Annotated in this window: 59 protein-coding genes, 1 tRNA gene, 1 pseudogene and 1 other annotated feature (2 of these 62 running past the window's edge); of the genes and pseudogenes, 18 read left to right on the top strand and 43 right to left on the bottom strand. The window is 36.6% G+C overall.

The window, feature by feature from the left end; genetic code table 11:
* The 7 genes from glmU to ACQV2Q_RS04150 all read right to left on the bottom strand — a co-directional run.
* A protein-coding gene (gene glmU, locus ACQV2Q_RS04180) for a bifunctional UDP-N-acetylglucosamine diphosphorylase/glucosamine-1-phosphate N-acetyltransferase GlmU (RefSeq protein ID WP_428874164.1) crosses the window boundary here: on the bottom strand, window positions 1-1,126 show its 5' portion. Its footprint begins 242 nt before the window's first position; 1,126 of the gene's 1,368 nt are visible here — the first part of the coding sequence; the start codon lies at window positions 1,124-1,126; its stop codon lies beyond the left edge, outside the window.
* Between the two features lie 76 nt (window positions 1,127-1,202).
* Window positions 1,203-2,033 carry a pur operon repressor gene (purR, locus tag ACQV2Q_RS04175; RefSeq protein WP_428874163.1) on the bottom strand — a complete coding sequence of 277 codons (831 nt, stop codon included), beginning with the start codon at window positions 2,031-2,033 and terminating at the stop codon, window positions 1,203-1,205.
* Between the two features lie 118 nt (window positions 2,034-2,151).
* Window positions 2,152-2,976 carry a metal ABC transporter permease gene (locus ACQV2Q_RS04170; RefSeq protein WP_428873159.1) on the bottom strand — a complete coding sequence of 275 codons (825 nt, stop codon included), beginning with the start codon at window positions 2,974-2,976 and terminating at the stop codon, window positions 2,152-2,154.
* Window positions 2,934-3,629, bottom strand: coding sequence for a metal ABC transporter ATP-binding protein (locus ACQV2Q_RS04165; RefSeq protein ID WP_428876081.1), 696 nt, complete (start codon window positions 3,627-3,629; stop codon window positions 2,934-2,936). Before ACQV2Q_RS04165 ends, ACQV2Q_RS04170 begins: the two co-directional genes overlap by 43 nt.
* 23 nt (window positions 3,630-3,652) lie before the next feature.
* Complete coding sequence (locus ACQV2Q_RS04160; protein WP_428881989.1) at window positions 3,653-4,630, bottom strand: metal ABC transporter solute-binding protein, Zn/Mn family; 978 nt, start codon at window positions 4,628-4,630, stop codon at window positions 3,653-3,655.
* Between the two features lie 151 nt (window positions 4,631-4,781).
* The gene (locus ACQV2Q_RS04155) at window positions 4,782-5,987 is read right to left on the bottom strand and encodes a YcjF family protein (RefSeq protein WP_428881988.1); all 1,206 of its coding nucleotides are present in this window, start codon (window positions 5,985-5,987) and stop codon (window positions 4,782-4,784) included.
* Window positions 5,988-6,007: 20 nt separating this feature from the next.
* The gene (locus ACQV2Q_RS04150) at window positions 6,008-6,706 is read right to left on the bottom strand and encodes a zinc metallopeptidase (RefSeq protein ID WP_428876078.1); all 699 of its coding nucleotides are present in this window, start codon (window positions 6,704-6,706) and stop codon (window positions 6,008-6,010) included.
* 305 nt (window positions 6,707-7,011) lie between these two features.
* Here ACQV2Q_RS04150 and ACQV2Q_RS04145 point away from each other — a divergent pair, with 305 nt between their 5' ends.
* On the top strand, window positions 7,012-7,335 hold the full coding sequence (locus tag ACQV2Q_RS04145) for a helix-turn-helix domain-containing protein (RefSeq protein ID WP_428881987.1): 324 nt from the start codon (window positions 7,012-7,014) through the stop codon (window positions 7,333-7,335).
* 421 nt (window positions 7,336-7,756) lie between these two features.
* Window positions 7,757-8,164, top strand: a complete 408-nt coding sequence (locus tag ACQV2Q_RS04140; protein ID WP_428875430.1) for a transposase — start codon at window positions 7,757-7,759, stop codon at window positions 8,162-8,164.
* A 65-nt stretch (window positions 8,165-8,229) separates the two neighbouring features.
* On the opposite strand, the gene ACQV2Q_RS04135 is transcribed toward ACQV2Q_RS04140, so the two are convergent.
* The gene (locus ACQV2Q_RS04135) at window positions 8,230-9,540 is read right to left on the bottom strand and encodes a uracil-xanthine permease family protein (protein ID WP_428881986.1); all 1,311 of its coding nucleotides are present in this window, start codon (window positions 9,538-9,540) and stop codon (window positions 8,230-8,232) included.
* 227 nt (window positions 9,541-9,767) lie between these two features.
* On the opposite strand from ACQV2Q_RS04135, the gene ACQV2Q_RS04130 reads away from it, so the two are divergent.
* The gene (locus ACQV2Q_RS04130; protein WP_428881985.1) at window positions 9,768-10,451 is read left to right on the top strand and encodes a hypothetical protein; all 684 of its coding nucleotides are present in this window, start codon (window positions 9,768-9,770) and stop codon (window positions 10,449-10,451) included.
* A 44-nt stretch (window positions 10,452-10,495) separates the two neighbouring features.
* Here the strand turns inward: ACQV2Q_RS04130 and ACQV2Q_RS04125 are convergent, their stop codons facing one another.
* Entirely contained in the window at window positions 10,496-11,773 is a 1,278-nt protein-coding gene (locus ACQV2Q_RS04125) for an RNA polymerase subunit sigma-54 (protein WP_428875246.1), read from the bottom strand.
* A 242-nt stretch (window positions 11,774-12,015) separates the two neighbouring features.
* Here ACQV2Q_RS04125 and pepD point away from each other — a divergent pair, with 242 nt between their 5' ends.
* Complete coding sequence (gene pepD, locus ACQV2Q_RS04120) at window positions 12,016-13,431, top strand: beta-Ala-His dipeptidase (RefSeq protein ID WP_428881983.1); 1,416 nt, start codon at window positions 12,016-12,018, stop codon at window positions 13,429-13,431.
* Window positions 13,432-13,490: 59 nt separating this feature from the next.
* Here the strand turns inward: pepD and ypfJ are convergent, their stop codons facing one another.
* From ypfJ to ACQV2Q_RS04085, 7 genes are all read right to left on the bottom strand, one after another.
* A complete protein-coding gene (gene ypfJ / locus ACQV2Q_RS04115; RefSeq protein ID WP_428873149.1) occupies window positions 13,491-14,432 on the bottom strand; it encodes a KPN_02809 family neutral zinc metallopeptidase in 942 nt (313 codons plus the stop codon).
* Window positions 14,433-14,449: 17 nt separating this feature from the next.
* Window positions 14,450-16,009 carry a cardiolipin synthase gene (cls, locus tag ACQV2Q_RS04110; protein WP_428873148.1) on the bottom strand — a complete coding sequence of 520 codons (1,560 nt, stop codon included), beginning with the start codon at window positions 16,007-16,009 and terminating at the stop codon, window positions 14,450-14,452.
* A gap of 20 nt (window positions 16,010-16,029) precedes the next feature.
* A complete protein-coding gene (gene tkt, locus ACQV2Q_RS04105; protein WP_428881982.1) occupies window positions 16,030-18,030 on the bottom strand; it encodes a transketolase in 2,001 nt (666 codons plus the stop codon).
* 72 nt (window positions 18,031-18,102) lie between these two features.
* A complete protein-coding gene (locus ACQV2Q_RS04100) occupies window positions 18,103-18,552 on the bottom strand; it encodes a hypothetical protein (RefSeq protein WP_428881981.1) in 450 nt (149 codons plus the stop codon).
* Window positions 18,553-18,582: 30 nt separating this feature from the next.
* On the bottom strand, window positions 18,583-18,792 hold the full coding sequence (locus ACQV2Q_RS04095) for a hypothetical protein (protein WP_428881979.1): 210 nt from the start codon (window positions 18,790-18,792) through the stop codon (window positions 18,583-18,585).
* A gap of 99 nt (window positions 18,793-18,891) precedes the next feature.
* Window positions 18,892-19,629 (bottom strand): peptidoglycan editing factor PgeF, encoded by a 738-nt coding sequence (gene pgeF, locus ACQV2Q_RS04090; protein ID WP_428881978.1) that lies wholly within the window; start codon window positions 19,627-19,629, stop codon window positions 18,892-18,894.
* Complete coding sequence (locus ACQV2Q_RS04085; RefSeq protein WP_428873143.1) at window positions 19,622-20,278, bottom strand: NUDIX hydrolase; 657 nt, start codon at window positions 20,276-20,278, stop codon at window positions 19,622-19,624. The genes pgeF and ACQV2Q_RS04085 overlap by 8 nt, the downstream gene beginning before the upstream one ends.
* Window positions 20,279-20,479: 201 nt before the next feature.
* On the opposite strand from ACQV2Q_RS04085, the gene ACQV2Q_RS04080 reads away from it, so the two are divergent.
* The 4 genes from ACQV2Q_RS04080 (at window position 20,480) to ACQV2Q_RS04065 (ending at window position 24,996) form a co-directional block, all read left to right on the top strand.
* Window positions 20,480-20,749, top strand: a complete 270-nt coding sequence (locus ACQV2Q_RS04080) for a type B 50S ribosomal protein L31 (RefSeq protein WP_428873142.1) — start codon at window positions 20,480-20,482, stop codon at window positions 20,747-20,749.
* A gap of 193 nt (window positions 20,750-20,942) precedes the next feature.
* Complete coding sequence (locus ACQV2Q_RS04075; RefSeq protein ID WP_428881977.1) at window positions 20,943-22,520, top strand: AbgT family transporter; 1,578 nt, start codon at window positions 20,943-20,945, stop codon at window positions 22,518-22,520.
* Window positions 22,521-22,687: 167 nt separating this feature from the next.
* Window positions 22,688-24,244, top strand: a complete 1,557-nt coding sequence (locus ACQV2Q_RS04070) for an ABC transporter substrate-binding protein/permease (protein ID WP_428873140.1) — start codon at window positions 22,688-22,690, stop codon at window positions 24,242-24,244.
* A gap of 20 nt (window positions 24,245-24,264) precedes the next feature.
* A complete protein-coding gene (locus ACQV2Q_RS04065) occupies window positions 24,265-24,996 on the top strand; it encodes an amino acid ABC transporter ATP-binding protein (RefSeq protein ID WP_428873139.1) in 732 nt (243 codons plus the stop codon).
* A 76-nt stretch (window positions 24,997-25,072) separates the two neighbouring features.
* On the opposite strand, the gene pcp is transcribed toward ACQV2Q_RS04065, so the two are convergent.
* From pcp to ACQV2Q_RS04015, 10 genes and pseudogenes are all read right to left on the bottom strand, one after another.
* Window positions 25,073-25,720, bottom strand: coding sequence for a pyroglutamyl-peptidase I (gene pcp / locus ACQV2Q_RS04060; protein WP_428873138.1), 648 nt, complete (start codon window positions 25,718-25,720; stop codon window positions 25,073-25,075).
* A 32-nt stretch (window positions 25,721-25,752) separates the two neighbouring features.
* Entirely contained in the window at window positions 25,753-26,658 is a 906-nt protein-coding gene (locus ACQV2Q_RS04055) for a DUF979 domain-containing protein (protein ID WP_428873165.1), read from the bottom strand.
* A gap of 83 nt (window positions 26,659-26,741) precedes the next feature.
* Complete coding sequence (locus tag ACQV2Q_RS04050) at window positions 26,742-27,425, bottom strand: DUF969 domain-containing protein (RefSeq protein WP_428873137.1); 684 nt, start codon at window positions 27,423-27,425, stop codon at window positions 26,742-26,744.
* A gap of 142 nt (window positions 27,426-27,567) precedes the next feature.
* On the bottom strand, window positions 27,568-28,740 hold the full coding sequence (locus ACQV2Q_RS04045; protein WP_428881976.1) for a zinc-ribbon domain-containing protein: 1,173 nt from the start codon (window positions 28,738-28,740) through the stop codon (window positions 27,568-27,570).
* 94 nt (window positions 28,741-28,834) lie between these two features.
* A complete protein-coding gene (rho, locus tag ACQV2Q_RS04040) occupies window positions 28,835-30,100 on the bottom strand; it encodes a transcription termination factor Rho (protein ID WP_428873135.1) in 1,266 nt (421 codons plus the stop codon).
* Window positions 30,101-30,114: 14 nt separating this feature from the next.
* The gene (locus ACQV2Q_RS04035) at window positions 30,115-31,374 is read right to left on the bottom strand and encodes a UDP-N-acetylglucosamine 1-carboxyvinyltransferase (RefSeq protein ID WP_428881975.1); all 1,260 of its coding nucleotides are present in this window, start codon (window positions 31,372-31,374) and stop codon (window positions 30,115-30,117) included.
* Window positions 31,375-31,406: 32 nt separating this feature from the next.
* Window positions 31,407-32,252, bottom strand: coding sequence for a hypothetical protein (locus ACQV2Q_RS04030; protein WP_428881974.1), 846 nt, complete (start codon window positions 32,250-32,252; stop codon window positions 31,407-31,409).
* A 559-nt stretch (window positions 32,253-32,811) separates the two neighbouring features.
* Window positions 32,812-33,075 (bottom strand): annotated as a pseudogene (gene rpoE / locus ACQV2Q_RS04025) (DNA-directed RNA polymerase subunit delta); the annotation flags it as partial.
* Between the two features lie 38 nt (window positions 33,076-33,113).
* Window positions 33,114-33,536, bottom strand: coding sequence for a DUF1934 domain-containing protein (locus tag ACQV2Q_RS04020; protein WP_428873132.1), 423 nt, complete (start codon window positions 33,534-33,536; stop codon window positions 33,114-33,116).
* 31 nt (window positions 33,537-33,567) lie between these two features.
* A tRNA-Arg gene (locus tag ACQV2Q_RS04015) sits at window positions 33,568-33,640 on the bottom strand.
* Window positions 33,641-33,756: 116 nt separating this feature from the next.
* On the opposite strand from ACQV2Q_RS04015, the gene ACQV2Q_RS04010 reads away from it, so the two are divergent.
* The 3 genes from ACQV2Q_RS04010 to ACQV2Q_RS04000 are packed head-to-tail and all read left to right on the top strand — an operon-like array spanning window position 33,757 to window position 36,460.
* Complete coding sequence (locus tag ACQV2Q_RS04010; RefSeq protein WP_428873131.1) at window positions 33,757-34,617, top strand: lipoate--protein ligase family protein; 861 nt, start codon at window positions 33,757-33,759, stop codon at window positions 34,615-34,617.
* A 23-nt stretch (window positions 34,618-34,640) separates the two neighbouring features.
* Window positions 34,641-36,044, top strand: coding sequence for an HD domain-containing protein (locus ACQV2Q_RS04005; RefSeq protein ID WP_428873130.1), 1,404 nt, complete (start codon window positions 34,641-34,643; stop codon window positions 36,042-36,044).
* A gap of 11 nt (window positions 36,045-36,055) precedes the next feature.
* Window positions 36,056-36,460 (top strand): bis(5'-nucleosyl)-tetraphosphatase, encoded by a 405-nt coding sequence (locus tag ACQV2Q_RS04000; protein ID WP_428881972.1) that lies wholly within the window; start codon window positions 36,056-36,058, stop codon window positions 36,458-36,460.
* A gap of 70 nt (window positions 36,461-36,530) precedes the next feature.
* Here ACQV2Q_RS04000 and ACQV2Q_RS03995 read toward each other — a convergent pair whose 3' ends face one another.
* From ACQV2Q_RS03995 to ACQV2Q_RS03975, 5 genes are all read right to left on the bottom strand, one after another.
* Window positions 36,531-37,268 (bottom strand): DUF3021 family protein, encoded by a 738-nt coding sequence (locus tag ACQV2Q_RS03995; protein ID WP_428881969.1) that lies wholly within the window; start codon window positions 37,266-37,268, stop codon window positions 36,531-36,533.
* Between the two features lie 125 nt (window positions 37,269-37,393).
* Window positions 37,394-38,221: a MetQ/NlpA family ABC transporter substrate-binding protein gene (locus tag ACQV2Q_RS03990; protein WP_428873127.1), complete on the bottom strand. Its 828-nt coding sequence runs from the start codon at window positions 38,219-38,221 to the stop codon at window positions 37,394-37,396.
* Between the two features lie 15 nt (window positions 38,222-38,236).
* Complete coding sequence (locus tag ACQV2Q_RS03985) at window positions 38,237-38,953, bottom strand: methionine ABC transporter permease (protein ID WP_428873164.1); 717 nt, start codon at window positions 38,951-38,953, stop codon at window positions 38,237-38,239.
* 20 nt (window positions 38,954-38,973) lie between these two features.
* On the bottom strand, window positions 38,974-40,029 hold the full coding sequence (locus tag ACQV2Q_RS03980; RefSeq protein WP_428873126.1) for a methionine ABC transporter ATP-binding protein: 1,056 nt from the start codon (window positions 40,027-40,029) through the stop codon (window positions 38,974-38,976).
* A gap of 41 nt (window positions 40,030-40,070) precedes the next feature.
* Window positions 40,071-40,329 (bottom strand) — a binding site (T-box leader).
* A 176-nt stretch (window positions 40,330-40,505) separates the two neighbouring features.
* On the bottom strand, window positions 40,506-41,273 hold the full coding sequence (locus tag ACQV2Q_RS03975; protein WP_428873125.1) for an NADPH-dependent oxidoreductase: 768 nt from the start codon (window positions 41,271-41,273) through the stop codon (window positions 40,506-40,508).
* An 80-nt stretch (window positions 41,274-41,353) separates the two neighbouring features.
* Here ACQV2Q_RS03975 and ACQV2Q_RS03970 point away from each other — a divergent pair, with 80 nt between their 5' ends.
* The 4 genes from ACQV2Q_RS03970 to ACQV2Q_RS03955 all read left to right on the top strand — a co-directional run bounded on the left by ACQV2Q_RS03970 (window position 41,354) and on the right by ACQV2Q_RS03955 (window position 44,900).
* The gene (locus tag ACQV2Q_RS03970; protein ID WP_428875234.1) at window positions 41,354-42,481 is read left to right on the top strand and encodes an NAD(P)/FAD-dependent oxidoreductase; all 1,128 of its coding nucleotides are present in this window, start codon (window positions 41,354-41,356) and stop codon (window positions 42,479-42,481) included.
* 86 nt (window positions 42,482-42,567) lie between these two features.
* Window positions 42,568-42,942, top strand: a complete 375-nt coding sequence (mscL, locus tag ACQV2Q_RS03965) for a large conductance mechanosensitive channel protein MscL (protein ID WP_428873123.1) — start codon at window positions 42,568-42,570, stop codon at window positions 42,940-42,942.
* Between the two features lie 128 nt (window positions 42,943-43,070).
* Window positions 43,071-44,174 (top strand): ABC transporter ATP-binding protein, encoded by a 1,104-nt coding sequence (locus ACQV2Q_RS03960; RefSeq protein ID WP_428881968.1) that lies wholly within the window; start codon window positions 43,071-43,073, stop codon window positions 44,172-44,174.
* Between the two features lie 45 nt (window positions 44,175-44,219).
* A complete protein-coding gene (locus ACQV2Q_RS03955; RefSeq protein WP_428876052.1) occupies window positions 44,220-44,900 on the top strand; it encodes a PucR family transcriptional regulator in 681 nt (226 codons plus the stop codon).
* A gap of 70 nt (window positions 44,901-44,970) precedes the next feature.
* On the opposite strand, the gene ACQV2Q_RS03950 is transcribed toward ACQV2Q_RS03955, so the two are convergent.
* The 12 genes from ACQV2Q_RS03950 to dnaX all read right to left on the bottom strand — a co-directional run bounded on the left by ACQV2Q_RS03950 (window position 44,971) and on the right by dnaX (window position 54,282).
* The gene (locus tag ACQV2Q_RS03950; RefSeq protein ID WP_428873120.1) at window positions 44,971-45,525 is read right to left on the bottom strand and encodes a DNA-3-methyladenine glycosylase I; all 555 of its coding nucleotides are present in this window, start codon (window positions 45,523-45,525) and stop codon (window positions 44,971-44,973) included.
* A 9-nt stretch (window positions 45,526-45,534) separates the two neighbouring features.
* Window positions 45,535-46,320, bottom strand: coding sequence for a YdcF family protein (locus tag ACQV2Q_RS03945; protein WP_428881966.1), 786 nt, complete (start codon window positions 46,318-46,320; stop codon window positions 45,535-45,537).
* A gap of 239 nt (window positions 46,321-46,559) precedes the next feature.
* A complete protein-coding gene (rsmI, locus tag ACQV2Q_RS03940) occupies window positions 46,560-47,447 on the bottom strand; it encodes a 16S rRNA (cytidine(1402)-2'-O)-methyltransferase (RefSeq protein ID WP_428875231.1) in 888 nt (295 codons plus the stop codon).
* Complete coding sequence (locus ACQV2Q_RS03935) at window positions 47,444-47,818, bottom strand: GIY-YIG nuclease family protein (RefSeq protein WP_428873117.1); 375 nt, start codon at window positions 47,816-47,818, stop codon at window positions 47,444-47,446. The genes rsmI and ACQV2Q_RS03935 overlap by 4 nt, the downstream gene beginning before the upstream one ends.
* Entirely contained in the window at window positions 47,805-48,593 is a 789-nt protein-coding gene (locus ACQV2Q_RS03930) for a tRNA1(Val) (adenine(37)-N6)-methyltransferase (protein WP_428873116.1), read from the bottom strand. The genes ACQV2Q_RS03935 and ACQV2Q_RS03930 overlap by 14 nt, the downstream gene beginning before the upstream one ends.
* Window positions 48,594-48,965 carry an initiation control protein YabA gene (locus ACQV2Q_RS03925; RefSeq protein WP_428873115.1) on the bottom strand — a complete coding sequence of 124 codons (372 nt, stop codon included), beginning with the start codon at window positions 48,963-48,965 and terminating at the stop codon, window positions 48,594-48,596.
* A gap of 19 nt (window positions 48,966-48,984) precedes the next feature.
* Window positions 48,985-49,965, bottom strand: coding sequence for a DNA polymerase III subunit delta' (locus ACQV2Q_RS03920; RefSeq protein WP_428873114.1), 981 nt, complete (start codon window positions 49,963-49,965; stop codon window positions 48,985-48,987).
* A gap of 27 nt (window positions 49,966-49,992) precedes the next feature.
* Complete coding sequence (locus ACQV2Q_RS03915; protein WP_428873113.1) at window positions 49,993-50,322, bottom strand: cyclic-di-AMP receptor; 330 nt, start codon at window positions 50,320-50,322, stop codon at window positions 49,993-49,995.
* Between the two features lie 21 nt (window positions 50,323-50,343).
* A complete protein-coding gene (gene tmk / locus ACQV2Q_RS03910; protein WP_428873112.1) occupies window positions 50,344-50,979 on the bottom strand; it encodes a dTMP kinase in 636 nt (211 codons plus the stop codon).
* 14 nt (window positions 50,980-50,993) lie between these two features.
* Window positions 50,994-51,590: a recombination mediator RecR gene (gene recR, locus ACQV2Q_RS03905; RefSeq protein WP_428881964.1), complete on the bottom strand. Its 597-nt coding sequence runs from the start codon at window positions 51,588-51,590 to the stop codon at window positions 50,994-50,996.
* Window positions 51,591-51,617: 27 nt separating this feature from the next.
* On the bottom strand, window positions 51,618-51,923 hold the full coding sequence (locus ACQV2Q_RS03900) for a YbaB/EbfC family nucleoid-associated protein (protein WP_428873163.1): 306 nt from the start codon (window positions 51,921-51,923) through the stop codon (window positions 51,618-51,620).
* Window positions 51,924-52,239: 316 nt separating this feature from the next.
* The gene (gene dnaX, locus ACQV2Q_RS03895) at window positions 52,240-54,282 is read right to left on the bottom strand and encodes a DNA polymerase III subunit gamma/tau (protein WP_428876592.1); all 2,043 of its coding nucleotides are present in this window, start codon (window positions 54,280-54,282) and stop codon (window positions 52,240-52,242) included.
* A gap of 164 nt (window positions 54,283-54,446) precedes the next feature.
* Between dnaX and sufC the strand changes: the two genes are divergently transcribed.
* The 3 genes in view from sufC to ACQV2Q_RS03880 are tightly spaced (at most 8 nt apart) and all read left to right on the top strand, a layout consistent with a single transcriptional unit that may run on beyond the window.
* Complete coding sequence (gene sufC, locus ACQV2Q_RS03890) at window positions 54,447-55,214, top strand: Fe-S cluster assembly ATPase SufC (protein WP_428873109.1); 768 nt, start codon at window positions 54,447-54,449, stop codon at window positions 55,212-55,214.
* Between the two features lie 8 nt (window positions 55,215-55,222).
* Window positions 55,223-56,392, top strand: a complete 1,170-nt coding sequence (locus tag ACQV2Q_RS03885) for a SufB/SufD family protein (protein ID WP_428881962.1) — start codon at window positions 55,223-55,225, stop codon at window positions 56,390-56,392.
* Window positions 56,385-57,300, top strand: the 5' portion of a protein-coding gene (locus tag ACQV2Q_RS03880; protein WP_428881960.1) for an aminotransferase class V-fold PLP-dependent enzyme. It continues 323 nt past the right edge of the window; 916 of the gene's 1,239 nt are visible here — the first part of the coding sequence; it begins with the start codon at window positions 56,385-56,387; its stop codon lies off the right edge, out of view. Before ACQV2Q_RS03885 ends, ACQV2Q_RS03880 begins: the two co-directional genes overlap by 8 nt.

Raw genomic sequence — 57,300 nt, 5'->3', positions numbered from 1 at the left:
TGACATCTTTTCCTAATTCAGCATCACCGATATAGGCTAAGTGACCTGCTTTGGTATCTTTACCTAGTTGAGAATTTTTAACTTCAACAAAATTCCCAATACGGACGCCCTCTGCCAAATAGCTATTCGGTCTTAAATGCGCAAAAGGTCCTATTTTTGCTTTATCTTCAACCTTTGATTTCTCAATAACTGACTGAGTAATTATTACTGAGTCCCCTACTTGGCTATCTACAATCTCACTGTTGGCACCAATTCTTACTGATTTACCAATAAATGTTTCGCCCTTAAGCTGAACTCCCCCCTCAATCACCGTATCTTCACCAATTTTTACATCCGCTTCAACATAAGTCATTTCAGGATTAATAAAGCTCACGCCATTTCGCATATGATTTGTAATGATACGTCGGTTCATTAGCTGCTGAGCTTTAGAAAGCGCTACTCGATCATTCACTCCAATTGATTCTGCAAAATCATCCATATTAAAAGCATGAACTTTTTTTCCTTGTTTTTGAAGAATTTCAATAATATCTGGTAAATAATACTCGCCCTGGGCATTCCGATTGCTCACTGATTTCAAAGCTTTAAACATACTTAAATTATCAAAAATGTAGGTCCCTGTATTAATCTCATCTATAATAAGTTCTTTTGACGAAGCGTCTTTTTGCTCCACAATTTTAAGAACTTGGCCTTCATCATCACGAACAATTCGACCATAACCAGTAGGATCTGAGGTTCTTGCAGTCAAAACGGTTGCTTTTGAACCTGTGCTTTCATGATGCTCAAAGAGTTTAGTTAATGTTTCTCCTGACAATAAGGGTGTATCTCCACATATAACTAAGGTACTTCCTTTTTCATTTGCCAGAAGATTCTCAGCTTGGAGTACTGCATGACCTGTTCCTAATTGCTCGGATTGAAAAGCAAAATCAGTGAGGTTTTTTAATTCTTCTTTCACTAAATCTGCCCCATTACCAACAATAGTTACGATCTGCTCGGCACGACTTTCCAAGACTGATCGAACAACATGTTCTGCCATGGAAATTCCACTAATTTTATGGAGAACTTTAGGTAAGGCTGACTTCATGCGTGTACCTTTGCCAGCTGCTAAAATAACCGCCATTCTTTTCATTCACTCACACTCCTTCTATCTGCGACATTTACCCTTATATTATATCTATTTAAGGACCATATGGCTATGCAGTTTCCTAATTAAAAAAATTTCCTGCTTCAATTTCCAATTGATAATGACCTAACTCATTGTTATAACGTAATTGAGTTTCAAAAAGAGCGTGATAATTTGGAATACTCATTCGATTTTTTACCTTATTCTCTGCAAAAACGCATATTCCAGCTGCTTGCGAATCAAATTCTTCAATTAAATTTAAAAGCCCTGTTAATGTTCCGCCATTACGAAGAAAATCATCCACAATTAATACACGACTTTGCGATTGCAAAGCTGACTTCGAGAGTTCCATTTTCTTAACAGTCTGCGTAGAACCCGAAGTATAATTAATCGAAATGGTTGATCCTTCTCCAGAGGTAGATTCTCGACGTACCACAACATAAGGTTTGTTTAGATATAATGCTACTGCCGCTGCTAATCCTATCCCTTTAGCTTCTATGGTAAGAATGGTATCAATTTCTTTATCTGCATATTTAGCTGCAATAAGTTGAGCAATCGGATTTAAAACACTCGGATCTTGTAGTAGGTCATTCACGAAAATATAGTTTCCTGGGAGAATTCTCTTACCTTGAGAGAGTCGCTCTTTTACTTGACGCTGAATAATTTCAACTTCCTCTCCCGACAGATGTGGACGAAAAATAACACCTCCTGTTTTACCAGTCAATGTTTCAAGTTGCCCTAGTTGCATTTCATCAAAAACTCCTCTGACCATTCCCAAATCTTCACTAATTGATGATTTAGCACATTGAAATTTATGCGCAAAATCTTGTAAGTTTAAGAGTTGGTTGGGATTATTCATTAGTTGTTGGGTAATTGCTATTAAGCGCTGGTTTCGTTTATATTTTTTTATCATTTATAAAAAGCCTCCTTTTCCAAACATTAAGCAAACTTTATCATTATTTGTTCGAATTTTCAACAAAAAATCTCTATCGAAAAAGAGTTCTAACAGCTGTTAGAACTCTTAAAAATTATCAATGCTTATGTTTGCGTAAGTATCTTTGTAGGCTTTGAACAACAGCTACTAAAACGAATATCAAAATAAATATTAAAGTAATAGATGCTCCAGGAGGGGTGTCTAATCTGTAGGAAGCGAATAATCCCAAGTAAATTCCCACGATGTTTATCACAAAACCAATCGCTATTGCTTGTTCAAAGGACCTAGAAAGTCTAATAGCTGTTGAAGAAGGAATCACAATTAATGCTGATACTAATAAAACACCAACAATTGGCATCATAATGGAAATAGCAACCCCTGTTAAAATTGAAAAACAAGTTGAAATAAAACGAACCGGCAGTCCTGCTGTTTTAGCAGTAGCTTCATCAAAAGATATAATATAAAGTGGTTTTCTAAAAATTAGATATAAGCATAAAATCACCAGCGCTAGTCCAATTAATAAATAAACCTCTTGGTCTTGAATTAAGATAATCGATCCAAACAGATATTGGTCTACTTTAAATACACCACTATTGGAATTAAAGCTTAGAAGAAACAAGGCTAAAGCCATACCAGTGGACATCATTAAAGCCACAGATATTTCAGTGAAATGTCTATACACCGTTCTAAGATACTCAATTCCCAGTGAAGCAATCACAACAATCACTATGGTCGAGTATGTAGGTTGGATACCTAGTATAATTCCTAAAGCAACTCCAGCTAAAGAAATATGAGATAAGGTATCTGCCATTAAAGATTGCCTTCTGAGAATGAGGAAGAGACCTAAAATAGGTGTTATAAAGGACATGGCTAATCCTGCTATAAAGGCGCGTTGGATGAAGTCATACTGAAACATCTCCAAGGAGAACCCTCCTCTCTAATTAAGCGAATTTCACGATCATAGAAGCCTTCAATTTCATCATCAGCATGTGTCACCATCATGATGGATTTACCATGATGCTTGGTAAGATGTTGCAAAAGTTGATAGAACTTTCGGCGTGATTGGCTATCCATACCGTTTGTCGGTTCATCTAAAACATATAAATCTGGATCCAATGCAAAAACGCGCGCTAAAATAATCCGCTGTTTTTGGCCGCCTGAAAGTTGCCCGATTAATTTATCTCGCATATTCGCCATACCCACTGCTTCAAGGGCACGATCAACGTGTTCATAATCTTCAGCATCTAAAGATTTAAACCATCTATTTTGACTGTAACGACCCGACTCTACAAAGCGCTGAACCGTGCTAGGGAAGCCTGAATTAAAGGCGGAAATGTTTTGTGCAACATAACCCAACGATAGCTTATCTCCTGCTTTATTTTTTTTGGCAATACTTATTTCTCCTGTTGCTGGCTTTAACAGACCGATAATATTTTTAACTAACGTTGACTTAGCCGCTCCATTTTCTCCCGTTAAAATAACAAATTCTCCGGATGCGATATCAAAAGTGATATTATTCAAAACTTTTTCTTCTTCATAATAAAAAGACAAGTTTTTAACGGATAACACCTTCATTTTTGGCCTCCTTACACTAGTTTCTAATTTTGAAGTAATTGTTCAAGATTTTTACGCATTAATGTAAAATAGTTTTCCCCTGCTGCTGCCTCTTCCTCAGAAACTAATTCCAAAGTTCTTAAGGGCAGTAATTCTGCTTTAGTAGAGCTTGCTACTGTTTGAGCAATCTTAGAATCAATAGCAGGATCAACATAGATTTTGTTCACTTGTTTTTCTGCTAATAGCTTTTGCATTTCAGCAATTTGTTTGGCTGAAGGTTCTTGATCTGAAGAAAGTCCTCCAATTGAAATTTGCTCTAAGCCATAAGCCTGAGCTAAATAGCTAAAAGCTTTATGTTGAACCACGATGGTTTTATTTTCTAAATCTTTTAATTTAGTCTGAAATTCTGTATTTAATGCTTCAAGTTTTTCAACCAAAGCCTTACAGTTCTCTTCATAGACCTTCTGATTATCAGGATCTATTTCTATCATTGCCTCTTTAATGTTTTTGGCTTGTTGACTATAAACCATTGGGTCTAACCAGGTATGAGGGTCAAATTCATGAACGTGTCCTTCGTGACCATGCTCTTCACCTTCATGATCGTGCTCTTCACCTTCATGATCGTGCTCTTCACCTTCATGATCGTGCTCTTCACCATCACCGGATAACAAATCAATGCCGTCGGTTGATTCTAAAACTTTGGTAGTATCTAAATCAACTAAAGACATTAAATCCTTTATAAAAAATTCCATTTCATCATCTTGATAAATAAATAGATCACTTTCTTGAACTTTAATTGCAGCTTGTGCACTTGCTTCATAAGCGTGAGCATCTTGATTGGCATCTAGTAGCATAGAAACCTCCATTTTATCTCCTGCTATTTCTGAAGCCAAAAAGTACACTGGATAAAAAGTGGCCATAACTTTTGGCCTGTCTTGTGCAGAAACAATTTTAAAAGTTGTATGACCTACCATCGCTAGACTTAAAAAGATAGTAGCTATTATTTTCATTAGTTTATTCATATTATTTTACCCTCCGTTTAAATAGTAATAGTTACATATATCTTTATGTATAGTATCTTCCTACTAGAAGTTTGTCAAGGTAAATTTTAAGATATAATTCACTAAAAAAGCGGTAAGTCCTCTATTAAGAAGGCAAACCGCTAAATTGATATTACTCGTATTGATCTAAACTGTTAGTCATCCATTCTGGCAATGAATCTTTGACCTTGTCGGGAAATCGATGACTGATTGTTTCGAGCTCCTGACCAAATGTCTTGCGCATCAAAGCTGTTATCTCCTTAGGTAATAACTTTTTCCCTTGATTCTCTGCAAGCGTTATCTGCTTTAGTATTTCAATGTATGAATAAGCTAATGCTAGAGTAACAGTTGAGGCAGTAAAACCATTAACCATTCCTCCTGTAACTGATCCCACTCCTGGCACCCATTTAGCAGCTGACGAAGCTAGGTACTTACCCACCATACTCGCTAAACCTGTCCCTCCTACCCCAGCCATCATACTAACAATTTGTTTTTTATCGATAGACAAGCCGAATATACTAGTAATGTGAGCTAGCATTGTAATTTGGATAGGAACTAAAAGAGCTGAGTCAGCAATCGGTAAGGGGGTTAGACCAATTCCAAAAGTTGTTTTCATATACTTGTTTGCCCAACTTCTAGATTGAGCTATTTTTAAAGCCAAGTCTACTCGTTGGGCATTAATAAAAGCCTTCTCTACCTCTTCCGGAACAAACTCATAACTATGTTTAGTCAACTCTTCTAAGCCATAAGCTTTAATTTTTTGGCCACCTGCTAATTCAAAGTCTTTGGCTAAAACAGGAATAACCCCTTGGACTTGAGGGACTGCTTTTTTAACAGAATCTTTAAAGCCTTTAATATCCTCACCAATTGCTTGTGTTAAGACCACAATAACCGGCAGTTCTTGAGCCAGCATTGCAATTAGGGTAATTTCTTGCGGTTCAATTCTTGCCATCGTCGCATGGATACAATAGTAAACCAAGTGAATAGGCTCTACCGCATCGCCTTTTTTAGCGTCTTTTACTAAATGAAGTAAGTGTTGGATACTTTCATCTTGCGACTTTGAATGTAACTCTAATCCTTTAGTATCATAGATAACTAGTGGTAAGCCTTTTTTAGTTATTTTCTGGACCTTTTGAGTCACTGGAAGACCTACTCCTGTTGAAGCAATATTTTCTCTAAAAAGAGCGTTCACAAGAGTGGATTTTCCCGATCCCGTTTTACCAGCGAGTAAAATGCGAATGGGCTCCATCTTTTCCACTTCCTGATCTGCTTGCCTTAATAGATCAAGTGCTAAGTTAAGATTTAAAGGACTAGTCTTAAATTTCTTCCATAAATCCATAATTCGCCTCCATCTATGCCTTAATTCCTACGCGAGCGATTAGATAAAATTATTAACCTTAAAATTTGTAAAGCCGTTGAAAAAGTAGCCGCTATATAAGTAAGGGCTGCTGCATTCAAAACTTTACGAGCAGCGGGCAACTCCCCTTGAGTGAAGATATCTAGCTGTTCCAAAGAAATTAAAGCCCGTTTACTTGCATCTAGTTCAACTGGTAAAGTTACTATTTGAAATAATAAAGCCGTTGATAGTGCAATGATACCAATTGTTACCAATCCCATCATTTGGAAAAGAAAACCCAAAATGATAATTGGCATACCAATCATTGAGCCAAATTGTGATACGGGAACTAAAGCTGATCTTAATTTTAGAAATTGGTAGTTCTTAGCATCTTGCACGGCATGACCACACTCGTGAGCTGCAACTGCTACCGCTGCTACAGAGCTGTTGCTATAAGTAGCTTCCGATAATCTTAAGATTTTCTCTTTGGGACTGTAGTGGTCTGTTAAGTTCCCAGCTACTCTTTCAACTCTCACATCTTGAATTTGATTTGCTTGCAGAATTAATTCCGCGGCTTCTTGTCCACTTATATTACGCTCACTCATTAATTCGCTGTATTTAGCAAAGGTTGATTTAACCTTCCATTGAGCATACATTACAATAGCCATACCTATTAGTATTAAAATATATGTTGAATCAAAATAAAAACCGTAGGGGTACATTGAATTCCTCCTTTAAAGTTCAAACACTATAAACAGTATTCTATCAAAACTTCCTTTGGTTTTCTATTTTAGTAACTTTTAGATGAAAATTTCCCAGTCCTGATACTTAAATTAAAAAACATTTAGAAATGTACTGACCCCTTAAACCCGAACAAGGATTTAGGGGGGGTTGTACGGCAAAATATAATTTTGAATTTATATTATAGTTAGTAAGAGAAATCGAAGAAGGATATGAAAGAAAATTTCTTTCAAGAAGGTCTGGAGTCAAAGCTTCAAACGTTTCTAATTGGATAAGACAAGATAAAATGTATGGAGAAAAAGGACTTAGAAAATCTGTGTCTAAAACTAAATACAGCGGAGAATTAAAAAAATCTGTAATAAAATATAGGCAATACAAGGAACTATCCTATAGAGAAACAGCAGAGTACTTTAAAATTAATAATCCTTCAATAATTGCTAATTGGAAAAGAAAATATAAACAAGAAGGTTTTGAAAGATTCAATGCTAATGAAGGAAAACCTATAAAGAATGGGGATACGACTATGTCTAAAAACACCGATAAATCAAATGAAATTAAGAAGTTAAAAAAATCAAAGAGAAGAATTAATAGAGCTAAGGCAAAGAAATGAATATCTTGAAGCAGAAATACTCTATCTAAAAAAGTTAGATGACTTAATTCAAAAGAAAAAATCTCAAACAAAAAAAGACAAAAATAGTACTTGAAATAGGCTAGTTAAACCGGATATTAAGTTAAAAATATGGCTTGATATAGCAAAACTACCAAGAACGTCTTTCTACGAATGGAAAGAAAAGCGAGATAGAGTTAACCATAAAAGAGTATTAAGAATCATGAAAGTTAGTAAACTTCTATGTAAAAATTTCCACATAAGAACAATGAAATATAGCTCATATAGAGGAGAAATAGGTAGGATAGCAGATAACAAATTAAATAGAAACTTCAAAGTAGAAAAAGCTAATGAAGTATGGGTGAGTGATATAACAAAACTTAAAGTTAAATCTTCTGAAAACAGGTTATAACTATCACCAATAATGGATTTATTTAACTGTGAAATAATATCATATCATTTAAATATATCACCTACTGTATATTTTACCAATAAGTCCTTAGAAGATGCTGTAAAGAAACTTCCACAAGATCACCATTTAATAGTTCATACAGATCAAGGATTTCATTATCAACCTAAGTCATGGGTAAAAATCCTTGAAGATAACACTATAAAACAAAGTATGTCAAGACGAGCTAATTGTCTAGATAATTCGCCTATGGAAAACTTCTTTGGGCTTCTAAAACAAGAAATATTTTATGCGATTAAGTATGATAGTATAGATGAATTAGCTGAAGAAATAAAAAGATCTATTTATTGGTATAACCATCATAGGCTAAAAGAAAAATTAAACGGCCTTTCACCTATTGAATATAGGTTGCAGGCCGCATAATTAATTTTAATATTATTGTTCGTGTTTATGGGTTCACATCAAAATTCTAAATGCTTAATTATTTTTTATTTTAATTCAGGTAACATAGCATTCAAAGTAATTCCTACCAGTGCACTTAAGGCTGTTCCGGAAACAACAAATGAGCCTCCCAAATCTAAAACAGCTCCCCCCAATCCGATAACCAACATAGCTGAAGCAATAATTAAATTTCTAGATTGTGAAAAGTCAGTGTGATCTTTTATTAATACCTTCAGACCATTACTAGCAATCACACCATACAATAGAATCGACATTCCTCCCAATACTGCGGAAGGTATTGATGCCACTAAAGCATTAAATTTGCCAAAGAAAGATATCAAAATAGCTAGAAAAGCTGCATTTCTAATGACACTAACAGATGCAATTCTTGTTAAAGCAATCACACCAGAGTTTTCACCATAAGTCGTGTTTGCAGGACCACCAATTAAAGCTGAAACGAAAGTAGCTAACCCATCTCCTGCTAAAGTTCGGTGTAATCCTGGCTTTGATAAAAAATTACGATCACAAATTTCACTAAGAACCACATGATCACCTGTATGCTCAGCAATGGTAACCAAAGCAATTGGTAAAATCGCCCAGGCTTCTGGTCCAAAATAAAACTTATATTGTTGCCAATTTGCAACAGGTGTAGCAAATGGAAGGGATAAATCCGGCAAACGAATCCAACTAGCTTCTATTACGGGAGTATAATCAACGATTCCAACCATTAACGAAAGAAGATAGCCGCCAATAATAGCGATTAAGAATGGAATTACTTTAAAGAAGCCTTTACCAAATATCTGCATGTAAACTGAAATGAGTAGCGTTCCTACTGAAACGAAAATGTTTCGCCAATCCCCACCCGATACAAAGCCAGCATTATTTACTGCAGAAGAAGCTAATCCTAAACCGATAACAATAATCATCGGCCCAATAACAATCGGTGGTAATATTTTATTCAACCAATCGGTGCCCGTATACTTGATTACTCCAGCAATCACAACGTAAAATAAACCGACCATCATGATTCCAGTTTGCGCTGCAGAAACATCCCCACCTAGTTGTTCCATTGCTAAAGCCATGGCAGCAATATAAGCAAAAGAGGATCCCAAATAAACAGGTACCTCCCCTTTTGTTATAGTAAGGTAAATCAATGTTCCTATCCCACTTGCTAACAAAGCAGTTGAAACAGATAGCCCTAAAATTAAGGGAACTAAGATCGTTGCTCCAAACATAGCAAAAACATGTTGGAAACTTAATAATAATCCTTTGGTAAACTCCGGCTTTTCGTGAGGTTGCAGCAATAGCGTCATTTTATCTTTTGAATTTTCCATTTTAATCTCCTTATATGAAGGCATAAAAAAGAGCCCTTTATTTGAAAATAAGGACTTAAAATACTCAGTAGACTTTGGCATCCTCGCTGGAATGCATTAAAAGTCCTTACATTTCTAATCGATTTTATCATTGTTTGACCAAGTTGTCACACTCTTTTTAGGATTTAATTTAGTAATTTGTTATCAACTTGTTACCTAATATCCATATTTTTCTGATACACTGATGGAACGAAACAAAAAGGAATGATTTCATGAAAAAAATACTTAGCCTTATGATTGCATCTCTTTTATTATCTGCCTGTCAGATTTTCCAATACTTTCAAGAACCAACCGCTAATGAGAAAAATGAACAATCAGAATGGGCTGCTGTCTCCCAAGACCAAATAACTAGTCAAACAACTGAAAACCTTGAATCAGAAGATAGCCAAAAGGAGCAAACAGAAAAAAATAAACAGAGCAATACAGCCCCTCGCTTTTTAAAAGAGAAATTAAGCGTTTCTTCTGATTTCCCTAATTTGACACTTCCAGATGAAGTGCCTCAAGATATTAATCAAGCCATGGAAAGCTATTATCTAAATAATTTTACAAATCAAGAGCAACAAGTTAATAAAAATAAAGTAGCAAGTAAGGATTTAAATCAAATCCTTTCACAAATTAATTCGGAGGAAGATTTAAGCCAACTAGATGTTTCTATTGATCAAAGCCAATTCCAAATCAATGGAGAAACAATCTTTATTCCTCGCATCATCGTACCCTTAACTTACCAAGAAGCCGAAAAGATTGCCAGTGATAACGATACACGTTTAATAAACCACGCTTTAACACAAGTAGGAAACCGATTAGTGCTATTAGCTTATTATCGTCCTCAAACAAAGGAACTTATTCCTATGCATCTAGTCAATTCAACACACTCACTCTTTTTCTATCAGCAATAAGCATAAGGTCCCAGCCATTTGTTAAATGGCTGGGACTTTATGCTTTATCCTTTTGCTTGCTTTTTTAGAATGTTTTGACGATAGCGCTCTACTAAACGATGACTGATAATGATTTTTTTATCTGCCAGTTGATCGATAATTTCTTGATCAGAAACATCTTGGCCATGCTTTGTTATAACATCTTGAATAAAAGCTTGAATATTTAGAGCAGACAACCCACTACGTCCGACTTTTGCTGAAACATTAATAAAATCCGAAAGTGGAGACACATTCTCTCCATAAGCGAGGTTCTTATTGATAATAATGCGACTGACAATAGACTCAGATAAGCGCAGCTGATGAGCAATGTCTTTAATTAATAAAGGCGTTGGGCTTTTGTCTTCTCCTTTGAGATATTGCAGCTGAGATTGAACGATAATCTTAGTCACTGCAATTAACAATTTCTCTCTAGAGCGAATACTTGATAACATTTGCTGGTAGAATTCCTTATGCGGTTGGATATATTCTTGAAGCTCAGTATTATTTTTAGCTTCCATTTCATCATAATAATCTTGATCAAAAATTAGCCGTGGATAATACTGACGGTTAATGTGAATTTGTATTTCTTCTCCCATGAGTTGTAGTTCAACATCTGGAATCAAATTAATTCGCTCAATTCGTTCATATAATGAAGATGGGCGTGTCCGCAATGTATGGTAATAATTAACAATTTGTTGGATTTCAGCTAGCGTTAAGTTTGTACGCTCCATAATCTCTGCATAATCTTCTTCTAATAATTCAGCAAAATAATTTTCTAATAAAAAATAGGCATGATTTGGCGAATGTTGGTCTTGGTCTGTTTGCAACATTAGACATTCTTTCAAATCATAAGCCCCAATCCCAGTCGGCTCTAATTGTTGAAAAAGAGTAATGGCATCTAAGGCAATCATAGGGTCTATTTGTAGTTTTTTTGCAAGTTCTCCATATTTATAAGGTAAATAGCCACGTTCATCTAAAAAGGGAACCATTTGCACCATAGCATCTCTAATCGGTGTTTGCCTATATAACATAATCTGCTCGAAAAGGAAGGTTTCTAATGTTTGAGGAGAGCTTGGACTTTGAATATCAATATCTGGATCAGCTGCAGGCCTTCTTTCTTGTAAAATCTGGGAAACCTTATGCTCAATAGGGTATTCAAACTCTATAAACGGATTATCCAAAAACTTTTCTTCAAAATAATAGGTTAGCTGTTCGCCATTTAAGTCTAAAATTTCTAAAAGTAATGGATTTTGTGTGACTTCTTCTTGTGTAAGCGATCGAAAAATTTTTACTTCTTCTGACATCTAATCACCTTCTTTCTGACTTTTATCATTCTCTCTCTATTATAGCTAATGCTTAGAATTTCGTCTAATCATAATTCTTGTACTAGCACAATTTAATGTGCTTAAATTATTTAAAAAGACTAAAATTTTAAAAATAATTTTGAAAACCTTTGTATCTGCTTTTTTTTAGTTTTATAATCAACTTAAAAGCCATTTGATAGCGTTTGATTTTGTCGACGCTTAAGATGAAAGGAGAAATTAAATTGTTAGAAAATCTACAACCTAATCGAGTCTTCCACTACTTTGAAGAGTTAACCAAAATACCTAGAGAATCTGGTAATGAACAAGCAGTTAGCGACTACCTGTATCATTTAGGAAAAGAATTGGGTTATGAAACTATTCAAGATGAAGCTAATAATATTATTATTAGAAAGCCAGCCCATCCCGACTATATGGATCATGAACCAATCATCATTCAAGGACATATGGATATGGTGGCTGAAAAGGCAGAAGGCATAAAACACGACTTTGCCAAAGACCCTATTCCATTGGCAGTAGAAGGGGATTGGGTTAAAACCAAAGGGACAACCTTAGGAGCAGATGATGGAATTGCAGTAGCTATGGGTCTAGCAATCATTGAAGACAAAGAAGCTAAACACCCTGCTCTTGAATTGCTGGTTACTACGGATGAGGAAACCACCATGTCTGGTGCACGAGCTGTAAAAAAAGAAAATATTCGTGGCAAAAAATTAATTAACATTGATGCAGAAGAAGAAGGCATCTTACTGGCCGGTTGTTCTGGTGGCCATAACCTTATTGGTAAGCAAAAACTTAAATATCAAGCTCGCCAGTTAAAAAACACTTTTGAATTAACCATTAATAATATGTTAGGTGGACATTCAGGAATGGAAATCCACCAAAAAAGAGGAAACTCCATTAAATTTGCCTTACAGGCTATGAACTTAATTAAAGAGGTGTCCGACTATGAATTAGTGTCGATTGTCGGCGGATCAAAACATAACGCGATACCCCGCGATGCAAGAGTAGTATTTGCATCAGATGAAGAAGATTATTCTATTGATTTTACAAACTTAATCGCTAAATATCCTCTTGACAAAGACATGCAAGTAACCATTAAAAAAATTGATAATATAGATGAGGTCTTATCGGCACAAAGCCAAGAAAATATTGAGCAATTTACCTCTGAAGTTCCACACGGTGTCTATAGTATGATGGAAGAATATCCTGATATTGTTGAGTGTTCTAACAATCTCGCTATCTTTGATATTCAAGATCGTCAATTAAAAGTCACTATTTCCCTTAGAAGTTCGAATCCTGAATCTTTTGATAAACATACTGAAAATGTGACAAAAATCTATCAAAAAAATGGATTTGATGTGATTGAAGCAGATTATTATCAAGCTTGGGAATTTGCAAAAGAGTCTAGTCTTAGAGAGACTGCCCTAGAAGCATTTAAAGAGACTTTTAATAAAGAAATGAAAGTTGAGGTTGTCCATGCTGCTCTTGAACCGGCTGTTTTTACAGACACTTTCCCTGAAATGGAAATGATTGCAGTAGGCCCTACGATGAAAGACGTGCATAGCCCTAATGAAAGACTTTCGATTTCTTCAACTGAAAGAACCTTTAAATTTATCAACAAATTGCTTGAAAAGCTTTAGAGAAAAGCTTTAGAACAAAAAAGAACGCTTTATGAAAATTCATAAAGCGTTCTTTTTTGTTAAATATCACCATTAAAGGTATCTGCTTCTTGGAAATCACCAGCATATTTATAGCCTCTAGCAAACCATTCTTGTCTTTGCTTAGATGTTCCATGAGTAAAGGAATCAGGAACTACATACCCCATCGTTTCTTTTTGTAAAGTATCATCCCCTACTGAAAAGGCTGCTTGAAGTGCTTCTTCAATGTCTCCTTCATCTAAGATGCCTTGCTCATCAGCATAGCGTGCCCAAGCTCCTGCATAATAATCTGCTTGCAATTCTAAGCGAACCGTTAATTCATTCTTAACGCCTGGATTTTGTTGAGCCAGTTTCTGATAATCATCCATTGTCCCTAGCTGTTGTTGGACATGATGCCCCACTTCATGAGCCAGAACATAAGCCATCGCAAAGTCTCCTGGAGCGCCATATTTATTAGCTAATTCACGATAAAAACTAACATCTATATAGATAGCTTGGTCACCTGGACAGTAGAAGGGGCCTGCAGAACTTTGGCCAAATCCACATCCACCAGTATTTGTTCCTTCTGTGTAAAGGACTAATTTTGGTCTTTTATAAGTTAAATCGTATTCAGCGAACTTTTCAGTCCAAAAATCTTCGGTATTAGCTAATACTACTGAAAGAAACTCTCCTTCTTCATCAGTTATTTGATTGTTAGAGTCGGACTTTTCACTAGCATCTTCAAAAACGACACCTGAATCACCGTAGTTGCGATTCGTTGGTTGCCCGCCTCCTAACAAAGAAGATCCTCCTGTAAAAAAGGAAATAAGCAAGATTCCTATCAAAATCCATTTAAATTTCCCTTTTGACATCAATAACATCATTAGGAGATTACCACTCATACCACCCGAACGGCCTGAGCCCATTCCTCCGCCAAAAGAACTTCCGCCTTGGCTTCGACGGTCTTCAACATTTTTACTTCGTCTTAAATCTTCCCATCTCATTTTCGGCCTCCTTAATACTAGACGAATGGAGCTAACAATCTCAATAATGCGTCGATAATCCTTCCAGCAATCGAACGTCTTAGGTGCTTCATCCGAATTAATTCAGCCACACTCTGTGCCTGAATAAAGTCATCTTTAATCGCTTTTATTTCTGGATGATAGTATAGCAAGGTAGCCGTTTCAAAATGAAGATATAGTGAACGATAATCTAAATTAAGGGTACCGACTATCGCCACCCGATCATCTGAAACGAATGACTTAGCATGTAGAAAACCGGGAGTATATTCATAAATTTTTACTCCACCTTCTATCAAAGGACGATAGAAAGACCTAGTAATTCGATAAACTAATTTTTTATCAGGAATTCCTGGTGTCATCAAGCGCACGTCCACACCCCTTTTAGCTGCTAAAGTCATAGCCGTTTGTAACTCATAGGAAATAATTAAATAGGGAGTAAAAATATAAACATAACGCTCTGCGGTGTTGAGAATCTCACGATAGACATTTTCACCTATTACTTCACTATCTAAAGGTGTATCACTAAAGGGTTGGACATAGCCGCTGGACTCATTACCTTCGATAATACTTAAACTTTCATCTAAACTGGCTTGGTCAGTAAATTTTTTGTCATCTGAATCTTCAGTTACGTAGGCATTCCACATAGTTAAAAACATTTGTGAGATGTTCCATACAGCAGCACCTTTAATACGAATCATAGTGTCTTTCCAATAGCCAAATCGCTCCACCGCATTAATATACTCATCTGCAATGTTTAGACCCCCTGTATAAGCAATCTTATCATCGATAACAATATACTTGCGGTGATCTCGAGTATTGTAAACAAGAGAAACAATTGGCCGCACTGGGTTAAATTTAAGGGCCTTAATATTAAATGCCTCCATTTGTTCGACAAAGTCTTTAGGAAGTCTTAAAAGACAACCGAAATCATCATATATTAAACGTACTTCTACACCTTCTTGAGCTTTTCTTTTAAGCACGTCAAAGATTTGATCAAACATTTGACCTTGTTCAATAATAAAGAATTCAAGAAAAATATGTGAGTGTGCTGACTCTAGGTCTTGAATAAGTGGTTCCATCATTGATTCGCCATTCGCAAAATACTTAACGTCTACCCCCGCAGAAACAGGCATTTTTGCGTAATCATTGACATACTTTGCAATGCCTGCAATCCGTGGATTATCTTGTGCTAGCGACCCTAAGGCATTGGGCACCTTTTTTAAGTCCCTTAAATGATAGCGATTCTGACGATTAAGTCGTTCTGTCATATCTGCCAAAGGTCGTTTGTTACCAGCATAGAGATAAAACAAAGAGCCTATGATAGGTGAAACTGCTAATAACACAATCCATGATAAGCGATAAGCAGGACTTTCGTTCTTATCTAGCAAATAAATGATGATCCCAAAAGATACAATAGTCATAAAGAGGTTTAGCCAAACAGAATAGGCAATTAGATCTTTGACCAATACAACTATCCATATAATCTGGAGAATAGTTAAGGCAGCGATAATTAATAAACGAACAATTAGAGGCTTTGTCTCATTTGTTCTTTTCCCCATACCTTCTCCCCCTTTTAATTTTATAATTCAAAGTGTTTAAGATAAGCTTGAGCGATTTTTTCTGCTGAAAAACCAAAGTGTTCAATGGCTTGGTGGCCTGGAGCTGAGGTACCAAATTCATCAATACTAATGGTTAAGCCATCCATACCAATATATTTATGCCATCCAAAGCTAGATCCCATCTCTATAGAAGCTCGTTTGTCAAGCTGTTTAGGTAGTATCATTTCTTTATACTCGTCACTTTGTTGATCAAAAATATTTTGAGCAGGCATCGAAATAACATTTATATAAACTTCTTTTTCAGCCAATAGTGCTTGAGTTTCAATGGCTACTGAAACTTCAGATCCTGTAGCAATTAAAACACCTTGTGCGTCTTCCTTGGCAGGTGAGATGATATAAGCACCTTTACGAACACCTTCTTCTGCTAATTCATTAGAGTTGTTGATAACCGGTAAGTTTTGACGGCTAAGAACTAATAAAGTAGGTGTTGTTTGAGATTCCACGGCAATCTTCCAAGCCACCATTGTCTCGTTTGCATCTGCCGGTCGGATGACATTAAGATTTGGCATGGCACGAAAAGCTGCTAAATGTTCAATCGGTTCATGTGTTGGACCATCTTCACCTACAGCAACTGAATCATGTGTTAAAACATAAGTAACGGGTAATTGAGATAAAGCTGACAAACGAATGGCCGCTTTTAAGTAATCTGAGAATACAAAGAATGTCCCACCATAAATTTTATTTCCACCATGCAAAGCAGCTCCATTCATCATGGCAGCCATGGCAAATTCTCTAACACCAAACCAAATGTTTTGTCCTTGTCGACTTCCTGGCATAAAGTCTTCTGTCTCTTTAATCATGGTCTTGTTTGAACCAGAAAGGTCAGCAGAGCCTCCCCATAAATATGAAACTCTAGCTTTTAGGCCTTGAATGGCTGTTCCAGAAGAGCTTCTTGTCGCTTCAGCTTTAGCATTCACATCGAGAAATTTAAGGTCAGCTGCATAATCTTCAGGTAATTCATTTGCAAAAGCTGCTTTTAATTCTTTTGCTAATTCAGGATTAGCTTCTTGATATTGTTCAAATAAATTTTGCCATTCATCTTGAGCTTTTTTTCCACGTTCCACTATTTTTTCATTAAAAACAGATTTAGTCTCTTCGGGCACAGTAAAGGCTGGATAATCATATCCATATTTAGCTTTAGTTTGTGACCAAGCGTCTGCTCCCAATGGCGCTCCGTGAACTTTAGAAGTTCCCTCATTCGGTGACCCAAAACCAATCACTGTTTTTACTTCAATAATTGAAGGTTGGTCGCTTACTTCTTTAGCAACTTCGATTGCTTGAGAAATAGCCTCTAGGTCATTACCATCTTCTACTCTTTGATAATGCCAATTTTGACTCTCAAAACGTTTTTTAATATCTTCCACAAATGATAAGTCTAAGTCACCATCTAAAGAAATATCGTTTGAATCATAGAGAACCACTAATTTGCCTAATTTTTGACGGCCAGCATAAGAGCAAGCTTCATAAGAAATACCTTCCATTAAGTCGCCATCACCCACTAATACATAGGTGTAATGATTAATAACTTGATGTTGGTCCGTATTATATAAAGCAGCCGTATGTTGTTCTGCCATAGCCATACCAACTGCTTGCGCAATTCCTTGACCAAGCGGTCCCGTAGTCGCTTCAACTCCATCAGTATGACGATATTCAGGATGCCCTGGTGTTATAGAACCTAATTGACGGAATTGTTTTAAATCTTCCATTGTAACTTTGAAGCCAGATAAATGTAATAGACTATATAGCATGGCTGAACCATGTCCAGCAGATAGCACAAAACGGTCTCTATTAATCCATTGACTATCTTTAGGATTAATATTCAAATGACTCGACCACAAAGCATAGGCCATTGGCGCTGCTCCAAGTGGTAATCCTGGATGTCCTGAGTTGGCCGCTTCTATTTGGTCAACACTTAAAGCACGAATCGTATTTACAGCAATTTGATCTTTTTTAGAAAACATATTGAACTCCCTTATACTTATTTTAAATTTATTATACCATCTTTCTGCTTAGTTTTTATATCCCGTCTTATTTTATTTTTTTTTACGATATTTAGCCATCAATTCAGCGAAGATATCTGCAGAAGCAGGTGGGCTATAGGTAATGGTATTAGCACCTCCAGAAACATTTAACATATTAGCCCCTGCATTTAATTTCCCAATATCATCATCATGCTCACTTGAAACAGTTGCCACTACAGGAACATCAACCACCTGGGCAATCTGACGGATTAGCTCATTTTCCATTGGTGAATTAACGACTACTCCAAAGACTCTCGCTTGCTCAGATTGAAAGGCTAGTTGAATACTGCGCTCGCCACTGGTCGTTCCTCCTCCTACTCCGGTAAAAACTGGTACGGATGAGACATTAATCAATGACTGATTAATAGCCATTTGTGGTGTGAAAGGATAAACTGACATAACAGCATGGGCATTTGAGTTTCGAATAAGGGCCACATCTGGCGAAAATAATAAACTCTTCATTCGATGACCAAAAATCCGAATTCCAGAAGCTTAATAGATTTCGTCCGGCATCTCAACTAAGCGATGGCTTAATTTAGATGAAAATTTCGGAACTTGTTTTGTTACTTGCGCCTCCAGCTCTTTGATGACAACCCGACTGTTATTTTCACTATCTATCTCTGTTTGAATGGATTCGTAAGAATAGCCTCGCCCTTTATAATGAGCCATGAAGTCCTCTTTACTAAACTTATCCTCTGCCATATAAAATCTCCAATTCCTTTTAATATCCTTTATTCTAAACAATCCTTAACTAAAAGCTAGAAAAAATATAAAGAACCAAGCAAAAGCTCGGTTCTTTTTTTACTTAATCATGGCAAAAAGACCATTCAATTGATAGTCACTGCCTTCTTTGCGCGCAGAGTGAAGCTCGGAAGATAGATAAGTAGAACGCCTATCTACCATTATTCTTTCTTGAGGGATCCCCAAATCTTGAATTAACTTCATGTTAGCATCAGTCATACTCAATTGATACTTGCCCTCTTTTTGACCTGGTTTTATATAAAAAGCATGATTATCCCACTCGGCAAAAGCTTGATAGACTTCCTCGCCCACTTCATAATGATCTTGGTCAATGGAAGGACCAATATAGACCCAAAGATCTTCTAATTTACAAGCAAATTTCTCTTGCATCTTTTTAACAGCCAATTGACTGATTTTTTGCACCGTACTTCTCCAGCCTGAATGAACAATTGCAAAAACTTTTTGGTTGGCATCAAAAATAATGACAGGAGTACAGTCCGCAAACTTTATCATTAAAACTTGCTGAGGTTGATTAGTTAACAAACCATCCGATTGAGGCACTATATGCCCAATTGCAAACGGATTGCTAATTTCTTCTTGAGGAAATGCAACCTTGGGACCATGAACTTGTTCTCCAGTATAGAAACTTTGGAAGTCAAAACCTCCTTTTTCAAGCGCTTTTGTAATTTGTTGGCTTACCGCTGCTTCACCTATTTTAGCGACTCTAAAATTATATTCTGCTCCTGCTAAAAATACTTGTAGACCCATTTTTTCGAATGGCTGAAAAAAATTATTCATTAATTTTTTCCTCCTGAACATTGATATCATAATGATTACGAATGACCTCTGCAAAACATTGTGTCATACTGGCAGTAAATCCCCATAGATACTCTCCACTAGGTAAATTATAAAACGGAATTTTACGTTTTACCACTCTAAATTGATAAGATGCACCATGAGCCATTAAGTGGAAGGGGAAATCTTCCCCTACTTCCGTCAATACAGATGCATCGTAATAAGTTGGATTATTATTTAAGACATAGTCTAAGGGAAGGGTAAACAAATAAGCGACTTCTTTGGCATTCGGACTTATATTATCAAAAGTAATATCTTTAATCAAAGCTACATAAGAATGAATCATTGTTGCATCATGAATCAATCCATCTAACTCTCCAATAACTTCTATGTGTTTACGACTGATATTTAATTCTTCCATCGTTTCCCTAACTGCCGCTGCTTCAAAAGTTTCACCCGCTTCCACCTTTCCTCCCGGAAAAGAAGTATCGCCCGGCTGAGAAATTAAAGAGCTTCTTACTTCATAAAGGAGGTGCCATTCATTTTCTCTTTGAATAAGAGGAATTAAAACAGCGTAATGTGTCTTATCTTTAAATTGATTCGGCCGATAATTAGCAAGCGATTGTCTAATCTGTTCTTCTTCTCGTTTCAACTTCTTCCCCCCCTCTAAAGTATTTTCATAAATTATAGCACTTTTTATCTCGTTTTCGAAATAAAAGAGATGGGATAGTTCATTATATTCCAAAAAAAGATTGTCAGCACTATAAAATTTTGTTATTATTCTTATGTTGCACCCTGTGCAAAGAATAACTGTAGATTAGCAAATAATTTACGGCAGAAAGGAAGTATACACATGAAAGCAGGCATTCATCCAGAATATCATCCAGTTGTGTTTATGGATACTTCGACAGGTTATAAATTTTTATCAGGATCAACTAAGTCTTCTTCAGAGACAGTTGAATGGGAAGATGGAAACACTTACCCTTTAATCCGGATTGAAATTTCATCTGATTCACATCCATTCTATACTGGACGTCAGAAATTTACACAAGCCGATGGACGCGTCGACAAGTTCAACAAAAAGTTCGGATTTGTGGACAAAAACGCAAAAAAAGAAGACTAATTTTAAACAGCTCAAAAAGCCGACCCAGGTGCTTAAAAGCGCTCCGGTCGGTTTTTATTTGCATTTGTTTTTAGAGACTCATTGATGACTTTCTATTGTTTTGAAAAGGCCTTGCATCTCTTTAAATAATTTAATAAGATTTATTATTATAATGATTTAAAATATTGTTATAGGAGGAATAATTAATAGTAGTATGGAATCAAATGGAAAGAATAAAAAAAGTTTTGTACAGCGTTCACTAGATTGGGTGGAAAAAGTCGGTAATAAGATGCCGCACCCAGTAGTAATTTTTATCATCTTGTCGGCTATCACTATTTTAATCTCTGACTTGGTTTACCGCTCAGGCGTTTCAGTAGAGTTCTTTGATGCGAAAGCAGATGAAACCAGTACTATAGCAGCCGTCTCACTCTTAAACAGTGATGGCTTACGCTATATATTTGAATCGGCGGTTTCAAACTTTACTAGCTTTGCTCCTTTAGGAACTGTTCTCGTCACCATGTTGGGTGTTGGAATTGCAGAATGGTCAGGCTTAATCGGCTCTGCCTTGACTAAGTTAATTATGAAGGTACCTAATTCACTCTTAACCATGGTGGTTGTTTTTGCCGGTATTATCTCAAATATTGCCTCTGATGCTGGTTACGTAGTGGTTGTGCCACTTGGCGCTATTATGTTTGCTGGTGCTAAGCGTCACCCAATTGCTGGTCTAGCTGCTGCCTTTGCTGGGGTATCGGGCGGATTTTCAGCCAACCTTATGTTTGGACCAACTGATGCCTTATTAGGAGGGATCACTAACGTCGCTTTAAATGCCAGTGGCATTGATTATGAAGTTTCCATTAGTGGTAACTGGTATTTCTTAATCGTCTCTACTGTTTTCTTAACCATTATTGGTACTTTAATAACCGAAAAAATTGTTGAACCACATCTTGGTTCATACCATGGCGACTTTGATAAACATGAAACTAGCGAGCTATCCCTTAAGGAAGAAAAAGGTCTAAAGAATGCCGGGATCGCATTGTTAGTTTCATTAGTCGCGGCTTTTCTACTAATGAACCCTTGGTTTGGTCCCTTCCAATCAATCGATCCTGAGACCGGTCTAAAGACTTTACAACCCTTTATGAATACCGGCTTAATATTTATGGTTTTCTTATTATTTGGTATACCAGGCTATGTATATGGTCGTACAACTGGCAAAATTCAAAATTCTAATGACTTCGTGGAATCAATGATTGAGGCTATGCGATCAATGGCAGGTTTCATCGTAATGGCTTTCTTTGCTTCCCAACTGATTGCTTACTTTACCGAGTCTAATTTGGGAATTATTTTAGCTTCAACAGGTGCAGATTTCTTAAAAAGTCAAAAGATTTCAGGAGTTCCTTTAATCCTTGCTTTTATTTTCTTTGCAGCTTTTATCAACTTGTTTATTGGTTCAGCTTCTGCCAAGTGGGCAATCTTAGCTCCTATCTTTGTTCCAATGTTTATTGCCATTAACTTGTCCCCAGAGATGACCCAAATGGCTTATCGTGTGGCTGATTCATCCACTAATATTATTTCACCATTGATGAACTATTTTGCAATGATTCTTGTGTTTATGCAACGATATGATAAGAAGAGTGGAATTGGGACCCTTATTTCAACTATGCTACCATACTCTATTGCTTTCTTAATCTTCTGGTCAATCTTATTAATTGTATGGTACAGTCTCAACCTTCCATTAGGACCTGGCGCACCCGTACAAGTTTCAATGATTCAACCTCTATTAGGGCTTTTATAAGATTTCATATAGTCAAAACAGGTGTTTCTTAATTGCTACAAAAACAATCCTACCTAATCAGCGTATAGGTGGGATTGTTTTTTGCTTGTTTTCTTATTCACATAATCTATCTATCTATTCATTTTTTTGATAAAATAATCATATTCTATTGTGCTTAGGAGAATTCCATGAAAAATCTTTATAAATTGATCTTTACTTTACTGCTTATTTCCATAAGTTTAATTTTAACTCATCCTTCCATATTAGCTAAACAAGAGTATACGATTGGAACTTCCGGTCAGACCAAACCACTCAACTATTTTGATGATAAGGGTCAATTAGTAGGAATTGAAATTGAAATCCTGCAAGAAATTGATCGACGTAATGAAGATATTGAGTTCAAATTTGAAATTACTGAGTTTTCTTCCCTCTTCGCAGGACTGGATTCTGGTCAGTTCGATCTAGTCGCCAATAATTTGGGTGAAAATCCCGAACGGCGTGAAAAATTTTTATTTTCCCTCTACCCATATGTCATCACTCACAATGTATTAATTACAGCTAATGATAGTAGGGAAGGCCTCACCATTGAACAAATGGCAGGCAAATCTTTTGGTGTCGTTCCTTCTTCCCCGCAATCTATCTACCTAGAAGCTTGGAATGAGACTCACCCTGATAAGGCAGTTGTTATCCAATATGCAGAGTCTGACCCAGCCTCTTTAATACGTGATGTTTATAACGGTCGAATCGACGCGACTATTTACGCCACAACCTATCTAAAGGATGTTGAGGATACTTACGGCATCCAATTAAAAATGCATCCGATAGCTAACGAAGAAGAAATTAGAATTCCTGGCTCTTATTTTATTTTCCGCAAAGATGAAGTTGAATTGCGGCAAGTGGTTGATCGAACCCTACAAGCTATGCGACAAGATGGTAGTCTGAGTGAAATTTCACTGAAATATTTAGGTCAAGATGATACTCTGCTAAATGAAACAATTATTCAGCGCAATCAGAGCTTTGAATCCCAAAGACTTAAAGAACAAACAAACAGTCAACTTATTTCATTAAATGCCATTAAAATCGCTTTCCCACGGATTCTTGAAAAACTTCCGATTACCTTATTAATTACTCTTATTGCTGGGATAATCGGCTTAATACTTGGATTTATTTTAGCTATCATCAAACTCAAAAAGATCAAAGGTCTAAGAGGGTTCGTCAATCTTTTTGTTTCTTTTATGCGTGGAACCCCCTTGCTTGTTCAGCTATTTCTTGCTTATTACGGCTTACCCATCTTTCTACAATGGCTTAATCGATCAATTGGTACTGATTGGGATGTGAATCAAGTCCCTGCCATTCTTTACGCTTTCTTAGCCATGGGACTAAATGAATCTGCCTATAACTCTGAAACGATTCGCTCAGCCATTCTTTCTGTCGATCATAAGGAGATTGAAGCTGCCTATTCTATTGGCTTAAATGCTAGTCAAACCATGTGGAGAATTATCTTACCTTCAGCTATGATTAATGCCATACCTAACCTAGGAAACAGTCTTATTCGCTTATTAAAAGGGACATCCCTAGCCTTTACCATTACGGTCGTTGATATGATGGGACAAGCCAAAATAACTGCTGGCTCTAATTTACGCTTTTTTGAAGCTTATATTGCTATTTCATTGATATACTGGCTCTTATGCATTCTATTAGAATGGTTGATTAAAAAACTGGAAAGCTATTACCAAGTGGGCTGATTTTTAGAAAGGAACTTAAAATGTTAGAACTAAATCATTGGTCAAAGTCATTTCAAAATAAAAAAGCTATTCAAGATATCCATTTAAAAGTTGAGGCTGGACAAGTCCTGACTATTATCGGACCCTCTGGATCGGGCAAATCGACTCTACTACGAACAATTAACTTTATTGAACCTGCTGACGAGGGAACTATTCGTTTGGATCAGTTAACACTGAATGTTGAAACGGTCTCTCAAACTGATGTTCTTAACCTCCGTAGACAAACAGCTATGGTATTTCAAAATTATGCATTGTTTTCTAAAAAGACTGCGCTGGAGAATGTGATGGAACATCTTTTAATGGTGAAAAAACTTTCTAAATCTCAAGCAAAGGAAAGGGCCATCCCCTTCCTACAGCAAGTTGGTATGGGGGACCATCTAGATGACTACCCTCACCAGCTATCAGGCGGACAACAGCAAAGAGTTGGAATTGCTAGGGCTTTAGCGATTGAACCCAAAGTTATCCTATTAGATGAACCCACTTCTGCTTTGGACCCTGAACTGGTTGGAGGCGTTTTAGACCTTATTCAAAAAATTGCCCACCAGCATATGTCCTTAATCCTTGTAACTCACGAAATGAAATTTGCCCAACAAGTATCAGACCGAGTCGTATTTTTAGACAAAGGTATCCTTTTAGAAGAAGGAAGCAGCTACGATGTTTTTAATAATCCACGACATCAACGAACACAAGCTTTTATTGAAAGTATTTCCTAAATAAATAACGCTCTCTTTGATGGATTAATCCCCATCAAAGAGAGTGCTGTTTTAATTTCTTTTTTTAATTCTAAGATTAATGAGTAGCGCCACCAACAGCTTTGATATCTTCTTTTTCATTATACTCAACAATCGCTTCAATTGCTTTTTCAATTCCCTTAGCAATATCCTTCAATGACATTGAAGGAACGTTTGGCTTATCAACCACTTGTTGGGTCATAAAAGGAATATGCATAAAGCCTGCTTTAGTATTCGGCATCTCTTTTGCCGCAAAATAAAGTGACTGATACATAATATGATTACAAACGAAAGTCCCAGCAGTATTCGAAACGCTTGCGGGTAGACCGGCTTTACGAATAGCTTCTACCATTGCTTTAACCGGTAAGCTAGCAAAATACGCAGGTTCTCCGTCTTTTTGAATAGAAACGTCAATCGGTTGATTGCCTTCATTATCTGGGATACGCGCATCATCTTGGTTAATGGCCACACGCTCAGGTGTTAACTCCGCACGCCCCCCTGCTTGACCGATGTTTAAAATAACATCCGGTTTTACTTCCAAGGCTTTTTCACGAACAACTTCCGCTGATTTATGAAAAACAGTCGGTATTTCTAATTTTATGATTTCTGCTCCTGCAATCTCATCAGGCAACATTCTTACTGCTTCAATGGCTGGATTTACGTCTTCGCCACCAAAGGGATCAAAGCCTGTTACTAAAATTTTCATCAAATTCCTCCCTATTCACTTCTATTTTACAATTAAAAAGCAAAGAAATACATTAATACAATATGGACTACAATCATTACCACTGCAACTGGAATCTGCTGTTTAATGACGCCATACTCATTCTTCATTTGTAATAGAGCTGCTGGCAAAGCATTAAAATTTCCAGCCATCGGCGTTATCAAAGTTCCACAATAACCAGCAGTCATGGCTAAGGCTCCTGCCACAAAAGGATCTGCCCCTAAGGCAAATACAAAAGGTATTCCTATTCCTGCAGTAATAACGGTGAAGGCTGCGAAAGCATTGCCCATAATGGCAGTGAAGATTACCATTCCCATTACGTAAGCAACCACTCCAAAGAAACGGCTATCAGCAGGAACGACGCCACCAATCAAACTGGCAATGACATCACCAACACCTGCCGCTGTAAAGACTGCTCCTAAAGCGGCTAGTAGCTGAGGTAAAATACCTGTAGTAGAAACTTGTTGTACCATTCGACTATTTTCATCAAGAAACTCATAGGGTTTAGCTTTTGAAACGATGAACACTATAACGGTGGCTAAAACTGCACCCATTGCGATCCCGACTACATTAAAGCTTTGAATCGTAAATCCAATAATTAAAGCCACTATCCCAAGTGTTAATACAGGGATAAAGATTTTATTACCGACTCTTTCAGAACGAGCTTCTGCTTTATCTTCATCAACTATTGGTAAAGTTCCCACTTTAACTTGTTTAAAGAGTGATAAAGCACCCATGACACAGATGATAATTCCGATAATCATAGGGGGGATAAATTGTCCACCTAAAAAAGTGAGACCAGATAAACCCCAAAACATGGCTGTTCCAACTCGATTAGGATTCGTTTCGTCTGTAAAAGCTCGCCATGCCGTGTGGAGAAGTTGCAAACCAATAAGAATAAAAGTGATTTCCAAAAGCATTGGCACATAAGGTTCAAGTGCGGCATTTAAGCTTTCAAGGAAAGTTATCGCTAGAAACCCAGCATAATTACTTAAGAGTTGCATTATTTAACCTCCCCTTTATGATGACGTCTAATTTTGACATCCAATAATAAATTGTAAACGACTACTACAATTAAAGCAATGATAGCAATTGGCATTGAAGCAACGGCTACATTAGCCGTCGTTCCTTCATAACCTAACTCTTTTAAAGTCCCAGCAATCAAGAGGACTCCAGCTGAACCTATGAAAGTATTTTGTCCAAAAAAGTTTCCGAAGTTCTCATTAGCCGCCGCACGCCCTTTAATCAATTCGGTTTCTTCTTCATTAAGATCGTCGCCTACTTTTAACTTAGTTGCTGCTTCACCCATTGGGTAGATTAATGGACGCACAAATTGTGGGTGTCCTCCCAAACGAATTGATAAAAATCCTGCAATTATACGAATCAACATATAAAGAGAGTATAGCCAACCAGTGGTTAACCCCTTTAGTTTTCCAATCAGTTTAACAGCTTGCTGTTTCAAACCATAAGCTTCTGATAATCCAATCATTGGTAAAGATAAAAAGAATAAAGATACAACTCGCTGTTTAGTATAAGTTTCTCCCAAAATTGTGAAAAATTCAGCCAGGGAAATCCCTGAAACTAAAGCTGTAGCTAATCCTGCCAGTATAACAGTTGCTAAGGTATCTAGCTTAAAATAAAAACCAAGAACGATAATAATAATTCCAATTAATTTAATCCATTCCATAAGTAACCTCCTTTTTTATGTTAGATTCTAATAGTACCATAGAGATAACTCTATAACAAGTTCGTTTTATTATTATAATCTTTTGCTAATATGGATAGTTTATTTATTGAAAAAGAAGGCTTCAAAACGAGCCTTCTTTTTTTTATTTTAACTCCGCTTGTTGGATCTGCGCTTTGAGGTTTTGATCTTGGGAATAGTCTAAAGTGGTTTTTGTTTTATTGACTAGTTTGACTGGAATGGTTTCTGTCTGTAATTCGTGGCCATTATAATTAGCCTTTAAGCTCACTTCAAAAATTTGACCAACAAAGCCTGACAATTGAATCTGATTCTGTGAATACTCCTGACCATCAATATTAAATGAAATTACTTGAAAAGGTAGATCAGGTCTTACTCCTAATAGAGCTTTATCCACCATTAAAGTGTTTGTCACTGGTACTAAGGACAGCTTATGTCGGAGTGTTTCTAATTGACTATAATCTAAATCAAACCAAACCTCTTCGGTTTTTCCTTGATAAGTATATTGAATCATCACATTTTGTATTCGAGGCTCAATTAAAATGCCTCCTTTTGAGTTAATAGACTGAGTAGTTTGGTCTTCACTCAATATTTTTAGGTCACGATATTCATTAGAAAGAGAGAGTTGGACTGGTAAGGGATAAAGATTAATCGCATATTTAGGAAATATCAACAGAAAGCTTCCCGTTTTTTCTGTTTTCGCCAACTTACTTCCTTGCCATTCAATACCTGTTGATAAATTACCATTTAGCAATAATTGTGGAAAATCAATATCAGCTTCTTGATAATGTTCAATTGTTCGTTTGACATCTAAATCTGTCCAGGGCGCTTCAGTAATAGGTGTTTTTACTACCGCTGCTGCCTTTAAATAATCTTTCTTTTTAATAGCCTTAGTGAATTGCTCTTCAACTGCTGCTTTAGAAAAATTTAAGCGATAAATCATGACAAAACTAATTACTCCTAAAAAAATCAGGCTAAAACCAACAAGCTTTTTCCAATCAAAGCCTTCTCGCTTAGTTAGTACCCTGTGGTCTTTATGATCTAATTGTGTAGTCTCAGATTTATTATCCTCCTGGTCTGTTGACAAGTTTCTTTCATCTTGTCCATGATATAAATCCATTCTACTTTGGGACAGGACAGAAACTTTTGGACTCTTTTCATTTTCTAATAGATTTACTCTTCCATCAAAGGATGCACTATCATTTTCTTTATATAAATGATCATTGTTTAACGGCAAGCCACACTCTGAGCAATATTTAGCATCTGGCAGATTTTCATAACCACAATTCAAACATTTCATAAGTATTCTCCTTCTTACTATATTCAACCATATCTATAAGAAATATATATTTTTCTCAAAAAAGAACCCCTCACTTAGTAAGGGTATTTCTTATTTATTTACTTGAAAGTTTGGATAACTGTGCAAAAAAGTCTTGATTATTATCTGTCTGACGCATCAATTGTATTAATTGTTCGGTATATTCTAAACCGTTAGAAGTCATTAAATTGCGCAAGTCCCAGATTTGACTTAAATAGTTTTCCTCAATTAATAATTCTTCTTTACGGGTAGAAGATTTTTTAATATCAATAGCTGGGAAGATACGTCTTTGCCCTAATTCTCTGGACAAATGAAGTTCCATATTGCCCGTGCCTTTAAACTCTTCATAAATAATGTCATCCATTCTTGATCCAGTATCTACTAGAGCAGTAGCTAAAATCGTTAAAGACCCGCCATTTTCAATGTTTCTAGCTGAACCAAAGAACCGCTTAGGAAAATAAAAAGCTGCAGGATCGAATCCTCCGCTCAATGTTCTTCCACTCGGTCGCACCACCAAATTATAAGCTCGTGCTAACCGTGTGATTGAATCCAAAAGGACAACAACATCTTGTCCATCTTCCACCAAGCGACGTGCATGAGAAAGTAGTAAATCTGCCAAACGCACATGGTTTTGCGGTCTTTCATCAAAAGTTGATGAAACAACCTCTGCCTTGACTGAACGCTCAATATCAGTTACCTCCTCAGGACGCTCATCAATTAAGAGAATAAAGAGTTTACTATCAGGATAATTACTGGCAATCCCTCGTGCTATCTCTTTTATAATAGTTGTTTTACCAGCCTTAGGTGGTGCAACAATCAATCCCCTTTGACCGAACCCAATTGGTGCAATCACATCAATCAGGCGGTTTGATAAAACATTTTGTTTATATTCCAATTTTATCTGCCGGTCTGGATAAATGGGTGTTAGACTGGCAAAAGCATCTCGATTAAGCGTTTCTTCAGGATCTCTCCCATTGACGCTCGATATCTGCATCAAACCATAATAACGTTCTGAGTCCTTAGGCGGTCGAGCAGGTCCTCCTACTCGATCACCATTTCTCAAGGAAAACCGGCGGATTTGTGAATCTGAAATATAAACATCTTCCCTACTAGGAGAGAAATTAATCGGACGAATAAAGGCTAGGCCTTCATCATTAGGAATATCTAAGATACCTTCCACTTGGAAAAAACCTTGCTTTTCCTTTTGTGTTCGCATCACAGCTAAAGCTAATTCTTTTTTAGACAGTTGACTAAAATCAGGGATTTTTAATTCCCTAGCATAAGCATATAAGTCTTTTACTTCTTTATTTAATAAATTCTCTAAGGAAAATGCATCACTCACTGGGTACTTCCTTTCTATTCATCCTCAACCATTTGGATATCAGCTCCGACTTCTTGCAGTTTTTCAACAATATTTGAATAACCTCTTAAGATATTATCAACACCTGTAATCTCTGTTTGACCCTCTGCCATTAAACCAGCAATAACTAAACAGGCTCCTGCTCTTAAGTCACTGGCACGAACTGGAGCACCAGTCAATTTAGCCGGGCCCTCCACACGAATAATATCGCCATCCACCTTAATATTAGCTCCCATACGATTTAATTCAGGAATATGCTTAACTCTTTGAGGGTATATGGTATCCGTAATCGTTCCCTTTCCATTTGCTTTAATTAATACAGAAGTTAATGGCTGCTGTAGATCCGTTGCAAATCCTGGATAAGGTTGGGTTTTTAATGAAACCATTTTTAAATCATCCGAGCGATGAACGAGAATACTATCTTCTCCAATTTCCATCTTAGCACCCATCTCATTTAGTTTGGCGATAAAACTTTCAATATGCTCAAAAATTACATTATTAATTTTAATTTCATTTCCCATTGCTACTGCAACTGAAATATAGGTTCCTGCCTCAATTCGATCGGGAATAATTGTATGAGTGGTTCCTTTTAGACGGTCGACACCTTCGATTCGTATAACTGAAGTTCCAGCTCCACGAATTTTTGCCCCCATTTTATTTAATAGAGTCACTAAATCAATAATTTCTGGTTCACGTGCGGCATTCTCAATAATCGTCTTCCCCTCAGCTCTAACTGAGGCTAAAATAGTGTTGATAGTTGCTCCAACTGAAACCACGTCCATATAGATTCGGTTTCCATTAAGCCCTTCGGGAGTTGAGAGGGTAATTACCCCGTATTCATCCTCAACCACCGCACCCAAAGCTCGGAAGGCTTTTACGTGCTGATCAATGGGACGAGGTCCTAAAAAACAACCTCCGGGTAACCCTATTACGCCCTCCCCAAATTTTGATAAGGTTGCTCCCATAAAGTAATAAGAAGCTCGCAAACTCTGAATTTTACCTGTTGGCATAGGGATTGACTGCATATGAGAAGGGTCAATTTTTAACATATTATTTTCAAAAGAAGTCTTGACGTGGAACTCATCCAAAATTTCAAGTAGAGAGTGGACATCTTGAATATCTGGCACTCCTTCTAAGATAACCTCCGAATCGGCTAAAATGGCTGCTGGAATTAAGGCAACGGTAGAATTTTTTGCTCCATTAATATTAATTTCACCATTTAGTGCTTTGCCTCCACGGATGATCAATTTTTTCATAGATAATGACTCCTTTTTATCAAGATTAGTCGTTATTTCGACATTTTCGTATAATTTTTTTCTAATTCTTTTTCAATAGCGGCTTGAATACTAGCTAAGCCTTGCCACTGCTGAGGATCTCTTAACCCTGCAGCATTTATCATATTAATAATTTGCTGATGAACTTCCTTAGCTTCAATTTTTAGACGATGTTTTAACCAAGCATCATCTACATAGATTAATTCATGGGCCACAATATTTCTCGCGTATTTTTCAATATGTCGCATTTGAACAGCTAACTTTAAAATTTTCGGGTCTTTTACATAGTCTTCTACTAACTTTAATAAGTGACTAGAAGAAACATAGTGCGAATAATTAAAATGTTTCCCATAGTAGCGTTCCCAAGTTCTATTAATTTTGCCATTTTTATCATCTTCGATTAAAGACTGGTTCCACTGTAAACCGCGATAAATAGGGATCCCTTCATCAGTTTCTTTCATTACCTCAACCAAATAACGTTCAAGATCGGGGAATACCGTGTTTTCTAAAGTTAGCCTTAATACATCTACCAATAAAGGTGTAATTGCTCTTAAATAATCATCATATTCTTTAATTTCCAATTTAATGGCTAAGCCTTGAATATAAGAATAGACACGACGCTCTAAAAGACTAGGCTTTGTAAGATAGTCCATTTCAACTTGCCCAGATAATTCTTCGATCGTTTTCAAATCTGTATGAATATAAGCATGACCTAATTGCAAAAGTTTAGATAATTCTTGACTTTCCCAAGAAGGATTGTCTTCTAAAAATTTGAGCATTGTTTGATAATGCTGATGATAAAGTAACTGTTTCAGCAAAGCAAATTGAGTCTGATTATTGTGAATACTATTATGTGACAATGAATCCACATCCTAATTTCTTATAATATAGGCGTATTTTATCATATTGAAGCTTAAATTTCGAACGAAGCAGCAAATTGTCATCAAATCGTGATAGCATTAAAATAGATTTTTTAACTTAGCTAACTACAATTATCTTATCTGGAATAAAAAGGAGACCCATTCAAATGAACCGGTCTCTCTAACTTTTTTATTTTTAGTCTTCTTCTAATTCTTCTAAATCATCGTCCTCTTCGTCAAAATCTTCATCTTCATCGAGGTCGATTTCTTCGTCACCTAATTCAGATAAATCCGTTGCATACTCATTCAGCTCTTCATCTTCATCTGGCTCATCTTCCTCAACGTCAGCAACTAGGATTTCGATTGGTTCATCTTCTTCGTCCTCTTCGTCTTCTTCATCTTCGTCTTCATCATAAACATACCCATCATCGCTATCTTCAGGGTCATCATCATTGTAATCAATCATATCTTCTTCATTGTCAGCGAAAGCATTCACTTTTCCTGACTTCTTCTTACGGCGTTTTGAAGCTTCTTCTTCAGAAGAAGTAATGATTTCCTCATCAATTTCATCCACTGCGTACCATGATCTTAATCCCCAACGGTTGTCACCTACTGAGATAAAACGCCCATCAATATTTAAATCTGTATAAAAGCGAATCATTTTGGCTTCAATAAACTCATCTGAAACTTTTAGATAACTTTGTATATCTAAAAGCAGTTGAGTAAAATCAATAGCCTCACCATTTTCTTCTAAAATAGCATATGCCACTTCAATTAACGATAATTCTTCCTTTATTTGGCCTTCAAATTTCTTTAATTCCATTTTTATCCTCCTTAAAATTCTCACTAGGAATTGCTAATTTATGATGTAAATTTCAATTGATAGAAATAATCACCTAGTGATTGATCGTTCGTATGCATTTGATAGTGAATTTGTATCATTTGACCGTCAGCTGTCTTACTATAGTCAATTCTATCCGTTTTGATTTCTAATAATAAGATACCTTGATCACTTTCATATAGAGTGGTGGTTGCGTGATTTATATTAAAAACTAAAGTCTGCTTTCCTTGATCTACCTTCACTTTGTTAATCTTTTGTTTTGAATCATCCAGTTGCCATTTTACTTCAATTTTTCTTTCTAATTGATCATGATAAATTAGTTTTTGATAGGTAGAAAGAATATAAGTATGACCTTGACAGGAGTGCTCCCATCGGTCTGAATGTTTCGTTTGTGCATAATTTATTTTTTGCTCGACATAAACATCGACTGCTTGTTTTTCCATCTTTCTCCTCTCATCCTTATGTCGTCACTGATACACCAGGACGGACTCGAACCATCATCTTTCGCTTAGGAGGCGAGTGCTCTATCCAGCTGAGCTACTGGTGCTTAATTGATTAATAAGTAGTTTTACTTTAAAGCTTTCATGTTATTATAAAACAAAATTTGCTATAATCAAAGTGTTAATAGCCTTTAAAATTTAACAATTTGAGGAGTATTCGTCAATGACTGATTCAAATCTATTATCTATTCTATCACAACATAAATGGTTAGTTTTTCAAGAACAAGAAAACCCACTGAAAGATCAAAGAGATGTAGCCTTAGCTTATCAAGATAGTTTTCTTAGATATCTCCTACAAAAAAATGACCTTCAAAAAAAAGATAAAGCTTATGGTATTTTTCATTTTTATCCTATTTTTAAACCGAGTGTCTTCTTAGGAGCTAAAGATAAACTTTTAAAAAACTTACCCAAGGGTGTTAGCTATTTAAAAGAAGCAGGCTATCAAGTATCTGTAAGACCACATGGTGGATTGGGAGTGGTTGAAGATGCAGGCATCCTAAATTTTGCAATTGTAACAGACAATCGTTCAATCAACTTATCAATTGACCAAGCTTTTAGCTTTTCCATTGCAGTAATTCAAGCGACTTTAAATCATTACGGTTTAACAGTAGAGGCTTATGAAATTGCTGATTCTTACTGTCCAGGTAAATATGATGTGGTCATTAACCAAAAAAAGGTAGGTGGAATTGCACAGCGTCGCTATAAAGATGCTGTTACTACTGCTGCTTATATTGGTGTCAATGGTAACCAATTTGCTCGTGGCCAACTAATGAAGCAATTTTACTCACTTAGTCAATCCGATCAACGCTTTCCTACTATTGAACCTCGTTCTATGTCAACGCTATCTGAAATTCTTGGCCAAGATCTTTCCTTGTCTGATTATCAAAAACATTTTATAAACTACCTCTCTCAAAAAACAGCGATTGATCAAGGAAATTATAAAGACCCTGAATTAATTTCTATCTATCAACCGCTATTTGAAAAAGCCTATCAACGTAGTCAAAAAATTCAACCACTAACATAGAAAAGTCTAAAGGAGTGAAATAGGTGTCTGAATTCCAAAATATTATTGCCAATCAAAAACTTGAACGTGAAAAAGTTTTCCGTGATCCTGTTCATGATTATATTCATATTCGTGACCGTATCATCATTGATTTAATTGACACCAGAGAGTTTCAACGCTTGCGCCGCATCAAACAATTAGGAACTTCTTCTTATACTTTTCACGGTGCAGAACACTCTCGTTTTAACCATTCGCTAGGTGTTTACGAAATTACCCGTCGCATTATCAGCCAATTTGACCGTAATTATCGCTCTAAAACGGATGGTGATGGGTTATGGAATAATGATGAACGAATGGTTGCTATTTGCGCAGCCCTTTTACATGATATTGGACATGGTCCTTTCTCACACACTTTTGAAGCTATTTTTAATACTGACCATGAGGCCTTAACTCAATTAATTATCACCTCTAAGCAAACGGAAGTTAACCAAGTTTTAAGAAGATTAGGTGATGACTTCCCTGAAAAGGTAGCGTCCGTCATCAATAAAACCTATCCTAATCAACAAGTTGTTCAATTAATCTCCAGTCAAATTGATGCCGACCGTATGGATTATTTAAGAAGAGATGCCTTTTATGCAGGGGTATCCTATGGTGAATTTGACTTAACTCGCATTTCGCGTGTCATCCGACCGTTTGATAAAAGAATCGTTTTTGATTTTTCTGGTATGCATGCGGTAGAAGATTATATTATGAGTCGCTATCAAATGTATATGCAAGTTTATTTCCACCCAGTTTCTAGAGGAATGGAACAAGTCCTCAAGGGACTTTTAGCTCGTGCTAAAGATTGTTATCTTGAACGTGACAACTGTCAAAAAATTGAGGCTCCTATCCACTTACTCGAACCTTTTTTAAAAAACAATTGGACCCTTGATGATTATCTCAAGTTAGATGATCATATAATGAACGCTTATTTTATCCAATGGGCAGATGAAAAAGATCCCATTCTTGCTGATTTGGCCTACCGTTTTATTAATCGTAAGCCTTTTAAATCAGTCATTACAAATGACAATGAAAGAGAAGAGCTACGTACTGCCATCTTCAATGAATTAAGTAAAGTCGGATTTGACCCTAACTATTATATTAATGAAGATTCCAGCTTTGACCTTCCTTACGATTATTATCGACCTTATCACTCAAGTCAAAAAGTACAAATTGACTTAGTCACTAAAACCAATCAAGTTGTCGAACTTTCTCAAGTTTCAAGTTTAGTTCATTCCTTAACAGGTCAAGTCAGAGGAGACCATCGTATTTTCTTTCCTAGAGAGTTTATTGCTGATTTATACAATTTGCCTCAAGAAAGTCTCACTGATAGTCAAAAGAAAATTTTAGATGCTTATACCAATGAACGCCACGATGTTACCCACAATATTCAAGAACGCTTATTCTAGAAAGGAAATCTATGAAAAAAGAAAAATCATGTGGAGCAGTTATCTACTATAAAGATAATCAAGACTTTCTTTTTCTCCTCATCCAACATGAAAATGGTGGCCACTGGGCATTTCCTAAAGGACATATTGAAAAAGGTGAAACGGAAGAAGAAACAGCCCTTCGAGAAATTAAAGAGGAAACAGGTCTCGAAGTTGAATTGAATAATCAATTCAGAGAGACTACTCACTTTTCTCCTAAAAAAGATGTTATGAAAGAAGTCGTCTATTTTATAGCAAAGACAAACTCAAATAAAGTCACTCGTCAATTAGAAGAAGTGAGTCAATTCATATGGCTTCCTTACCAAGAAGCTCTAGATAAAATTACTTATTCGAATGATAAAGACTTATTAGTCAAAGCTCAGAACTTTCTTCATTAAGAAAACCCATTAACCTATGAAGCGGTGAGATAAACACTGCTCATAGTTAATGGGTTAATCTTTTTTCATTTTAAATCTTTTCTTGGTCTTCTGACTTATTGAGAGTTTCATGGCTTTCGTCTGACTTTACCTCTTCTTCCAGAACGAGATCCCCTTCTAGATCTGTGTTAACAGCAACAACTTCTTCTGCTTCATCAGAAGGCTCAACTACTTCATAAGTTTCAACTTCCTCAAATTGGTTGGGCTCTGTTACCTCAAAATCCATTGGCTCGGCAAGTTCAACTTCCTTTGTTTGTCTTGGGTCAATGTCTTTTGCTTCCTCTTTTACAAAGTCGGCTTTATGAGTGTCTTTTTCTTTTGATACCGACTCTTGATGAAGGACTTCACCTGTCCTAGGATCAAAATCCGACCTCGGAGCCACTTTATCAGTGACCTCAGGCTCAATAGTAGCTTGCGGTTTTTGACGCTTGTTCATTAGATAGTGATAGCCAAAATAAACAAACAAACATAAAACAGATAAGATAAGTATTCCTGCAAGAACCTTATCCCAATCGACTTGCATCCAACCATTGAATAAAGCAACAGCAATTATCACTAAGGCTGAAGCCCCAATATGACTCGCTAACTTTTGACCAAAAGTTAGTGATTTTGTGTAATAGATTAGGAACAATAGACCTAAAATAATTCCTAAAATTACAATGGATAAGAAAGTATAAATTTGAGGTCCTCCCAAACTGGTTAATAATCCATAAGTTAGTAAAGTAACTAATAAACCATATTGCACAAATGATCCGGCACGCTTGAACATTGAAATTCCTCCTCTATGTCTGTACTGATGGTTCAATTATACCATATTTGAGACAATAAGCCGTCTAAACGAATTGTATTTTTATACAGTCGAAAAACAATGCTCAACATGTCGTATCACTATTATTACCAAGCAGGTTGATCCGAACCCTTTGAAACTTCTTCTATTTTTTTAGCTGTTTGTTCACTTTGATAAAGTTCTACAATTTTTAAAAATAGTGGGTTTTTACTATCTTCCTTACGACTAGCAATAATATTTTTATATGAATCTGGTAGCTTTTCAATATCCGCCGCATCGTTAAAAATAACGAGATCTTCTTCGAGTTCTGCATCATTGGCAAAATTATTATTAATAACCGCAGCTGCTACATCGGGTAAAGCCGACACTAATTGTGCAGCATCTAATTCTTCAAACTTTAAATTCAATTCATTTTTGGTGATATCACTTACTTCAGCTAACACACCCGCTTCATCATCCACTTCAATCACGCCTGCTTGTTCAAGAGCTAGTAAAGCACGCCCCCCATTTGTCGCATCATTTGGAATAGCAATCTTATCTCCTTCTTTTAATTGATCGAGAGAATCAATTTTTTCAGAGTAAACTTTCAAAGGTGCAACATATGTATAACCTATCGATACTAAATCTCCGTCATTAGCTTGGTTCCAATCATTTAAAAACTCAACATGCTGGAAGGCATTTAAATCAATCGATCCATCAGACAAAGATATATTTGGCTGAACATAGTCATTGAATAGAACCAGTTTGATTTTTATTCCTTCCTCCTCTTCTGCGATATCAGCAACACTTTGCCAAACATCTTCTTCATATTCTGAAGCGACACCCACTGAAACACTCTGACCTGAAAAATCTTCTTTATCTTCAGCGAAGACATTATTGAGAGTAACCCCCCCTAATAAAGAACCCACTAATAATACTTTTAAAAATTTTTTCATCATAATTCTCCTTTTCTAATACTTTCTTTTATGTTTTTCTGCCTTTCGAATCAACCAATTAAATAGCAATTGACTGATCAAAACAATTAATAAAATCAATAAGGTTGCTACTATGACAACGTCAAAACGACTTCTTTGATAGCCTCTAGCGATCGCAACGGTTCCTAAGCCACCTCCAGCTACTACACCCGCCATAGCTGTCAAGCCAATAACATTAATAACAGTCGAAGCAGATACTCTTAATAAAGATCCTAAGCCCTCTCGAATATAGACACGCCATATGATGTCCCACGGTGAAGACCCCATGGCCTGAGCCGCTTCAACAATCCCTTCATCTACCTCTAACAAAGCAATCTCCACCTGCCTAGCAAAGAAGGGAATCGTTCCTACAATGATAGGAATGGCAGCCGCCGTCGGGCCAATGGAAGTATTTACAAGCATACGTGTAAAAGGGACTAATAAAGCCAAAAGAATAATAAAAGGAATGGATCTAAAAATATTAATAAAACTGTCTAAGACTTGATAAATCCATTGGTTTTTTAAAATACCTTTTGGTCCTGTTACAACAATAACTACGCCAAGCATTAAACCTAATAAACCTGCAAAAAGGATGGTCAGTATCAGCATATATAAGGTTTCGATAGTTGCAACAATAAATTCGTCGAGAATGGGCCAAGCATTGGGTAACCATTTTTCTAAAAAAGATGATAAATTGGGGAATTGGTCATTAATAAAGGAATATACATTTACTTCTAATTCATCCACTTAACACCCTCCCTATCGGTTAAAATCTCGACATTTACTTTATGTTTTTCCAGAAAGACTAAAGCTCGTTCCCAATCTTGCGACTTTGATTCAACCGTGACAACAAGATTACCTACAAATGATCCTCTTAAAGCTTCAATATTACCATATAAAATATTACAATGTACCTGATAGTCTCTGGCTAACTGTGCAATAAAGGGCTCCGTCACCTCTTGACCGACAAAGGATAAGCGAGCGATGAAATAATCTTCTGAAGAGTTAGCTCCTCGCATTTCTTTAAGCACTAATTCATAGTCCCAATCAAAGTGGGTAGCCATATTTATAAACTCTTGCGTCAATGGGTTTTGAGGTTGGGTAAACATTTCGACAATGCCATTCTCTTCAATCACTTGCCCTTCAGCCATTACAGCCACTCGATGACAGAGGTTTTTAACAACATTCATATCGTGAGTAATCATTATAATCGATAAGCCCAATTCTTGATTTAACTGCCTTAGCAAATCAAGAATAGAATGTGTGGTTTTAGGATCCAAAGCAGAGGTTGCCTCGTCACACAATAAAATTGAAGGGTCTGTAGCTAAGGCTCTAGCAATCGCTACTCTTTGCTTCTGCCCACCTGATAACTGTTCAGGATAGGCTTGAGCTTTATCTAATATGCCAACCATTTCTAACAAAGCAGACACTTTCGCTTCTTTTTCAGCAGTAGATAATTTTAAATCTTTAAGTGGGAAAGCAACATTCTCTGCCACCGTTCTTGAATTCATCAAATTAAAGTGCTGAAAGATCATCCCTATCTTCTTGCGAGATTTTCTCAATTCAGACGCTGACAGTTGCATCAAATCAACTCCATTTATTATCACTTGCCCGCTAGAAGGTCTTTGTAAAAGATTGATTGTTCGAACTAAAGTGGATTTGCCGGCACCAGAATAACCCACAATGCCAAAGATTTCCCCCGCTTGTATCTGTAAGCTTACACCTGAAACCGCTTGGATTTTTTTATTTTCTTTTTCAAAAGTGACAGATACATTTTTTAATTCAATCAAGTATTCACTCCTTTCAATAAAACACAAAAAACTCTCCTCCAATAAAGGACGAGAGTTAATACTTCGTGGTACCACCTTAATTTGTAACCTCATCACTAAGGTTACCTCTGCCAGTACGCAAGTGAGTATCACTTGTTATACTGAGGCTTACTAACGGTTGCAGCCGTTTATCCTTATTGCTATGCATTCAGGATAACCACTCCATGGCCATTTTCAATCGCTTCCTACTGCTTGATTTCACCCTACTCAAGCTCTCTTTAAAATAGTCTGACGATCTACTTTCCACATCTACGTGTTTCATTCGATTTGTTAGAAGTATTCTAATCAAAAAAAACAATCCTGTCAACCATTAATCTACAAAAAATTTTTATTGAAGGATAACTACCTTAGCAATAAGCATATAGCTAGTTATATTTAAGGAATCGCTAGATTAAATCCCTCACTCTTTTCTCATCAAAAATATTATTTTCTAATTTTTAATAATCCATTCCATCTTCTAGCATTACATTAAAGCCTTGTTTACTAACAACTTGCATTAACTGGGCTCTTTTCTTTTCGCCAATAGCAATTTTATTTTTAACTTGATTAGTAAAGCTATCCACTCTTTGGTTGCTATTTCTAGTGTCATAGTATTGTGTCATTTCCTTGTCATAGTCTGCCAACATTTGAAGATAATCTGGATTTGCGCGATAATAATTTTCAGATAATTTAAATTCGATTGGCATTCGTGGTTTCAATGGGGGTTGATCGTCCGGATAGCCATACCCAACCCCTACTAAAGGAAAAGTCAAGTCAGGTAGTTTTAATAGTTCAATGACTCTAGCTGAATCGTTTAAAATCGATCCAAAATAAACCGTTCCTAATCCTAAAGATTCAGCAGCGATCACTAAGCTTTGAGCTTGAATATAAACATCAGCCACTCCCTGAAAGAAATAATCCATTGAGCGATATTTTTCTCCTTGATAGCCTTTAGCCTTAGCTATTTCAGCATTGCGATGCCAATCCACAAGAAAAATCAATAGTTCAGGCACCTCGGCAAGATAGGCTTGTTTTGCAACCTTGGCTAATTCTTCGCGTAAAATACGATCAGTAATACGGACAACTGAAACGGCCTGCAACCCATTTGAAGTCGGACTGGCATTCATAGTTTCCATTAGTTGCTGACGAGTTTCCACTGCAACTGGGCGATCTTTATAAAAGCGAATACTACGGTGATTTTGAATCTGTCTGAGTGTTTCTTCCATAAAAAGGTCTCCTTTTAATTTGATGTCTCTAATTTAGCATTTACTGATTTTAATTTCTATTAATGAAAGGTAGGATATTTTTGAAAAAACATTTTCCTTTTATCATTGTTGGCGGTGGTATTGTTGGATCGACAGCTGCCTATTATCTGACTCGTTCTGGCTATCCAGTAATTCTTCTCGATAAAGAAGTTGGTCAAGCCAGCCAGGCGGCGGCTGGAATTATTTGTCCTTGGTTTTCCAAAAGAAGAAATAAAAAATGGTATCACCTTGTCGTTCATGGTGCAGAATTCTACCGTCAATTTATTCAAGATTTAACTGAAGACGGATTTGATGCTTCCAGTCTTTTTAAGGAAACTGGGACTTTGATTCTACGTAAAAATGAAAAAGACTTACACAGAGATCTTGAAAACGCAGATTCAAAAAGAGAGCAATCTCCTTCTATCGGAAAAGTTTCAACACTAACACAAGAAGCAATTCATGATTTGTTTCCTCTTATTGATAGCCCTTGGCCTGGCTCTTTAATTAAAGGGGGTGGCCGAGTAGATGGACAGGCATTGGTTGCTTTATTACATAAAGCGATTCTAACAAAAGGGGGGAAAATAGTTAAAAAAGAAGTTCAGTTGCTTAAAGAAGGAAAGAGCTTTTTGATTCAGTCTGATCAAGACTCATTTACTGCAGATCAGGTCCTTTTGGCAGCAGGACCCGCTGTCAAAGAACTTCTAAGCTCCTTGCGGTTTGATTGTAACTTACGCCCTCAAAAAGGCCAGCTATTTTCTATCTACCACCCACAATGGGTCGATAACAACTGGCCTGTTATTATGTCACCGGGTGGCATTGATATCCTTCCCTTTGATAATGGTGAGATAGTAATTGGCGCAAGTCATGAAGATGACCAAGCAAAAGACTTAACCATTAATCCCATGGTTATCAAAGAGCTAAAAACAAAGGCTGAGCAAATTTTTCCGGATGTTTTTAACTATCCTCTTTATCGAGTAAAAGTAGGTACTCGAGCCTTCACTGACAATGGCGATATCTTAATCGGATCCATCCCTGATTTATCCAATCTATGGACAATTTCTGGCTTAGGGTCTTCCGGCTTAACAAGTGGACCCTATCTAGCTTATCAATGGGTCCATAAAATCATCAATAATTATTGGGATCTTCCCGAAGAAATTATTTCCAGTCACCAACTTGTTCATAAAATATAGCAAATGAAAAATTTCAACATTGATTTATTTCGAATTCATGGTACTCTATAAGTATTAAATGAATTGTTACGGAGGAATTAATTTTTATGTGGAAAGAATTTAAAGGTTTTATTGCAAATAAAAATGTTGTTACTATGGCAACTGGGATTATTTTAGGGTCAGCTTTTACAGCAATTGTTACTTCTTTAGTCGATAATATTTTTATGCCACTCATTATAGCCATTACAGGTCAAGCAGATGTTTCAGGTCTTGTTCTGACAGTTGGTAAGACTGAAATTGTTTATGGAGCATTTATCCAAGCAATTATTAATTTTCTTTTAATTGGTAGCTTCTTATTTATCACACTTAAAGCTTTAGAAAAAGCACAAAATAAAAAAATTATTTCTCCAGAAGAAGAGCCAGCAAGCCCTTCAGAAGTCGAACTATTACAAGATATACTCTCAGAATTAAAAAGTAAATAATTAATTAGTTTTAATACCCAGACAAGCCCAGCTTTTCTGGGATTTCCCTTTTCTTGTGCACATTGCCTATCGTATAATCCACAAATTTCAGTTAAGCTAGAATTATTATGTAAGAAAGAAGGATTAAAATGGTTGAAATAAACTTAAAGTCGATTAATAAAAGATATGAAGGCGCAAAAACCAATTCAGTAACTGATTTTAATTTAGATGTAGCTGATCAAGAGTTCATCGTCTTTGTTGGACCTTCCGGCTGTGGAAAATCAACCACCTTAAGAATGATTGCTGGTTTAGAAGAAATAACAGCAGGCGAACTGATTATAGATGGTAAATTGATGAACGACGTAGCACCTAAGGATCGAAACATCGCTATGGTCTTTCAAAATTATGCCCTTTACCCGCACATGACTGTCTACGACAACATGGCTTTTGGTTTAAAGCTGCGTAAGTATGATAAAAGTGAAATTACTCGACGTGTCAATCATGCCGCTGACTTACTCGGCTTAACTGAATTTTTAAACCGCAAACCAGCCGCTCTGTCCGGTGGTCAAAGACAAAGAGTCGCTTTAGGTCGAGCGATTGTTCGTGATGCCAAAGTCTTTTTAATGGATGAGCCTTTATCAAATCTTGACGCTAAATTGCGCGTACAAATGCGGGCAGAAATTGCCAAACTGCATCAGCAATTAAAAACAACTACTATCTATGTAACCCATGACCAAACTGAAGCTATGACAATGGCCAGTCGAATCGTTATTATGAAAGACGGCTATATTCAACAAATAGGTAGCCCTCAGGAAGTTTATAATAAACCCAATAATGTTTTTGTGGCAAGCTTTATCGGCTCACCAGCTATGAACTTCTTTACTGTTACTATTGAAAGTAATACCTTAACCAATAATCAAGGTATTAACTTGCCATTAAGCCCTCATCACAAAAAGTTGTTATCAGATAAGGGTTATTTAGGAAAAGAAATTATTCTTGGCATTCGTCCGGAAGATATTCACGCGGAAACAAGCATTGTTGCGAAATCTAAAGACTCGCTTGTTAATGCTAAGATTTCTGTCGCAGAGTTGCTGGGGTCCGAATCCATGCTGTATCTAACGATTGGATCAGATGAGTTCATTGCTAGAGTAAACGCACAAGAAGTATATACTCCAGGAGAATCCATTGAATTAGCCTTCGATATGGAAAAAATTCATTTCTTCGATAAAGAAAGCGAAAAAGTTATTCGCTAAATTAAGTATAATCTTTAAACCGTTTATTTACGAGGAGGTCTTACAATGAAAGCAAAAGGAGTCATTCAAATTCCTCACTCTCTTCTTGATTTAGAGGGCTCTCATAAAGAAGGTTATTGTCTGTTTCATATCTTTTTTGAGCATTTGCAAACAGACTTTGATCAATCCTTGTGGTTATCTACTCTCAGATCAAGCAGTCAAAACATTATTGATTATATAAAACGAAATTCACATCACTTTGTTTATGTCATCCACAATTCTTTTTGGGCTAACCAAGGATCCCAAATGATGGAAGGAATTCTAAAAATGCTTAATGATGACTTTGGACAATCAGCGCTTGTCATCATAGGGTCTCCTTATACTGGTATAGAAAGTGTTGAAGATCAAATTTCTTTTGACGTGGCTCAGATAGAAAGTCATCAGAGGTTACTTAAGAAAAACACCATTAATCGCATGAGCCATTTGCTTTTACAACAAGTTGGTAAGAACTTACAAGAAAGTCATCTCGCCCAATTTGCTAACTATGGTCAAACGATTTCAGATGATCAAGATCGTGCGTTGATACGCCAACTCTTTCTAAATGGGGGGAATATTAGTAAAACCGCCCAGGATTTGTACTTACATCGCAACACGCTTAATTATCGAATTGACCGTTTAAATAAGTCAAGCGGCTTGAATTTACGCTTAATATCAGACTTGACTCTCTTATATTTACTGATTTGCTAATTTGAATAACCGATTATTTTAAACACATTACACATGAAAAGCCCAGTTACTGGAAGTAATTGGGCTTTTACTATTTTAAACGAAAGGTACAATCGGCATCATGATCATTAATAACACCAATAGCTTGTAAGTAGGAATATATAGTTACTGAACCTACAAATTTAAGACCATAATTTTTTAGGGAACGAGCGACTTCATCACTTAACTTTGAAGCTGTCTTAGGTTCTTTCTGACTTTTTGGTCTTAATACTAGCTGTCTGTTGGTGAAATGCCAGATATAATTATCAAAACTACCAAAATCTTGCTGAATTTTGATAAAAGCTTGAGCGTTGGTTATTGTAGCTTCTATCTTACCGCGATGACGAATAATCTTTTCGTTTTTTAATAAAGCCTCAACTTTATCTTCTTGATAATTGGCTATCTTTCGGTAGTCAAACTGATCAAAAGCTTGTTCAAAAGCTTGTTCTTTAGATAAAATTAGTTGCCACGACAAGCCGATATGAAACGTTTCTAACACCAACCATTTAAACAAAAGTAAATCATCATGTTCTGGTTTTCCCCATATTTTATCATGATACTGAATATAATAATCAGGCTTATTCGCTACCCATTGGCATCTTTGCATTTTTACCTCCTACTGGAAAATCATAAGCACTTGACGAATACCATAAATTAATAATCCAATCATAAAAAAATAATTTAATTCTTTAGTTAATACAAAAAAAGCAAGGTATTCTCTTAAAATAGCAAAAAAACCATGACCAAATTGGGTTCTTACCCCGACGACTCTTAAATCAAAACCGAAGCGCCAAGCATAAAGATAAGTCCTTAAAAGGTGAAAGTAACTTGTTACAATGAGCGTCTTCCCACGTTCAGGAAAACAATCATTTAAAAGCTCTTGAATATTAATGAGATTTTCTCTAGTCGTTCGAGCCTGATCTTCAATAGTAATGAAGTGATGGTCAATACCATTAGCAATTAAAAATTTCGCCATTTTTTCAGCTTCTGAAGCAATATTTTCGTGACTATTTCCCCCACTGACAATTAAATGCAGCTTTTGACCTTTTGCTCTACTTTGTTTAAAAATTTTTAATGCCTTTTTTAATCGATAAATTAAAGTCTTGTCCATCTCACCGTTCGCTGTTAATTGGGCGCCAAGAACTAATAAAATATCATTAGATCGCATTTTAAACTTAAATAGTAACAAGAGAAGGTTGAGAACAATAAAAAGAAAAAAATTAATAATTAAGTACATAGCCACTAAGGTATAAATAGCTAAGAACCGAGTCATATAATAGTTTCTTTGTATAACAACCCATGCTGTAAAAATAACAATCCCAACAAAAGTAAAAGAGATCGTCAAATTAAAAAAAATACGCATGCCTGATAGCGAACGGTCATCTTCTATTCGACTTAACATTAAATAGGCTAACAACAAAAGAAAAAAGGGAATAATGATAGCAATTCCTGAACTTGAAAAATACAATAAATAGCGCATAAGTGATAATAGATACCATCTTGATTCATTAAGTATCGCAAAAAAAACTATCAGGAGTGAAAAATAAAGCAAAGCAATTAATGAGACTTTGCGCCATTTAAAAACGTAGACCAAAACGGATGAGACAAATAAAATGAAAGACAGAAAATACAACAAACCGCTCAGTCCTTTCTGTCGAGATCCAATTCATGATAAGCCGCATAAATTTCTTGTTTTTTGACATTTTGTGCTTGGGCAACCTGTTTAATGGCTGCTTTGGCTGAAAGTTTCTCTTTATCCATTAAAGATTGAACCTGGTCTTTATAGCTTAAGTCTGGATTGAGTAGCGTTTGCCTTTGATCTAATTGACCCATAGACTGCAACAAAAGGACACATTCACCTTTTAAAGAATGCTCCTCAAAATGATTGATTAGTTCTTGGCTTGTGCCTCTAAGATATTCCTCAAACTTTTTACTGATTTCACGAGCTACAACCACTTTTGTATCCGTTCCTAACAGCTGATTAATTTGCTGAATAGATTGCTTTAATCGATAGGGCGACTCGTAAAAAATAGCCGTTTCTTTTCGCCTTCCGATATCTGTTAGTAACTCAACTTGCTCATTTTTACTTCTTGGAAAAAAGCCATAATAAGTAAAGGTGTTTGCAGGTAATCCTGAAGCAACCAAAGAAGTAATGGCGGCACTCGCTCCTGGAAGGCTTATTACGGCTAATGAATTAGCCAGTAGGGATTGTACTAGAGGATGGCCAGGATCGTTGATTAGTGGCATACCAGCATCTGAGACTAGGGCAACCGTATGTCCCTCTCCAATATAGGCCGTCCACTTATCTACTTCCGATTGATTCGAGTGGTCGTGGAAAGAAAACATTCTTGTTTTAATATCATAATGCTTCAACAAAATTCCTGTTTTTCGCGTATCTTCAGCCAAGATTAGATCGACTTCTTGAAGAATTCTAACCGCTCGAAAAGTCATATCTTCTAAATTACCTATTGGAGTAGGAACCAAGTAGAGACAAGAGCTTTCTGTTTGATAACTCTTTTGAATATTCAAAATGCACTCACTTCCTTTAAGCTTAAATCTCTTTGTAAATGACAAATCAAATGCTGACTGTAATCTTTAATAATATAAACACCCTTATCAAAATTAGCCATACCGTTTTTAGCCAAGTAATATTCTTTTTTGGGACGATTTAACTGTTTGAAATGGTACTCCGCAGACATCGCTAAAGACTTATTCGGCCACTTTTCAACATAGATTAGTTTTAAAGGCTGCCGCTTTTTAACGCGAGTATACTTCGCTCCTTTGCCCTTATTATGAGCTTCTAACCTTTGCCTAAGATTGGTTGTAAATCCTCCATAAAGTGTTTTGTCATGACAGTATAAAACATAAAAGTAGAACCCTTCATCATTAATGATTTCCATAGTAGATCTCCTGCATCATAGGGGTATAGGATCCATCTTCTTGATGTACGATAATTGCAGGTTCAACTCGAACGCCTTGTCTTCCTCCCCTGGCAATGGCCTCTACCAAGACACTATTGGCATTTTCAGCTTGTTTTGGATGGACAAAGCAAAGGCGTTTGATAGCAAAGTGATGATTTAATAAACTCATCATTAGATCGTCTAATCTATTTGGGCGATAAACAATAAATAGCCTGCCTTTTTGCTTAAGTAATTGGCTCGCTTTGCTCACCCATTCATCTAAAGTTAAGTGAATTTCATGACGAGCAATAGCATGATAAGGATTAGAATGTAATTTAGCTGCCTCATTGAGCGAAAAATAAGGAGGATTACAGCTGATAACATCTAATCGCTGATTATTTGCTTTTAATTGCCTTAAATCCCCCTGGATGATTTCAATTTGTTCTTCTAAACCGTTTAATCGAACCGATCGTTTTGCCATATCCGCAATATCTGCTTGCAACTCAATAGCTTGAATTTTAGCATCTGTCCGATGCGATAAGAGTAGAGGAATGATGCCACCGCCTGTACAAAAATCCATTATCCTTGAGGAAGAGGACCGCTGATTAAATGTGATAAAATTCGCCAGCAAAACGGCATCCACAGAAAAAGGAAAGTAATTTGGATTTTGTATTACATAACGGTTTTCTCGAATCAGAAAATCAAGTCGTTCTTCATCTTTCACCAATCGTATTTGTTCATCAGTCAGTTTTGGCATAAACAGTTCTTTTGTCATCTATTGCTCTCCTAAAGAGTCAATAATGTCTTGACAAAAGATACATTCTTCATTGGTTTCACGCTTACTACCAAAATAATGATGACAAATATGAATACCGTCATTATAGAAGGCTTGAAGACGAGCTTGCCCACTTTGACGATGCTCAAGCGTTTGCTCTGATTTATCAATAACTTGATTTTTTTGATTTTCCTCATCTTTTAATGGCTTAATTTCTATTTGCTCAACTGCTTGGTACTGCTGCATCCTTAACCGATTGTTTTCATTAGTTAACCGTGTCACTTCTTCCGACAAGGTGTTAACCGTTTCGAACAATTGATTCAGCTCTTGGTTAACTTGCATAAGAAGTTCTTCAATTTTTATTTCAGACATGCTAACACCTCTCTTCATATTACTTCCATTCACACATTTTAATCGCTAAGCGCTCATAGGCCAACTGTGGTGTGACATTAAACAAAAGGAGTTTTTTACTATCCATTAAGAGCTCATTCATTCTATGATAGCTTGTTTGACTCATTTGATGATCGATTCTCTCTTTAATTCTATTTACCCTCTTTTGTAAACTTCCTAAGTGGTTTTCTTTAGATGGATAGTGACTCAATAACAATTGGGCATTCAACCAATTTAAATAATCGAGACCATCTTGGCCTTGATTATAATTAAGATAGGGTTTTAAATGTTGCTGAATAGCGACAAAAGCATAAGGGTTTTCTTGTATCAATAACTGATAAAAATATTCTATGGCTTTTAGCCAAGCTTCGAAAGACTCCGCCTCATAGTCATCCATTAAATTCTCCAAGCGATTGGCTGATAGCTTTAACATTACTCTTGCATGCTGATCACGAATACCTGCTTGCACCATCTGATCAATTTGAGAGTGTTCTTTATCATCTTCCAAGATCACTTCCTGAACTCTCGATTGAATAGTCGGTAGTAATTGTTCAGCCTGACGACTAAATAAAAAGATATAAACATTAGGACTTGGTTCTTCCAAAAAAAGTAAAAGAGCATTGGCTGCTGCTGGGCCCATTAAATCTGCCTGCTCAATCGTAGCAATTTTAAAATCAGCCTCAATCGGACTCGTTCCTAACCATTCTTTTAGCCCTCGGATCTGATCCACTTTGATGCTACGCCCATCGGGTTCAATAGTCATATAATCTGCAAACTGACCCCTAGTAATTCTCTGACAGTCCATGCAATTTAAACAAGCCCTTCCTTCTGCATCAAAATGCTTACAAACAAGGGCTTGAGTAATTGTATCCACTAATTCTTTTTTTGCTGGGTTTAATTCGCCAGTAAATAAATAAGCGTGAGCGAGTCGCTTATGTTGTATCAATAGATTAAAATGCTTTTTGGCAGCTTCTAACCGCATAGACTCCCTCTTTCAAATGCTTGTCTCTTAGAAATGGAAGAAACTTTCAATAGGTAGAACAAAAACAGTCGCTCCACCAACTTCAACTTTTAATGGGTAAGTATTTGAAACTTCCAAATTCATATCTAGATGGATAGGTGTTGAAATATATTGCTCACGAGACTGACATGAAGCTTTAATAACTTCAAGCACTTCCTCAATTCGCTCATCTTCTACTCCTAATAAGAATGTTGTATTACCTGAACGAAGAAAACCTCCAGTTGAAGATAATTTTGTCGCACGGATATCATTTTCTAATAAAGCCTTCCCCAAAACTTGTTGGTCTTGATCTTGCACGATCGCTACTAGTAATTTCATATTATCCCTCCTGATGTATTATTACTTAATCATACCACGTTTTTTTAGAGTTTCGAAGCACTCCAAGCTAACTTGTTCTACACTTTGATTACCATCAATTACCACAATATTTTCCCATTGAGGTATCAAGTCGAGATAGGTTTGTCTGACTCGTTGATGAAAGGCAAGTGCCTCCCGATCGAGGCGATCATACTGTCTACTACCACGAGCTTTCTCGATCCTCTCCAAACCTATGTCAGCAGGAACATCTATTAAAATGGTAAGGTCTGGTAAGTGGTCTTCAATGGCGAACTGGTTAATCTGCCAAACGGCCTCTAAACCGATTGCTCTTGCAACGCCCTGATAGACTAATGAAGACAGCACAAAACGGTCACTAATCACCATTTTCCCCGCTTGAACATTGGGTAAAATTGTTTCACTCAAGTGTTGCCGACGACTTGCTGCATATAGTAAGGCCTCTGTTCGATAGTCCATAGCTGTATTATTAATATCTAAAATGAGTTCGCGAATTTGCTCAGCTATCGGGCTGCCCCCTGGCTCTCTAGTAAATACTGCTTCTACACCTTCTTTTTCAAGCATTGGACCTAAAACTTTGATAATCGAGGTTTTCCCTGATCCATCTGGTCCTTCAAACGCAATAAACTTCCCTTTTGGCATTTGATACTCCTTTATTATAACTCTCTTCGGCCTTCAATGGCACGAAAGAGGGTCATTTCATCTGCGTATTCGATATCGGATCCCACTGATAATCCATGAGCGAGACGCGTTACTTTTATGCCGGCCGGCTTAATCAACCTTGATAAATAAATGGCTGTCGCTTCACCTTCAGCAGTTGCATTAGTAGCTACAATCACTTCTTTCACTTCTTCATTTTGTAATCTTTTAATTAGCGAAGCGATATTCAAATCTTCAGGGCCAGTCCCTTCCATTGGTGACAAAACGCCTTGCAGAACATGGTAGCAACCATGATACTCTTGCATTTTCTCCATAGACATCACATCACGACTATCTTCAACAACTAAAATAATCGATCGATCTCTTGACGAATCACTACAAATCATACATGGGTCTGTATCAGTAATGTTCCCACAAACCGAACAATATTTAAGATCACGCTTAGCGTTTATCAAGGCCTGAGCAAAGTAAGAAACATCTGCTTCAGACATTTCTAAAACATAAAAAGCTAGACGAGCGGCTGTTTTACTTCCGATACCTGGTAATTTAGTGAAGCTATTTATTAATTTGGCAATGGGTGATGGATAATCCATTCCAACTCCCCCTTTCTTTTCTTACTACTAGAAAGGCAAGTTTAGCCCTTTGGTGAATTGGCCCATTTGATCTTGTGTTGTTTGTTCAACTTCTTGAATCGCATGGTTAATGGTTGCTAAAACTACGTCCTGCAACATTTCGATATCTTCTGGATCAACTAGTTCTGGTTTAATGGTTAATTCTTTGATTTCTTTTTTACCAGTCATAACCACTTTAACTAATTGTTGTGCATCCTCCACCATAAATTCTTTAGCTTCTAGTTCTTTTTGTGTTTTCTCCATCTCTTTTTGCATCTTCTGAACTTGCTTCATCATATTGTTCATATTTGGCATCATTTTGCATCTTCCTTCCATTGTTTCAATATTATTGTAAAATTTGTCTTTTATTTCGACTACGCTTCAATTATAGCATACGGCAATAACTTCTTTCGACTACAAAAGAAGTCTTTTATAATCAAATTAAATAATTCAAATTCACCTCAACTCATACTCCACCTCATACCATTCGTAAAGTATTAATAAACCAAAAGAATCCAAGCGCTTAAACACTTGGATTCTCTATTGACTAACGATCAATTGTAATTCATATTATTTCAGCAGTAAAAGTGATACTTAAAGAATTAATTAAATTCATCACCAACTAGTTTTCTTAACGATCATTGTAAATAGTGATATTTTCTTCACCAAAGAGTTCGATGGCTTTTTGGACCGCTGGATTCTCTTGCTCCTGAGTATCCTCTATATCAAAAAATCCCGTTTGCCCATCCGCCGGTTGAATACTTGAACTTTCTCCCTCTTCAATATGGTGAATTTGACTCCGTTGGAATAAAGCTGCTACATCTTCTGCCGGCTCAGGTAATTGAGCTTCAATTGATTCTAACTCTTCATTTTGAGGCCTATTTTTTTCAGTTTGATCAATTTCTGATAAATTATCCTGATTAATGTGACCTGGGGGATTGTCCTGCGAATCTGTCTGATCATTTTGTAGCGAATCAATAGTTCCTTCTGACGGAGTTATACTTTCTTGAACTTTTGATAACTTTTTAGCTAGTTCTATCGGCTTTCTACCATTTTGTTCAAACAAGATTTTGTAATCCCTTCGAATACCAGACCAATCAGCCTGCCACAAATAAGTGAAGTGAATCGCCTTACCTAAACGCTGACTCGCTATATTATTCACCTGATCCATTAAATGACTATCATGTTGAACAATCGCGCATAAATTTTGGTCTTCGAAGGAAATCAAAGCGCAGTCTGGCCCTGCCGCTAACGGTCTAGTATTATTCAAGCGAACTCTTTGGTTAGGAGCTAGTTCAGCTAAAATAGCTGACCACTCTTTTTTTAAATGGTTAATATCTTCTTTAGTTGCTTGATTCAAAACATTATAAATCGCATGTAAGTCGACCACATAATCTTTTTGAGCAAAATCAGGCTTTTTACGCGGAGTTAATTCCGTTTGATTATTAACTCCTTGAGTAGTACTTTTTTGATTATTTATAAGTTCAGCAAGTAATTTTTTTTGTTTTTCTAGTTCCTCTTGTAACAGTCTAATCTGACTTTCTATCTGTCCAGACATTTGAGGCTCTACTTGCTCTACTTCTTCTCTTAGAAGTAGGTCCTGCCCTAATTGTGCTAATTGAACCGTCATAACTTCTAAATAAACTTCTGGTTGTGTAGAAAAACGCATCTTATTTTGCGCTTGATTCAAAAAGTCAATTAACTGATAAAAGAATGCTGGCTCAACATTTTCTTTCAATGGCTGTAATTCTTGGTCAGTTAGCAGTGTATGGTTCTTAATTGAAAATAAACTTAAAAGGACATCTCTAGCAAATAAAATCAGTTCTTCAATAAATCGCCCAGCCTGTTTTCCCTCTTGTAATTGTTCTTCCAAGATCTGCAAGGCTTCTTCTACTCGTGATTGAGCAAGCGCTTGAATATATTGAACATAAACGGTTTGAGCAAAAGAACCGGATACTAACAAAGCCGTTTCAAGTTCTAGGTGATCTTGCCCATAAGAAAGCGCTTGGTCTAGTAGACTTAGAGCATCCCGCATTCCACCGTTAGCTGCTCGAGCAATAACTTTCAACGCTTCAAGATCATAGTCTTGTTGGTCATGGTCCAAAATATATTGCATCCTTCTAATCAAATCAAGGTCTTTAATCCGTTGAAAGTCAAAGCGCTGAGTTCTTGATAAAATAGTGGCCGGTATTTTATGAGGCTCCGTCGTCGCAAGTATAAAAATTACATTGGCAGGAGGCTCTTCTAATGTTTTTAAGAGTGCATTAAAGGCACCAGTTGTTAACATATGAACCTCATCAATAATATATACTTTATTCTTGGCACGTGTAGGAGCATAGCGAACACGGTCTCTCAGGTCACGAATTTCATCAACTCCGTTATTCGATGCCGCATCAATCTCAATCACATCACTAATCTCTCCTGAAGTAATCCCTTGACAAATAGAACATTCATTACAAGGATTTCCATCCGTTGAATTAGGACAATTGACCGCTTTTGCAAGTATCTTAGCAACAGAAGTTTTACCCGTTCCTCTTGGACCTGAAAAGAGATAGGCGTGGCTTAATTGTTGTTTAGCAATCGCATTCCTCAAAGTTTGGGCGATCATTTCTTGCCCGACTAATTCATCAAAAGATTGCGGTCGCCAAACACGGTATAATGCCTGATAACTCATTATTTATAGCCTCCTCCATTTAGTAAACTTATTATATCGAATTTGTCACTGATTGGCGAATGCTTTTAAAATCTGCCTAAATAGATACTCTAAAATTCAAGATTTTAATCTTCACAATTTATGGTAGAATATAGCTTGTGAAAATGATTAGAAGGAGCGAGTTTATGTCCACACTAGAAATCAAAAATCTACACGTAGAAATTGAAGATAAAAAAATATTAAAAGGTGTTAATTTAACAATTAACACTAATGAAGTGCATGCTATTATGGGACCAAACGGAACAGGTAAGTCTACTCTTTCACAAGCTATCATGGGGCACCCTGACTATACAGTTACACAAGGCCAAGTGCTACTTGATGGTGTTGACCTCTTAGAAATGGAAGTCGATGAGCGTGCTAGAGCCGGTCTGTTTATGGCCGTTCAATACCCAAGTGAGATTTCAGGTGTTACTAATGCCACTCTTATGCGTGAAGCCATCAACTCACGCCGTAAAGAAGATGATCAGATGCCTATTTTTGAATTCTTAGACAAATTAGATGCAAAAATGGCGCTTTTAGATATGTCTGATGAAATGGTTGAACGTTATGTGAATGAAGGATTCTCAGGGGGCGAAAAAAAACGCAATGAAATCCTTCAAATGTTAATGATCGAACCTCGTTTTGCTCTCTTAGACGAGATTGATTCTGGCTTAGATATTGACGCTTTACAAGTTGTATCCAAAGGCATCAACTCTTTACGTGGTGAAGATTTTGGCGCTTTAATTATTACCCACTATCAACGCCTTTTGAACTATGTTGAGCCAGATTTTGTTCATATTATGATGGATGGACGCATCGTGAAATCAGGTGGATCTGAGTTAGCCCTAGAATTAGAAGCCAAAGGGTATAAAGAGATAGCTCTCGAAAACGGCATTGAATTAAATGAAGAGTAGGTGAAAAGATGACTCAACAATTATTCGCACCAACTGTCAACTGGCTTAAGGATATCTTTGACCAAAGTCAACAAGCATTCGAGAATACAAGACTTCCCACCATCGAACGAGCAAAGATCGAAACCTGGCCTTTATTTGTCGAAGCTCAAAGTAGGCCTTCAGCAGCCGAAAGAAAATTAGCTACTCATCCGGACCTTATCATTGCTGATTGGCAAAGCGCTCAAACTGATCACGAAGAACTTTTAAAAAAGTATTTATTCCAAGCAGTTCCTGCTAATCAAGATAAAGTTTCTGCTTTCCAATTAGCTCATTTAAATCACGGCACCTTGATTTATGTTCCTGATAACTATCAAGGCAATGAAACCTTTGAATGGGAACAAAATTTCGATGATGGAGCCCATCAATATCTACTACTTGCCGTTGGCAAAAACAGTCAGTTTACTTTTTTTGAAAAACTAAAACAAAATCAAGTGGCTAACCATAGTCAAAGCTACACAGTAGAAATCATCCTCGAAGATGGAGCAAACTTGCATTATATGGCTATTGATCAAACGAAAACCGACCAAGCTAGCTATATTCGTCGCCATGCTTTGGCTAAGAACGACGCTCATATTCAATGGTCAATTGGTTCATTTAATGATGGAGCAACAATTGTCGATTTAGCTTCTAATTTAAAAGGTAAAGGTTCACACGCTCATTTATCCGAAGTGGCTATTTCTAATCAAAACTTTAAACAAATTTTAGACACCAAAATCAGTAATTATGGCAACCATTCCATTGGACACATTAACCAAAGAGGTGTTGCCTTAGACCAAGCAGTCCTGACAATGAATGGTATTGGCAAAATTTTCAAAAATGCTAAAAACGCGGATGCTCAACAAGAAAACCGTTTACTCATGCTCTCTGATCAAGCCCGTGGTGATGCTAACCCCATTCTTTTAATTGATGAATTTGAAGTGACTGCAGGACACGCTGCCTCCGTATCCAAGGTAGATGACAGTCAATTATGGTATTTAATGACTCGTGGAGTAAATCGCACTAAAGCAGAATATCTAGTCATCCGTGGCTTCTTAATGCAAACTTTAAATCAAATTAAAGATCCTGAGAGAAGACAAATGATGATTGATGCTTTAGACCAAAAATTAGAAAGCATAAATTCAGGTGATAGCCTTGACTAGACAAAATCTTTTAAAAGTTCGTCAAGAATTTCCTATACTCGATCAAATCGTTAATGATGAGCCACTTATTTACTTTGATAATGCGGCGACTTCCCAGACCCCTCAATCAGTGGTCGAGGCAATTGTTGCCTATTATCAACAGGATAATGCCAATGTTCACCGTGGCGTACATACCCTAAGTGAGCGCGCTACCCAAGCCTTTGAAAAAGGTCGTGAAAAAATTGCGGCTTTTGTCGGGGCAGAAGCCAGTGCCTGCATCTCATTTAGCTCAGGGACAACCGATAGCATCAACAAAATTGCTCGTGGACTCATCGAACCACGCCTTCAAGATAGAGATATCATACTCACAACGCGCTTAGAGCACCATTCCAACCTAGTGCCTTGGCAAGAAGTATGTAAACGCACCGAAGCTAAGCTCAAATTTATGGACCTAACTGCTGATTATCAAGTGGATGTAGAAGCTTTATCACGTAAGTATAAAGATCAGCCAGTCAAAGCAATTGTTATTCAACACTTTTCAAATGTGTTAGGTGTACAGCAACCCATTCAAGCTCTCAGTCAATGGGCCCACCAACATGGTGCCCTTTTGATTGTTGATGGCGCTCAAGCCAGTCCACATATTCGTTTACATTTGAAGGAATGGGAAGTTGATGCCTATGCATTCTCAAGCCATAAAATGTATGGTCCGATGGGATTGGGGATCACCTATTTAGCTAAAGAACATCATGAAAGCTGCTTACCGGTTAGCTTCGGTGGTGAGATGATTCACCTAGTAGAGGATACTCAATCCAACTACAAACAAGCTCCATGGAAGTTTGAAGCCGGCACCCAGGCAATCGCTCAAGTGGTTGGGTTGACCCAAGCAATTCAGTGGATTGAAGCTATTGGCTTTGATCAAATTCAAGCCC

The organism is Facklamia sp. P12950, from assembly GCF_050409465.1.
Classification (GTDB): Bacteria; Bacillota; Bacilli; order Lactobacillales; family Aerococcaceae; genus Facklamia.
The sequence above is the reverse complement of the archived record's forward strand: the minus strand, read 5'-3'. Positions and strand labels throughout refer to the sequence as shown.

Bases quoted from the DNA above. Each gene is read 5' to 3' on its own strand.
- purR (WP_428874163.1), bottom strand. From the start codon at position 2,033: ATGATAAAAAAATATAAACGAAACCAGCGCTTAATAGCAATTACCCAA.
- ACQV2Q_RS04165 (WP_428876081.1), bottom strand. From the start codon at position 3,629: ATGAAGGTGTTATCCGTTAAAAACTTGTCTTTTTATTATGAAGAAGAA.
- ACQV2Q_RS04160 (WP_428881989.1), bottom strand. From the start codon at position 4,630: ATGAATAAACTAATGAAAATAATAGCTACTATCTTTTTAAGTCTAGCG.
- ACQV2Q_RS04155 (WP_428881988.1), bottom strand. From the start codon at position 5,987: ATGGATTTATGGAAGAAATTTAAGACTAGTCCTTTAAATCTTAACTTA.
- ACQV2Q_RS04150 (WP_428876078.1), bottom strand. From the start codon at position 6,706: ATGTACCCCTACGGTTTTTATTTTGATTCAACATATATTTTAATACTA.
- ACQV2Q_RS04145 (WP_428881987.1), top strand. From the start codon at position 7,012: ATGTATGGAGAAAAAGGACTTAGAAAATCTGTGTCTAAAACTAAATAC.
- ACQV2Q_RS04140 (WP_428875430.1), top strand. From the start codon at position 7,757: ATGGATTTATTTAACTGTGAAATAATATCATATCATTTAAATATATCA.
- ACQV2Q_RS04135 (WP_428881986.1), bottom strand. From the start codon at position 9,540: ATGCCTTCATATAAGGAGATTAAAATGGAAAATTCAAAAGATAAAATG.
- ACQV2Q_RS04130 (WP_428881985.1), top strand. From the start codon at position 9,768: ATGAAAAAAATACTTAGCCTTATGATTGCATCTCTTTTATTATCTGCC.
- ACQV2Q_RS04125 (WP_428875246.1), bottom strand. From the start codon at position 11,773: ATGTCAGAAGAAGTAAAAATTTTTCGATCGCTTACACAAGAAGAAGTC.
- ypfJ (WP_428873149.1), bottom strand. From the start codon at position 14,432: ATGAGATGGGAAGATTTAAGACGAAGTAAAAATGTTGAAGACCGTCGA.
- cls (WP_428873148.1), bottom strand. From the start codon at position 16,009: ATGGGGAAAAGAACAAATGAGACAAAGCCTCTAATTGTTCGTTTATTA.
- tkt (WP_428881982.1), bottom strand. From the start codon at position 18,030: ATGTTTTCTAAAAAAGATCAAATTGCTGTAAATACGATTCGTGCTTTA.
- ACQV2Q_RS04100 (WP_428881981.1), bottom strand. From the start codon at position 18,552: ATGAAGAGTTTATTATTTTCGCCAGATGTGGCCCTTATTCGAAACTCA.
- ACQV2Q_RS04095 (WP_428881979.1), bottom strand. From the start codon at position 18,792: ATGGCAGAGGATAAGTTTAGTAAAGAGGACTTCATGGCTCATTATAAA.
- pgeF (WP_428881978.1), bottom strand. From the start codon at position 19,629: ATGAATAATTTTTTTCAGCCATTCGAAAAAATGGGTCTACAAGTATTT.
- ACQV2Q_RS04080 (WP_428873142.1), top strand. From the start codon at position 20,480: ATGAAAGCAGGCATTCATCCAGAATATCATCCAGTTGTGTTTATGGAT.
- ACQV2Q_RS04075 (WP_428881977.1), top strand. From the start codon at position 20,943: ATGGAATCAAATGGAAAGAATAAAAAAAGTTTTGTACAGCGTTCACTA.
- ACQV2Q_RS04070 (WP_428873140.1), top strand. From the start codon at position 22,688: ATGAAAAATCTTTATAAATTGATCTTTACTTTACTGCTTATTTCCATA.
- ACQV2Q_RS04065 (WP_428873139.1), top strand. From the start codon at position 24,265: ATGTTAGAACTAAATCATTGGTCAAAGTCATTTCAAAATAAAAAAGCT.
- pcp (WP_428873138.1), bottom strand. From the start codon at position 25,720: ATGAAAATTTTAGTAACAGGCTTTGATCCCTTTGGTGGCGAAGACGTA.
- ACQV2Q_RS04055 (WP_428873165.1), bottom strand. From the start codon at position 26,658: ATGCTTTTGGAAATCACTTTTATTCTTATTGGTTTGCAACTTCTCCAC.
- ACQV2Q_RS04050 (WP_428873137.1), bottom strand. From the start codon at position 27,425: ATGGAATGGATTAAATTAATTGGAATTATTATTATCGTTCTTGGTTTT.
- ACQV2Q_RS04045 (WP_428881976.1), bottom strand. From the start codon at position 28,740: ATGAAATGTTTGAATTGTGGTTATGAAAATCTGCCAGATGCTAAATAT.
- ACQV2Q_RS04035 (WP_428881975.1), bottom strand. From the start codon at position 31,374: ATGAAAAAATTGATCATCCGTGGAGGCAAAGCACTAAATGGTGAAATT.
- ACQV2Q_RS04020 (WP_428873132.1), bottom strand. From the start codon at position 33,536: ATGGAAAAACAAGCAGTCGATGTTTATGTCGAGCAAAAAATAAATTAT.
- ACQV2Q_RS04010 (WP_428873131.1), top strand. From the start codon at position 33,757: ATGACTGATTCAAATCTATTATCTATTCTATCACAACATAAATGGTTA.
- ACQV2Q_RS04000 (WP_428881972.1), top strand. From the start codon at position 36,056: ATGAAAAAAGAAAAATCATGTGGAGCAGTTATCTACTATAAAGATAAT.
- ACQV2Q_RS03995 (WP_428881969.1), bottom strand. From the start codon at position 37,268: ATGTTCAAGCGTGCCGGATCATTTGTGCAATATGGTTTATTAGTTACT.
- ACQV2Q_RS03990 (WP_428873127.1), bottom strand. From the start codon at position 38,221: ATGAAAAAATTTTTAAAAGTATTATTAGTGGGTTCTTTATTAGGGGGG.
- ACQV2Q_RS03975 (WP_428873125.1), bottom strand. From the start codon at position 41,273: ATGGAAGAAACACTCAGACAGATTCAAAATCACCGTAGTATTCGCTTT.
- mscL (WP_428873123.1), top strand. From the start codon at position 42,568: ATGTGGAAAGAATTTAAAGGTTTTATTGCAAATAAAAATGTTGTTACT.
- ACQV2Q_RS03960 (WP_428881968.1), top strand. From the start codon at position 43,071: ATGGTTGAAATAAACTTAAAGTCGATTAATAAAAGATATGAAGGCGCA.
- ACQV2Q_RS03955 (WP_428876052.1), top strand. From the start codon at position 44,220: ATGAAAGCAAAAGGAGTCATTCAAATTCCTCACTCTCTTCTTGATTTA.
- ACQV2Q_RS03950 (WP_428873120.1), bottom strand. From the start codon at position 45,525: ATGCAAAGATGCCAATGGGTAGCGAATAAGCCTGATTATTATATTCAG.
- ACQV2Q_RS03945 (WP_428881966.1), bottom strand. From the start codon at position 46,320: ATGTTAAGTCGAATAGAAGATGACCGTTCGCTATCAGGCATGCGTATT.
- ACQV2Q_RS03935 (WP_428873117.1), bottom strand. From the start codon at position 47,818: ATGGAAATCATTAATGATGAAGGGTTCTACTTTTATGTTTTATACTGT.
- ACQV2Q_RS03930 (WP_428873116.1), bottom strand. From the start codon at position 48,593: ATGACAAAAGAACTGTTTATGCCAAAACTGACTGATGAACAAATACGA.
- ACQV2Q_RS03925 (WP_428873115.1), bottom strand. From the start codon at position 48,965: ATGTCTGAAATAAAAATTGAAGAACTTCTTATGCAAGTTAACCAAGAG.
- ACQV2Q_RS03920 (WP_428873114.1), bottom strand. From the start codon at position 49,965: ATGCGGTTAGAAGCTGCCAAAAAGCATTTTAATCTATTGATACAACAT.
- ACQV2Q_RS03915 (WP_428873113.1), bottom strand. From the start codon at position 50,322: ATGAAATTACTAGTAGCGATCGTGCAAGATCAAGACCAACAAGTTTTG.
- tmk (WP_428873112.1), bottom strand. From the start codon at position 50,979: ATGCCAAAAGGGAAGTTTATTGCGTTTGAAGGACCAGATGGATCAGGG.
- recR (WP_428881964.1), bottom strand. From the start codon at position 51,590: ATGGATTATCCATCACCCATTGCCAAATTAATAAATAGCTTCACTAAA.
- ACQV2Q_RS03900 (WP_428873163.1), bottom strand. From the start codon at position 51,923: ATGCCAAATATGAACAATATGATGAAGCAAGTTCAGAAGATGCAAAAA.
- dnaX (WP_428876592.1), bottom strand. From the start codon at position 54,282: ATGAGTTATCAGGCATTATACCGTGTTTGGCGACCGCAATCTTTTGAT.
- sufC (WP_428873109.1), top strand. From the start codon at position 54,447: ATGTCCACACTAGAAATCAAAAATCTACACGTAGAAATTGAAGATAAA.
- ACQV2Q_RS03885 (WP_428881962.1), top strand. From the start codon at position 55,223: ATGACTCAACAATTATTCGCACCAACTGTCAACTGGCTTAAGGATATC.